The sequence below is a fragment of the Salinihabitans flavidus genome, assembly GCF_900110425.1.
Taxonomy (GTDB): domain Bacteria; phylum Pseudomonadota; class Alphaproteobacteria; order Rhodobacterales; family Rhodobacteraceae; genus Salinihabitans; species Salinihabitans flavidus.
In genome coordinates this window covers 1-56618 of the sequence record NZ_FODS01000021.1, presented here as the reverse complement: position 1 = coordinate 56618, position 56618 = coordinate 1, and the positions used below count along the sequence as shown (strand labels likewise).

At 60.4% G+C, this 56618-nt stretch carries 53 protein-coding genes, 2 tRNA genes and 1 pseudogene; 35 read left to right on the top strand and 21 right to left on the bottom strand.

Annotation, left to right across the window (positions count from 1 at the left end; genetic code table 11):
* A partial coding sequence (gene ahcY / locus BMW66_RS15305; protein ID WP_139196190.1) for an adenosylhomocysteinase occupies positions 1-1299 on the top strand: 1299 nt, incomplete at its 5' end.
* 58 nt (positions 1300-1357) lie between these two features.
* On the opposite strand, the gene BMW66_RS15300 is transcribed toward ahcY, so the two are convergent.
* Positions 1358-2047, bottom strand: coding sequence for a GNAT family N-acetyltransferase (locus BMW66_RS15300; protein WP_175483271.1), 690 nt, complete (start codon positions 2045-2047; stop codon positions 1358-1360).
* Between the two features lie 177 nt (positions 2048-2224).
* On the opposite strand from BMW66_RS15300, the gene BMW66_RS15295 reads away from it, so the two are divergent.
* Complete coding sequence (locus tag BMW66_RS15295; protein WP_093119761.1) at positions 2225-2566, top strand: DUF2853 family protein; 342 nt, start codon at positions 2225-2227, stop codon at positions 2564-2566.
* 241 nt (positions 2567-2807) lie between these two features.
* On the opposite strand, the gene BMW66_RS15290 is transcribed toward BMW66_RS15295, so the two are convergent.
* The 4 genes from BMW66_RS15290 to tsaD are packed head-to-tail and all read right to left on the bottom strand — an operon-like array spanning position 2808 to position 5556.
* Positions 2808-3227 carry an EVE domain-containing protein gene (locus BMW66_RS15290; protein ID WP_093119759.1) on the bottom strand — a complete coding sequence of 140 codons (420 nt, stop codon included), beginning with the start codon at positions 3225-3227 and terminating at the stop codon, positions 2808-2810.
* A complete protein-coding gene (locus BMW66_RS15285) occupies positions 3227-3499 on the bottom strand; it encodes a YciI family protein (protein ID WP_093119758.1) in 273 nt (90 codons plus the stop codon). Before BMW66_RS15285 ends, BMW66_RS15290 begins: the two co-directional genes overlap by 1 nt.
* Positions 3500-3502: 3 nt before the next feature.
* A complete protein-coding gene (locus tag BMW66_RS15280; protein WP_093119756.1) occupies positions 3503-4462 on the bottom strand; it encodes an NAD(P)H-dependent glycerol-3-phosphate dehydrogenase in 960 nt (319 codons plus the stop codon).
* A complete protein-coding gene (gene tsaD / locus BMW66_RS15275) occupies positions 4459-5556 on the bottom strand; it encodes a tRNA (adenosine(37)-N6)-threonylcarbamoyltransferase complex transferase subunit TsaD (protein ID WP_093119755.1) in 1098 nt (365 codons plus the stop codon). The genes BMW66_RS15280 and tsaD overlap by 4 nt, the downstream gene beginning before the upstream one ends.
* A 71-nt stretch (positions 5557-5627) precedes the next feature.
* Between tsaD and BMW66_RS15270 the strand changes: the two genes are divergently transcribed.
* The 5 genes from BMW66_RS15270 to BMW66_RS15250 all read left to right on the top strand — a co-directional run bounded on the left by BMW66_RS15270 (position 5628) and on the right by BMW66_RS15250 (position 10585).
* Positions 5628-6323 (top strand): uroporphyrinogen-III synthase, encoded by a 696-nt coding sequence (locus BMW66_RS15270; protein WP_175483270.1) that lies wholly within the window; start codon positions 5628-5630, stop codon positions 6321-6323.
* 83 nt (positions 6324-6406) lie between these two features.
* Positions 6407-7702: a COG4223 family protein gene (locus BMW66_RS15265; protein WP_093119752.1), complete on the top strand. Its 1296-nt coding sequence runs from the start codon at positions 6407-6409 to the stop codon at positions 7700-7702.
* A gap of 10 nt (positions 7703-7712) precedes the next feature.
* A complete protein-coding gene (locus BMW66_RS15260; protein ID WP_093119750.1) occupies positions 7713-9248 on the top strand; it encodes a heme biosynthesis protein HemY in 1536 nt (511 codons plus the stop codon).
* Between the two features lie 44 nt (positions 9249-9292).
* Positions 9293-9368: transfer RNA gene (locus BMW66_RS15255), tRNA-Thr, on the top strand.
* A 218-nt stretch (positions 9369-9586) separates the two neighbouring features.
* Positions 9587-10585: an NADPH:quinone oxidoreductase family protein gene (locus BMW66_RS15250; RefSeq protein WP_093119749.1), complete on the top strand. Its 999-nt coding sequence runs from the start codon at positions 9587-9589 to the stop codon at positions 10583-10585.
* A 65-nt stretch (positions 10586-10650) separates the two neighbouring features.
* Here BMW66_RS15250 and BMW66_RS15245 read toward each other — a convergent pair whose 3' ends face one another.
* The 4 genes from BMW66_RS15245 to BMW66_RS15230 form a co-directional block, all read right to left on the bottom strand.
* Positions 10651-12228, bottom strand: coding sequence for a class I adenylate-forming enzyme family protein (locus BMW66_RS15245; protein ID WP_093119748.1), 1578 nt, complete (start codon positions 12226-12228; stop codon positions 10651-10653).
* A 42-nt stretch (positions 12229-12270) separates the two neighbouring features.
* A complete protein-coding gene (locus BMW66_RS15240) occupies positions 12271-13008 on the bottom strand; it encodes a FadR/GntR family transcriptional regulator (protein ID WP_093119747.1) in 738 nt (245 codons plus the stop codon).
* An 82-nt stretch (positions 13009-13090) separates the two neighbouring features.
* The gene (locus tag BMW66_RS15235) at positions 13091-14404 is read right to left on the bottom strand and encodes an acyl-CoA dehydrogenase family protein (RefSeq protein WP_245729502.1); all 1314 of its coding nucleotides are present in this window, start codon (positions 14402-14404) and stop codon (positions 13091-13093) included.
* On the bottom strand, positions 14352-15401 hold the full coding sequence (locus BMW66_RS15230; RefSeq protein WP_093119744.1) for a phosphotransferase family protein: 1050 nt from the start codon (positions 15399-15401) through the stop codon (positions 14352-14354). Before BMW66_RS15230 ends, BMW66_RS15235 begins: the two co-directional genes overlap by 53 nt.
* A 125-nt stretch (positions 15402-15526) precedes the next feature.
* Here BMW66_RS15230 and BMW66_RS15225 point away from each other — a divergent pair, with 125 nt between their 5' ends.
* The 8 genes from BMW66_RS15225 (at position 15527) to BMW66_RS15190 (ending at position 23596) form a co-directional block, all read left to right on the top strand.
* Positions 15527-16375, top strand: coding sequence for an enoyl-CoA hydratase-related protein (locus tag BMW66_RS15225; protein ID WP_093119743.1), 849 nt, complete (start codon positions 15527-15529; stop codon positions 16373-16375).
* A complete protein-coding gene (locus tag BMW66_RS15220; RefSeq protein ID WP_217639320.1) occupies positions 16372-17226 on the top strand; it encodes an SDR family NAD(P)-dependent oxidoreductase in 855 nt (284 codons plus the stop codon). Before BMW66_RS15225 ends, BMW66_RS15220 begins: the two co-directional genes overlap by 4 nt.
* Before the next feature lie 361 nt (positions 17227-17587).
* Positions 17588-18667: a TRAP transporter substrate-binding protein gene (locus tag BMW66_RS15215; RefSeq protein ID WP_093119740.1), complete on the top strand. Its 1080-nt coding sequence runs from the start codon at positions 17588-17590 to the stop codon at positions 18665-18667.
* A 52-nt stretch (positions 18668-18719) separates the two neighbouring features.
* On the top strand, positions 18720-20021 hold the full coding sequence (locus tag BMW66_RS15210) for a TRAP transporter large permease subunit (RefSeq protein ID WP_093119739.1): 1302 nt from the start codon (positions 18720-18722) through the stop codon (positions 20019-20021).
* A gap of 8 nt (positions 20022-20029) precedes the next feature.
* Positions 20030-20521, top strand: a complete 492-nt coding sequence (locus BMW66_RS15205) for a TRAP transporter small permease (protein ID WP_093119737.1) — start codon at positions 20030-20032, stop codon at positions 20519-20521.
* A gap of 8 nt (positions 20522-20529) precedes the next feature.
* Positions 20530-21066, top strand: coding sequence for a VOC family protein (locus BMW66_RS20395; protein WP_093119736.1), 537 nt, complete (start codon positions 20530-20532; stop codon positions 21064-21066).
* Entirely contained in the window at positions 21053-22618 is a 1566-nt protein-coding gene (locus tag BMW66_RS15195; RefSeq protein WP_093119735.1) for an AMP-binding protein, read from the top strand. Before BMW66_RS20395 ends, BMW66_RS15195 begins: the two co-directional genes overlap by 14 nt.
* A 135-nt stretch (positions 22619-22753) precedes the next feature.
* Positions 22754-23596, top strand: a complete 843-nt coding sequence (locus BMW66_RS15190) for a fumarylacetoacetate hydrolase family protein (protein ID WP_093119733.1) — start codon at positions 22754-22756, stop codon at positions 23594-23596.
* Positions 23597-23689: 93 nt separating this feature from the next.
* On the opposite strand, the gene BMW66_RS15185 is transcribed toward BMW66_RS15190, so the two are convergent.
* Positions 23690-25198, bottom strand: a complete 1509-nt coding sequence (locus tag BMW66_RS15185) for a malonate--CoA ligase (RefSeq protein WP_093119732.1) — start codon at positions 25196-25198, stop codon at positions 23690-23692.
* Between the two features lie 99 nt (positions 25199-25297).
* Between BMW66_RS15185 and BMW66_RS15180 the strand changes: the two genes are divergently transcribed.
* Entirely contained in the window at positions 25298-26245 is a 948-nt protein-coding gene (locus tag BMW66_RS15180) for a DMT family transporter (RefSeq protein WP_093119731.1), read from the top strand.
* Between the two features lie 39 nt (positions 26246-26284).
* On the opposite strand, the gene BMW66_RS15175 is transcribed toward BMW66_RS15180, so the two are convergent.
* Complete coding sequence (locus BMW66_RS15175; protein ID WP_093119730.1) at positions 26285-27151, bottom strand: branched-chain amino acid aminotransferase; 867 nt, start codon at positions 27149-27151, stop codon at positions 26285-26287.
* Between the two features lie 168 nt (positions 27152-27319).
* Between BMW66_RS15175 and BMW66_RS15170 the strand changes: the two genes are divergently transcribed.
* Genes BMW66_RS15170 through dxs form a run of 6 tightly spaced genes read left to right on the top strand, consistent with a single transcriptional unit; the run spans position 27320 to position 32605 of the window.
* Positions 27320-27817: a MarR family winged helix-turn-helix transcriptional regulator gene (locus tag BMW66_RS15170; RefSeq protein WP_093119728.1), complete on the top strand. Its 498-nt coding sequence runs from the start codon at positions 27320-27322 to the stop codon at positions 27815-27817.
* Complete coding sequence (locus tag BMW66_RS15165; protein ID WP_093119727.1) at positions 27814-28515, top strand: response regulator; 702 nt, start codon at positions 27814-27816, stop codon at positions 28513-28515. Before BMW66_RS15170 ends, BMW66_RS15165 begins: the two co-directional genes overlap by 4 nt.
* Positions 28516-28567: 52 nt before the next feature.
* Positions 28568-29506: a histone deacetylase family protein gene (locus BMW66_RS15160; RefSeq protein WP_093119726.1), complete on the top strand. Its 939-nt coding sequence runs from the start codon at positions 28568-28570 to the stop codon at positions 29504-29506.
* A complete protein-coding gene (locus BMW66_RS15155; RefSeq protein WP_093119725.1) occupies positions 29503-29745 on the top strand; it encodes an exodeoxyribonuclease VII small subunit in 243 nt (80 codons plus the stop codon). Before BMW66_RS15160 ends, BMW66_RS15155 begins: the two co-directional genes overlap by 4 nt.
* 43 nt (positions 29746-29788) lie before the next feature.
* Positions 29789-30658 carry a polyprenyl synthetase family protein gene (locus tag BMW66_RS15150; RefSeq protein ID WP_342741878.1) on the top strand — a complete coding sequence of 290 codons (870 nt, stop codon included), beginning with the start codon at positions 29789-29791 and terminating at the stop codon, positions 30656-30658.
* A gap of 18 nt (positions 30659-30676) precedes the next feature.
* On the top strand, positions 30677-32605 hold the full coding sequence (gene dxs / locus BMW66_RS15145; RefSeq protein WP_093119724.1) for a 1-deoxy-D-xylulose-5-phosphate synthase: 1929 nt from the start codon (positions 30677-30679) through the stop codon (positions 32603-32605).
* A gap of 40 nt (positions 32606-32645) precedes the next feature.
* On the opposite strand, the gene BMW66_RS15140 is transcribed toward dxs, so the two are convergent.
* Genes BMW66_RS15140 through BMW66_RS15130 form a run of 3 tightly spaced genes read right to left on the bottom strand, consistent with a single transcriptional unit; the run spans position 32646 to position 36677 of the window.
* Positions 32646-33431: a carnitinyl-CoA dehydratase gene (locus tag BMW66_RS15140; protein ID WP_093119722.1), complete on the bottom strand. Its 786-nt coding sequence runs from the start codon at positions 33429-33431 to the stop codon at positions 32646-32648.
* Positions 33432-33434: 3 nt separating this feature from the next.
* Positions 33435-35465, bottom strand: a complete 2031-nt coding sequence (locus BMW66_RS15135) for an acetate--CoA ligase family protein (protein ID WP_093119721.1) — start codon at positions 35463-35465, stop codon at positions 33435-33437.
* Positions 35466-35516: 51 nt separating this feature from the next.
* Entirely contained in the window at positions 35517-36677 is a 1161-nt protein-coding gene (locus BMW66_RS15130; protein ID WP_093119720.1) for an acyl-CoA dehydrogenase family protein, read from the bottom strand.
* A 404-nt stretch (positions 36678-37081) separates the two neighbouring features.
* Here BMW66_RS15130 and BMW66_RS15125 point away from each other — a divergent pair, with 404 nt between their 5' ends.
* Positions 37082-37711 (top strand): GlxA family transcriptional regulator, encoded by a 630-nt coding sequence (locus tag BMW66_RS15125; RefSeq protein ID WP_342741877.1) that lies wholly within the window; start codon positions 37082-37084, stop codon positions 37709-37711.
* Between the two features lie 27 nt (positions 37712-37738).
* On the opposite strand, the gene BMW66_RS15120 is transcribed toward BMW66_RS15125, so the two are convergent.
* The 6 genes from BMW66_RS15120 to dapF all read right to left on the bottom strand — a co-directional run bounded on the left by BMW66_RS15120 (position 37739) and on the right by dapF (position 44939).
* Positions 37739-38656, bottom strand: a complete 918-nt coding sequence (locus BMW66_RS15120; RefSeq protein ID WP_093119717.1) for a DMT family transporter — start codon at positions 38654-38656, stop codon at positions 37739-37741.
* Between the two features lie 72 nt (positions 38657-38728).
* Positions 38729-39016: an HU family DNA-binding protein gene (locus BMW66_RS15115; RefSeq protein ID WP_093119715.1), complete on the bottom strand. Its 288-nt coding sequence runs from the start codon at positions 39014-39016 to the stop codon at positions 38729-38731.
* A 130-nt stretch (positions 39017-39146) separates the two neighbouring features.
* A complete protein-coding gene (locus BMW66_RS15110) occupies positions 39147-40589 on the bottom strand; it encodes an AMP nucleosidase (protein WP_245729500.1) in 1443 nt (480 codons plus the stop codon).
* A 38-nt stretch (positions 40590-40627) separates the two neighbouring features.
* Complete coding sequence (ade, locus tag BMW66_RS15105; protein ID WP_093119713.1) at positions 40628-42436, bottom strand: adenine deaminase; 1809 nt, start codon at positions 42434-42436, stop codon at positions 40628-40630.
* A gap of 407 nt (positions 42437-42843) precedes the next feature.
* Complete coding sequence (gene mtaB / locus BMW66_RS15100; RefSeq protein WP_093119712.1) at positions 42844-44100, bottom strand: tRNA (N(6)-L-threonylcarbamoyladenosine(37)-C(2))-methylthiotransferase MtaB; 1257 nt, start codon at positions 44098-44100, stop codon at positions 42844-42846.
* Entirely contained in the window at positions 44097-44939 is an 843-nt protein-coding gene (dapF, locus tag BMW66_RS15095; RefSeq protein WP_093119711.1) for a diaminopimelate epimerase, read from the bottom strand. Before dapF ends, mtaB begins: the two co-directional genes overlap by 4 nt.
* A gap of 96 nt (positions 44940-45035) precedes the next feature.
* On the opposite strand from dapF, the gene BMW66_RS15090 reads away from it, so the two are divergent.
* A tRNA-Lys gene (locus BMW66_RS15090) sits at positions 45036-45111 on the top strand.
* A 50-nt stretch (positions 45112-45161) separates the two neighbouring features.
* On the opposite strand, the gene BMW66_RS15085 is transcribed toward BMW66_RS15090, so the two are convergent.
* A complete protein-coding gene (locus tag BMW66_RS15085) occupies positions 45162-45653 on the bottom strand; it encodes a MarR family winged helix-turn-helix transcriptional regulator (RefSeq protein WP_093119709.1) in 492 nt (163 codons plus the stop codon).
* A 31-nt stretch (positions 45654-45684) separates the two neighbouring features.
* Here BMW66_RS15085 and BMW66_RS20390 point away from each other — a divergent pair, with 31 nt between their 5' ends.
* The 11 genes and pseudogenes from BMW66_RS20390 to BMW66_RS15035 all read left to right on the top strand — a co-directional run.
* On the top strand, positions 45685-45834 hold the full coding sequence (locus tag BMW66_RS20390) for a hypothetical protein (protein ID WP_175483269.1): 150 nt from the start codon (positions 45685-45687) through the stop codon (positions 45832-45834).
* A gap of 55 nt (positions 45835-45889) precedes the next feature.
* Entirely contained in the window at positions 45890-48172 is a 2283-nt protein-coding gene (locus tag BMW66_RS15080) for a xanthine dehydrogenase family protein molybdopterin-binding subunit (protein WP_093119708.1), read from the top strand.
* Positions 48165-49043: an FAD binding domain-containing protein gene (locus tag BMW66_RS15075; protein WP_093119706.1), complete on the top strand. Its 879-nt coding sequence runs from the start codon at positions 48165-48167 to the stop codon at positions 49041-49043. Before BMW66_RS15080 ends, BMW66_RS15075 begins: the two co-directional genes overlap by 8 nt.
* The gene (locus tag BMW66_RS15070) at positions 49040-49516 is read left to right on the top strand and encodes a (2Fe-2S)-binding protein (RefSeq protein WP_093119705.1); all 477 of its coding nucleotides are present in this window, start codon (positions 49040-49042) and stop codon (positions 49514-49516) included. Before BMW66_RS15075 ends, BMW66_RS15070 begins: the two co-directional genes overlap by 4 nt.
* Positions 49506-50243 (top strand): SRPBCC family protein, encoded by a 738-nt coding sequence (locus tag BMW66_RS15065; RefSeq protein ID WP_093119703.1) that lies wholly within the window; start codon positions 49506-49508, stop codon positions 50241-50243. The genes BMW66_RS15070 and BMW66_RS15065 overlap by 11 nt, the downstream gene beginning before the upstream one ends.
* A gap of 56 nt (positions 50244-50299) precedes the next feature.
* Entirely contained in the window at positions 50300-51469 is a 1170-nt protein-coding gene (locus tag BMW66_RS15060) for an ABC transporter substrate-binding protein (protein WP_175483268.1), read from the top strand.
* 56 nt (positions 51470-51525) lie between these two features.
* Entirely contained in the window at positions 51526-52581 is a 1056-nt protein-coding gene (locus BMW66_RS15055) for a branched-chain amino acid ABC transporter permease (RefSeq protein ID WP_093119702.1), read from the top strand.
* A gap of 2 nt (positions 52582-52583) precedes the next feature.
* A complete protein-coding gene (locus BMW66_RS15050; protein ID WP_093119700.1) occupies positions 52584-54371 on the top strand; it encodes a branched-chain amino acid ABC transporter ATP-binding protein/permease in 1788 nt (595 codons plus the stop codon).
* Positions 54368-55084, top strand: a complete 717-nt coding sequence (locus BMW66_RS15045) for an ABC transporter ATP-binding protein (protein ID WP_093119699.1) — start codon at positions 54368-54370, stop codon at positions 55082-55084. Before BMW66_RS15050 ends, BMW66_RS15045 begins: the two co-directional genes overlap by 4 nt.
* A 78-nt stretch (positions 55085-55162) precedes the next feature.
* A complete protein-coding gene (locus BMW66_RS15040) occupies positions 55163-56284 on the top strand; it encodes a THUMP domain-containing class I SAM-dependent RNA methyltransferase (RefSeq protein ID WP_093119697.1) in 1122 nt (373 codons plus the stop codon).
* A 63-nt stretch (positions 56285-56347) separates the two neighbouring features.
* Positions 56348-56618, top strand: a pseudogene (locus tag BMW66_RS15035) (IS481 family transposase); the annotation flags it as partial.

Below are 56618 nucleotides of genomic sequence, written 5' to 3'. Positions count from 1 at the left end.
CTGCGCGAGGAGTATGGTCAGCAGAAGCCCTTGAAGGGCGCGCGGATTGCCGGATCGCTGCACATGACCATCCAGACCGCCGTTCTGATCGAGACGCTTGTGGCGCTGGGTGCCGACGTGCGGTGGGCCTCGTGCAACATCTTCTCCACGCAGGATCACGCGGCGGCGGCGATTGCGACAACGGGCGTTCCGGTCTTCGCGATCAAGGGCGAGACGCTGGAGGAATACTGGGACTATTGCGACCGCATATTCCGGTTCGAGGAAGGCGGCGCGAACATGATCCTCGACGATGGCGGGGACGCGACGCTTTACATTCTGCTGGGCGCGCGGGTCGAAGAGGGCGAGGACGATCTTATCGCCACGCCGACCAGCGAAGAGGAAGAGGCGCTGTTCGCGCAGATCCGCAAGCGCATCGCGGAAACGCCCGGCTGGTTCATCAAGCAGCGGCACATGATCAAGGGCGTGACCGAAGAGACCACCACCGGCGTTCACCGTCTTTACCAGATGATGGAGAAGGGGCACCTGCCGTTCCCGGCGATCAACGTGAATGATTCAGTGACCAAGTCGAAGTTCGACAACAAGTATGGCTGCAAGGAAAGCCTTGTGGACGGTATCCGCCGGGCCACCGACACGATGATGGCCGGCAAGGTCGCGGTTGTCTGCGGCTATGGCGACGTGGGCAAGGGCTCTGCCGCGTCGCTGCGCGGCGCCGGGGCGCGCGTGAAGGTGACGGAGGTCGATCCGATCTGCGCGCTTCAGGCGGCGATGGACGGGTTCGAGGTCACGACGCTGGAAGACGAGGTGACAAGCGCCGATATCTTCATCACCACCACCGGCAACAAGGACGTGATCCGCATCGAGCATATGCGCGAGATGAAGAACATGGCGATTGTCGGCAACATCGGCCATTTCGACAATGAGATCCAGATTGCGGCGCTCAAGAACCACAAATGGACCAATATCAAGGACCAGGTGGACATGATCGAGCTGCCGTCGGGCAACAGGATCATCCTGTTGTCGGAGGGGCGCCTTCTGAACCTCGGGAATGCGACGGGCCATCCGTCGTTCGTGATGTCGGCCAGCTTTACCAACCAGACGCTGGCGCAGATCGAGCTTTGGACGCGCGGGGACGCCTATGACAACGAGGTCTATGTGCTGCCCAAGCATCTTGACGAGAAGGTGGCGCGGCTTCACCTCGAGCGGGTCGGGGCAAAGCTGACCCAGCTTCTGCCCGATCAGGCCGACTATATCGGGGTGTCGGTCGACGGCCCCTTCAAGCCCGGCCACTACCGTTATTGAGAGGCGAGACCCCGGCGCGCGGTGGGGGCCTGTTCCTGATCAACGGGAAATGTCCTGATCAACGGGAAATGCGATAAATATAGTGGTCCGGGTCCGAAGGGTCCAGACCTTCGCATGTGTAGCCGGCCTTTTCCAGAACCCGGCGCGAGGCGACGTTGCCCTGATGCACTCTTGCGATCAGGGCGGTGATACCGGGATGAGCGGCGAAACTCTGTGCAGTGTAGAGTTGCACAATGGCGGTGCCATAGCCCCTGCCCCAATGATCCTCTCCCAGCCAGTAACTGATTTCGGCGGTGTCGTCGGTGTCCGCGGCGAACACGAGCCGAACCTGTCCGACGATGGTGCCTTCATGGATGACGGCGCGCACCTCGTGGTGGTTCGATCTGTTCGACAGGTCGATCAGGGTGGCGGCGGCGTCATCGCTGATCGGGGTGTAGGGGTCAGGCAGGTGAGTCCAGATGTTCGGATTGTCGAGCAGGGCGCGGAAGGCGCGGGCATCCTCCTGACGCCACCGGCGGAGACCGAAGCCTGCGGCGGGGCCTGACACTTCACCGGTTTTCAGACGTTGGGCGCGGGCGCGCCATGAGGAGGACGATGGGCGCAAATCATCGAGCACCTCGGCGGGCACCCAACCCATTTGCAACGGATCATAGGCAATCGGAAGTCCATCGCGGCGGTGAGCCTGTCGATCGTCCCGGGATAGCGGCCCATCCGATCTTTTGCGCATCTGCGACTGCTTGCGTTTCATCTCACCTCCCTGACGGCCGGGGGGCAGGGCGGACGCACACCGACCAAATACCAACTTAGTCGTCATCAAGGCGGTTTCAAACCCGTCGGGTGAGATCTTCCGGCGGTTGAAATTAGTTCTTTGTGTCGTCCGCACCGGCGGCTAGGATTTCAGACCTATCAATGGTGGAGTGAGAGAATGGGAAAGCGGGACGATCTGATTACACAATATGCCGAAGATCTGCGCAACAAGTGCGGGATGGAGCCGGATATGAACCTTCTGACCAAGGTGACGATTGGCTGTGGACCGGCGATCTACGATGCTGACGCGTCCACTGTGGCGGCGACACAGGAGGGTGAGATCGAGACGGTGAAGAACAACTTCCTGATCAAGAAGCTGGGTCTGGCTGACAGCCCGAAGCTCATGGAGGCGATCAACGCCGTGATCGACACCTATGGCCGGTCGGAACGCAACAAGTACCGCGCCGTGGTTTACTACATGCTGGTCAAGCATTTCGGCAAGGAATCCGTTTACAGCTAGGGTGCCGGGAGCAAGCAGAGCGCATGGGAATTGCCCCCTTGGTTAAGCGGACGTTTCATTTTCCGACGTCATTTGAGGCACTTGAAATTTGCGCGCGGCACGGCAATCGGCTATGACTTGGGTATCGGTCAGGATGGCCAGGACCTAATTCAGAGACGCGTGTGGTGAGTAGGGAGCACGTGGGGGAGCGGGGGTTCTGGTCATGTGCGAGTCCGGACCCCCCGTTCGTTTATGTCAAGATTCAGGTGGACAGGCCGCCCAGAGAGCGGACGATCCTCCATTCCTCATCGGTTACGGGCTGCACTGACAAGCGTGAATTCTTCACAAGCATCATGCTGGCCAGTCGCGGATCGGATTTGATCGTGTCGAGCGTCACTGGATTGGGAAGGGGGTCGAGAGCCTTGATATCCACGCACTCCCAGCGGTCATCGTCCGTGGTGCTGTCGGGATGGGCCTCTGCGATCACCTCGACGATGCCGACGACGGCCTTCTCTTTCTGGGAGTGGTAGAAGAAACCCAGATCGCCGAGCGCCATCTCACGCATGAAATTGCGCGCCTGATAGTTGCGCACGCCATCCCATTCCTCTCCGGCGGCGCCCTTGTCGAGCTGGTCTTGCCAGCTCCAGGTGGAGGGTTCGGATTTGAAAAGCCAGTACCGCATCAGCCGATCACCTTCTTCCAAGCATTAATTGTGACGCTTTCGAAAAGCCCGGCCTTCGCATAGGGATCATTGTCGGCCCAGGCGCGCGCGGCGTCCTTGTCAGGAAGATCGAGGATCAGGAGAGAGCCGATCATGGCGCCATCATCGTCGAGCAGCGGGCCGGCCAACACGACGACGCCGGTTTCCTTTACATATGCGAGATGCGCGTCGCGGTTGGCCTTGCGTATGTCATGGGCACCGGGACGGTCACGTGCGATCAGGGCGAAGAGCATGGTTCATTCCTCTTTCAGAGGGCGTGACAGGAGCGTGTCGAGAGCTTCGGATACTCCTATTCTGCGGTCAAGAAGCGCCACGACAACGGCAGTTATGGGCATGTCGGTTTTCAACTCCGCGGCGCGCGCGGCCGTGGCGCGGGCGGTGGCGGCGCCTTCGACCGTGATCGAGGTGTCGAACTCTTCACCCCGCCCCAATGAGAGGCCGAGGCGGTAGTTGCGCGATTGCTCGGAGGTGCAGGTCAGCGTGAGATCGCCAAAGCCCGACAGGCCCGACAGCGTGTCGGGTTGTGCGCCAAGGGCCGCGGCCATGCGGTTCATCTCGGCATAGCCTCGGGTCATGAGCGCGGCGCGCGCGCTTTCGCCCAGACCTGCGCCAATAGTCGCGCCGCAGGCGATGGCCATGACATTCTTCAACGCGCCCCCCAACTCCGCGCCCGTGGTGTCGGTCGTGCGATAAAGGCGGATGTTGGGCGTGATCAGTGACTGTTGAAGAGATTTTCCGATGTCATGATCTCGACACGCCAGTGTCAATGCAGTGGGCAAGCCGCGCGCGATGTCGGCGGCAAAGCTCGGCCCTGTCAGGATCGCGGCGGTTGTATTCGGTGCGGCCTCGTGGATCACTGCCACGGGGCCCAGACCGGTGCCAAGCTCAATCCCCTTGCAGCAGGCGACGAGGGTCCGCCTGTCAAGTTCCGGATGATCATGCAACAACGAGCGGAGGGTTTGCATCGGCACGGAAAGAAGGATTGTATCGCCAAGCGTATCAGCGAATTGGGCGGTAACAGTGACTGTTTCTGGAAGATTCGCGCCCGGAAGGCGGGCGCTATTCTCGCGGCTCTCCTGCATCGCCTTTGCGGTCTCTGGGTTGCGGGCCCAGAGGGTGACGGGCGTGCCGCCGCGCCCCAGAGCGATGGCCAGTGCGGTGCCAAAGGCGCCGGCACCGAGGATGGAAACGCTCATGCTTTTGCCCCCTTCTTGCCACTGCCCAGGAGCGCGGCGGCCGCCTGATCAAGCGGCCACCGCGGGCGGGCCACCAGTGCCATGTCATCGCGGTGGCCAGCGTGGAAGAGTTCCAGTCCCGCATAGGCGATCATCGCGGCATTGTCGGTGCAAAGCTCCAGTGGCGGGGCGGTGAAGGCGACACCCAGATCGGTGCAAACCGTCTCTAACCTTGCGCGAATGGCGCTGTTTGCCGCGACGCCACCCGCGACGGCAAGAAGGGGGTGTGCCGGGGTCTGTTCGACATAGATCGTCACTGCGCGTGCGGTTTTCGCGGCCAGCACATCGACCACCGCCGCCTGAAACGAGGCACACAGATCGGCACGATCCTGCCGGGTCAGCCCGCCCTTCTCCGATAGGATCGTATCGCGGGCGCGCAGGAGGGCCGTCTTCAATCCCGAGAACGACATGTCGCAGCCGGGTCGGTCGAGTAGGGGCCGGGGAAACCTGAACCGCCGCGCATCGCCTTTTGTCGCCTCTGCCTGCACCGAGGGGCCGCCCGGTTGCGGCAGGCCCAGAAGGCGCGCGGTCTTGTCGAACGCCTCGCCCGGGGCATCGTCGATCGTGCCACCGAGGCGGGTAAAGCTGTCTGCGCCGCGTGCGATCAGAAACTGGCAATGCCCACCGGAGACAAGCAACATCAGGTAAGGATAGGCGGCCCCATCCGTCAGCCGCGGGGTGAGCGCATGGCCCGCAAGATGGTTCACCCCGATCAGCGGAAGACCCAGCCCTGCCGCGAGCCCCTTGGCGCACATCACGCCGGACAGAACCCCGCCGATCAGCCCCGGCCCGGCGGTCACGGCGATGGCGTCGATATCGCGCAGCGACAGTCCGGCGACGGCAAGCGCCTCTTCCACGCAAAGGTCGAGCTTTTCGGCATGGGCGCGGGCGGCGATTTCCGGCACCACGCCGCCGAACCGGGCGTGAAGCTCTGATTGTCCGTAGACGATGGAGGCCAGAATTTCCGGCGGGGACTCATCGGTCTGGCGCAGTATCGCGGCGGCGGTATCGTCGCAGCTGCTTTCCAGCCCGAGAATGGTCACTGTCTGGCTCATCTTGCCTGCCCGTTGCGCAAGGGGTGACAGGCAGGTATCACCAGAGCGCGCGGCAAACAATGGGGATGCGGATGATGGGGACGGGGACGACGATCCTGCTTACCCGCCCCCGCGAGGGGTCGGATGCCTTCGCTGCGGCGCTGCGCGCGGCTGGTGTCGAAGCGCCGATCGTGATTTCACCCCTGTTGCGGATCGAGAGGCTGGGCGTGGTGCCGGACCTGTCGGGATTCCGGGGTGTCATCTTCACCTCGAAGAACGGGGTGGAGACGGTGCCCGGTGCGGGGCTTCCGGTGTGGTGCGTGGGCCAAGCCACTGCCGAGGCCGCTGTCGCGCGCGGCTGGCAGCCCGCTGGGACGCAAGGCGATGCCGAAAGCCTTTTTGAGCGGATTTGTGCCGACAAGCCGGAGGGGCCACTTCTGCACATTCGCGGCGAGCATACGCGAGGCGATCTGGCCGCGCGGCTTTGTGCGGCCGGGATCGAGACGCGGGAAACCATTGTCTACAGGCAGGTTCTTCAAGACCTTGACGAAGATGCGATGCGCCTGCTTCAGGGGGAAAAACCGCTCGTTTGTCCGTTGTTTTCTCCTCGGACGGCGCAGCAACTGGCCGATCAGGGGCCGTTTGCGGCGCCGCTTCAACTGATCGCGATCAGTTCGGCGGTGGCGGAGGAACTGCGCGGATTGCCCCGGGAACGGCTGCTCGTCGCAAAGGCACCTGACGCGCAAGCCATGCTGAATGCGGTAAAATCCGTCTGCGATGCAGCATGACGCATTGAGGGTCAGGCGGGGCTTGCCTAGACTTGAGGAACTTTGTGGCCAAGTTGGCCGTAGATTCGAAAGGGTGGTATCAAGTGGCGAAATCGGACAAGCCAAATACCGGCAAGACCGAGGACACGACGGAAGATCAGGTTCAGCCGGAGGCCGCGGATACCGAAGACGCGGCTTCACAAGCGCGTCAAGACGACGAGCAGGAGACCGCGAAGACGGACGAGGATTCCGCCCCCCCCGCCGAAGACGAGAAGCTGGCGGAGCCGGAGGCCGCCGAATTGTCCGAGGCAGAGGCTGTAGATGCGGCCGGGGATAGCCACGATGACGCAGTTGGCGCAGCGGACGCGGAGCAGCAGAGCAGCGAAGCCCCCGAAGCGGCGCCCGCACCCCCGCCACCTCTTCAGGAGGCGCCGGCCCAGCGGCGGGGCGGGTTCGTGGCACTGGTTCTTGGCGGGGTTGTTGCCGCTGCGATCGGATTTGGTGCAGCGCAGATCGTCGGCCCGCTCGATCCATCAGGGGAAGAGACGCTTGCCGCGCTTGAGGCGCGGCTCGCAGAGCAAGACGACCGGATTGCGGCCCTGCAAGCGGAGCAGTCGGATACTTCGCGAACCGTTGACGAAGTGGCGGCGACAAGTGCCGGGATTGATGAACTTCAGGAACTTCCCGCCCGCATGGATGACCTCACGTCACGAGTTGAGGAGTTGTCCGCGACCGTCGGTGGTTTTGACGACCGGATAGCCGCGCTGGAGAAGCGCCCCATGACAGAGGGACTTTCGGAGGAAGCGATCGCCGCCTATCAGCGGGAAGTGGAAGAGTTGCGGGCGGCGGTTGCCGATCAGAACGCCGAAGCCGAAGAAATGCGCGAGAATGCCCGCACGAGTGCGCAACAGGCGCTGGCGCGTGCGGCGCTGACGCGGGTGATCTCGGCGCTTGACTCCGGTGGGCCGTATGAGGCGGCGGTCACCGACCTGAGAAGCAGCACCGGACAGGATACTCCGGACGCTCTTTCCGCCCATGCCGATACGGGGGTTGCGACGCTTGCCAGCTTGCAGGATACCTTTCCCGACCTGGCGCGGCGTGCGCTTGCGCAGGCGCGGCAAGCTGGGGACGGCGAGGATGCCAATCCGCTTGCCAGCTTCCTGCGTGATCAACTTGGAGCGCGTTCCGTGACGCCGCGCGAAGGGTCTGATCCGGATGCGGTTCTGTCACGCGCGGAGTCTGCGTTGCGCGACGGGCGGCTTGAACAGGCGCTCGAAGAGATTGCCACATTGCCGGAGCCTGCACGCGCCGTAATGGCAGACTGGATCGAGCGGGCGGAAACACGGCTGGCTGCGACGCAGGCTGCCGAAACACTTTTACAACGCCTAAACGGCAACTGAAGGTCATTTCATGCTTTGGTCTCTGCTCAAGATTATAATTTTTGTCGCGGCGATCGCCGGGCTGACCTATGGCGCGGGCTGGTTGCTGGAGACCGATGGCGGGGTCATGATCACCTTTGGCGGGGTGGAATACACTCTCCAGCCGTTGCAGGCCGCGATTGCTCTGGTGCTTTTGGTATTTGCCGTCTGGGTGATCCTGAAACTTGTTTCGCTTCTGGTGGCGGTGTTGCGCTTCATCAATGGGGATGACACGGCGATCAGCCGTTATTTCAGCCGCAACCGCGAACGGAAGGGGTATCGTGCGCTGACAGAGGGTCTCATGGCGTTGGCCTCTGGCGAAGGGCGGCTTGCGATGGAAAAGGCGCGCCGGGCGGAGAAGTTTCTCGGCAAGCCCGAGTTGACCGATCTCATCACGGCGCAGGCCGCCGAGATGTCCGGGGATCGAAAGAAAGCCGAGGAAGTCTACAAGCGCCTTCTGACCGAGGATACAACCCGTTTCGTTGGGCTGCGCGGCCTGATGAAGCAGAAGTTGTCGGATGGAAAGACCGACACGGCGCTGAAGCTGGCGCAGACCGCCTTTGCGCTCAAGCCGAAGCATGAGGAAACGCAGGACATCCTGCTGCGGCTTCAGACGGAGACCCATGACTGGAAGGGTGCCCGCGCGACGTTGAACGCCAAGCTCAAACATGGCAACCTTCCACGCGAGGTTCATCGGCGCCGTGATGCGGTGCTGGCGTTGTCGGAGGCGAAAGAGCTTCTGGATGACGACAGCACCATCGAGATGCGCGAAGAAGCAATAGAGGCGAACCGGCTGTCGCCCGACCTGATTCCGGCGGCGACCATGGCGGCGCGCAGTTATATCGCCAAGGGCAAGCTACGTCATGCAACGCGAATCCTGAAGAAGACGTGGGAGGTGCAACCGCACCCTGATCTGGCCGCCGCGTTTGCGGAAATCGCCCCGGACGAATCCCCGGCAGAGCGGATCAAACGCTTTGAGACGCTGGTAAAATCCACGCCCGATCACCCCGAGACAAGGATGCTAATGGCCGAGTTGCACATCGCGGAAGAGGACTTTCCCGGTGCGCGGCGTGCTTTGGGCGATCTCTATGTCACCGATCCGACGGCGCGCGCACTGACCATCATGGCCGCGATCGAACGCGGCGAGGGCGCCAGTGACACGGTTGTACGGGGCTGGTTGGCGCGGGCAATCACGGCGCCGCGCGGGCCGCAATGGATCTGCACGAACTGTCACAACATTCATGCAGAATGGGTGCCGGTCTGCGAAAACTGCCAAAGCTTCGACACGCTGAGCTGGGAGTCGCCCCCGGAACAGGAAGTCATGCCCGGTTCGGGTGTCGGGATGCTGCCGCTCATCGTTGGAACGCTGGAGGACGCAAGCACTACCAGCGAGGATCAAGCGGTTGAAGAGGTGGAGATGCCACCGGAGGAAACAGCCGTCGAGCCGCATGAAATCCGTGATGCGGAAGTCTATGACGAAACGGGCGATATCTATGACGGAACAAAGCCGCGAGAGCGTGAAAAATAGCCCTTTTCCATCGCGTTGGCGGGTGCTATTAGCCCCGCCCATGGGCCGCTGTAGCTCAGCTGGTAGAGCACGTCATTCGTAATGATGGGGTCGGGGGTTCGAGTCCCTTCAGCGGCACCACTTCTTCATATCTCGGGTTCGGTCATCCTGGCGCGCAGTGAGCGTGCCGGGTGACGTTTTGGTTATGGTTGCGTCATTCATTCGTTTGCTGGATTGTCGGACCAACTATCGGTTTCGCAGGTCACTCGCCCTTCTGAGTGGTGGGTGGCCTGCGCAGTGTTCGAAACCGCGTCGTTTGGGTGAAACCAGCACCTACAGAACAGGAGGAATGGGAAGAGATGAAGGCACTTCTGAGTGAAACGCCAGGTGGCCCTGAAACGCTTTTGTTGAAGGAGCTTCCAACCCCGGAGCCGGGTGAGGGGCAGGTTCGGGTGAAGGTGCGGGCCGTTGGTGTGAACTTCCCCGATCTGCTGATCATCAAGGACCAGTATCAGTTCAAACCGGAGCGCCCGTTTTCCCCCGGAGCAGAGCTTGCCGGAGTCGTCGATGCCGTGGGGCCGGAGGTTACGGGGCTTTCTGTCGGAGACCGTGTCATGGCATTGCCTCTTTGGGGGGGGATGAGAGGGGAGGTCTGCGTGCGTGCCGACCTGTGCCACAAACTGCCCGATGACGTGAGTTTCGAACAGGCCGCCGCGCTTCAGATGACCTATGGCACCTCCCTCTACGGGCTTGAGGCGCGGGGCGGGCTGACAGCCGGAGAGACACTATTGGTTCTTGGCGCGGCGGGCGGAGTCGGGCTTGCCGCAGTTGAGTTGGGCCATGCGCTTGGTGCGCGAGTGATCGCGGCCGTCAGCAGTGAAGAGAAGCGGCGCGTGGCGATGGAACATGGCGCCGAAGACGGAGTTGTGTATCCGGGCGGGCCGCTGGATCGTGATGATCAAAAGGCGCTCAGCTCCGCGTTTCGAGAAAAGCTCGGAAAATCAGGCGCTGATGTGATCTTTGACACGGTCGGGGGTGACTATACGGAGCCGGCGCTTCGTTCCGTTGCGTGGCTGGGCCGCTATCTGATCGTCGGGTTTCCTGCGGGCATTGCGAAAATCCCTGCGAATCTTCCGCTGCTGAAGTCCTGTGATATTCGTGGCGTCTTCTGGGGCGCGGCGGTTGAGCGGGACAATGCAGGATTTCACCGCGATATGGACAGGCTTCTGGGATTGCTGGGTGAGGGTAGGCTCAATCCGAGGATTCATGCCTCCTATCCGCTTGAGAAGGCCGGGGATGCGATCGCGGAACTCTCCACCCGCGGGATTATCGGCAAGGTGATCGTGACGCTTGGCTAGACTCTGCGTGGAGTCTGGCAGGGGACCACCGCGAAGTCGCGCACCACGCCGCCGTATCCCAGCAGTCAACCGCCGTTGCGACTGTCAACCAATGTCGGAAGAATGTCTTCGCGCAGCTTGTTCTTGTCGATCTTGCCGTTGGCGTTCCGGGGCAGCGGGCCGTCGAAAAAGGTGAAGCCTTCGGGCACCTTGTAGTCCGATAGGCGCGACAGGCAGAGCGAAGTCAGATCGCTCTCGGTCAGATCGGACGTGCGCACGATCGCGGCATGAACACGTTCACCGAGAACCGGGCAGGGCTTGGCAAAAATTGCGGCCTCGGCCACGGCGGGATGATCGTTGAGTACATTCTCCACCTCGGCAGAGTAAATCTTCAACCCTCCGCGATTGATCATGTCCTTGGCCCGGTCGAGCACGCGGAAAAAGCCGTCTTCATCCTTCACGCCGATGTCGCCGGATTTCCAGAAGCCGCCCTGGAACGAAGTCTTCGTGGCCTTCGGGTTCCGCCAGTATCCCTTTACCACGTTGGGCCCGCTGAGCCAAAGCTCTCCGGGTTCCCCAACAGGCATTTCGCGACCATCGGGGCCCATGACAAGGGCGGTGGTCCCGGGCAGGGGGCGCCCCACGTATTCGCGTTTTTCCAGTGTGAAATCCGGGGGGGTGATCAGTTGCGCGACCACCGTTTCGGTGGCGCCATAACAGTTTGTAAGACCCAGCCCGGGAATGGTTTCATTCAGGCGTCTGATCGTCGGTTCGGGCATCGGTGCGCCCCCGAATCCGCCAAGCCGCCAGCATGACAGGTCGCGATCGGCAAAGTCGGGTTGCAGCAGGCAGAGGTTGTACATCGCCGGAACCATGAGCGTGTAGGTCATGCGCTCGGCTTCGGCGAGATCGAGGAACGCCTTCGCCCGGAAGGACTCCATCAAGATCATGCAGGCCCCGGCGCGCACCGGCCCCGAGATCAGCGCCGCAATGCCGGTGACATGATTGAGCGGGACCGCCGCCAACGCCCTGTCACCCGGGTGGAGCTGCATGGTCACGGCATAGTCCATGCCTGCATGAACAATATTGAGATGCGTGAGCATCGCGCCCTTGGGTTTTCCGGTGGTGCCGGAGGTATAAAGGATCAGGGCGAGGTCTTCTTCATCAGGGAAGTCCTCGTCAAGCTCTGGGCCATCATTGAGATCATCATAGGCCACGAACTTGACCGCCTGGCCATCGGGCAGGCGTTCATTTTGTCGATTGTCATGAACCAGAAGCATCGCGCCACTGTCTTCGACAAAATGGGCGACTTCATGGACATTGGCACGGACACTGACCGGCACTGATACTGCGCCAAGCCGCGCAAGCGCGAAAAGCATGACGACGAAGGCCGGAGCGTTGTGAAAGATCATCACGACCCGGTCACCGCCCGTCACGCCCACTCCCTTCAGGGCGCGCGCTATCCTGTCACATTCGCGGTCAAGCTCGGCCCAGGTGAGGCGGGTTTTTCCCATGACCAGCGCCTCGTTTTCGGGATGACGCGAGACGCTCTCGGAGAGAAGTTGATGAAAGTGTGCCGGCCGATCCCGAAAGCACGGCACGACGCGATCTCCGAAATGAGACTCGTGTTGCAACGCGGGAAAGTCTGCGGGCGTCCAGCTCATCCTTGGGTGTGTCCTTGGTCTTTGGTCCGAAGCGCGGCTGCCTCAGAGGTTCACTCCGGGTTCGATACGGGCATCCATTTCAGAGCCGGAAAGCAACCAGCCCCGCATCAAGTCGCGAAGATGTTTGTGCATCCACTCGCGGGCAACCATCGCATCCCCTGTTTCCAGTGCGGCCACAATCCGCTGATGCGCCTCAAGGTTGCGCTGCGCGGCTTGTTCGATCCTCGGCCGGATCTTTTCAAACGCGGTATAAAGCAGAATGCCGACAGGTTCCCGCGAAAGCAGGAGCACCCGATTTCCGGTGAACTCGGCCAGCATGCTGTGAAACTCCATGTCAAGCTTGGCGGGGCTGTTGCCTGCTTCGATGGTGCTTGCCATTTCTCTCACATTGGTCTTCAGGATATCGAGCGAGTCCTTGTCGATGGCGGTGGCCGCGAGTTCTGCCGAAAGAGGCTCAAGTTGGTTTGCAACCTGCCAAAGCTCTCGGAATGAAACCTTTTGCAGGATCATCGCGCGGGTCAGGCGAGGGGCGAGATCGTCGTGATCGGGGATCGTGACGATGAGGCGCTTGCGTCCTTCGCGACTGACAAGCCCTTCGCTTTCGAGCTGACGGATACCTTCGCGCACGGTGGAGCGATTCACACCGAATCTTTCAGCCAGCTCAACCTCAGGCGGCAGCGTTTCACCCGGTTTGAGGGCACCATCGAGAATAAGCTTCTGCAACTCGCTTGAAATCACCTGATACGCGGGCGGAACTCTGAGCTTGTCGATGGGGAGCATTCCGAATTTGTCCTCTTTCACTGGATACACCCCGAGTCCTTAGCTGGTCTGTCGGACAGATTACAGCGCCCCGTCAGCATTGTCATTCGGCGGCGAGCGTTGTTCGACGGGTTGTGGCCCTTTTCAGTTCTGCCCGTGCGATCGTTCGCAGATGAACCTCATCCGGACCATCGACGAAACGAAGCGCACGACCCCACGTCCACAGATACGACAGGGGCGTGTCGGGTGTGAGGCCGGCCGCGCCGAAAACCTGCATCGCCCGATCCAGAACCCGGGTCTGCAAGCGGGCCGCTGCCACTTTGATCTCCGAGACAAGCACCCGTGCCGCCTTGTTGCCTTCCTTGTCCATCAGCCAACTCGCATAGAGGTTCAAAAGCCGCGCCTGATCAATTTCGATCCTGCTTTCAGCGATCCAGTCCTGAATGTTGGCGTTGTCCGCCAGTGGCTTGCCAAAGGTTTCGCGGGTCTGGGCTCGGTCGCACATCAGCTCGAGCGCATACTCGCATTGTCCGATGGTTCGCATGCAGTGATGGATGCGCCCGGGTCCGAGTCGTGCCTGCGCAATGGCAAATCCTGCCCCCTGTTCGCCGAGAAGGTTACTTGCGGGCACGCGTACGTCCTTGAACTCCACCTCGCAATGACCATCGGGCGCATGGTGGTGCATGATCGGTACATCGCGCACCACGCGAAAACCCGGCGTGTCGGTTGGTACGATAACAAAACTGTGCCGTTGGTGTCGCGAGGCGTCCTCGTCCGTATCGGAGATTCCCATGACGAGCGTGAAGGCGAACTTCGGATGCATGGCGCCGGTCGTGAACCATTTGCGTCCGTTGATCACATATTCGTCGCCATCCCGCTGGATCGTCGTTTCCAGATTTGTCGGATCGGATGAGGCGACATCGGGTTCCGTGATCGAGACGCCGGACCGGATCGTCCCGTTCAAAAGCGGATTCAGCCAACGCTCACGCTGTTCCGGGGTGGCGAACATGTGCAGAATTTCCATGTTGCCAGTGTCGGGCGCGTTACAGTTGAAGACCTCAGAGGCCCAGGGCAGACGCCCCATGATCTCGGCCAGTGGTGCGTACTCCTGATTTGACAGGCGTGTGCCCGGTTCATCATCACGCAGCGCAGGCAGAAAGAGGTTCCACAGACCCGCCTCTTTTGCCTTCTCCTTCAGGCCGTCAATCAAGCTTTCAGGATAGCGATCTTCATGCGCGATACGTTGATACTCTGCGTCGGCGGGCCAAACGTGGCGATCCATGAAGTCCTGCAACTGCGAGCAGAGCTTCTTAACGCGTGGGGTGTATTCAAAATCCATATCACATGATCCTTCGTTTGAGCGGTCAGGGCAGGTCGGTGCCGTCGCCGGAAATAAGCGCAGCTCCGCGTTCGGCAAGTTTTGGAGCGATGCGGCCCACTTCCTCGGCATTAGCTGAGGCCGCGTTTCCCTTGCGTGCGCGGTCTGCGATTCCTTCGAAGATTACCGCATTGCGAAAGAGCGCAAAAGCAAGGTGAAATCTGGTCAGTCGATCATCGTTGCCGCGTGCCCGGGCATAGTTTTCGATGAAGTCCTGCATGCTTGGCAATCCCAATGAATCGAGATCGGCATCGGCGAGACCCACGCCAAAGTCGGCGGTATCCATCAGCCATATGTATGCGCAGGTATGGGCCAAATCGGCCAGCGGATGGCCCAAGGTTGACAGTTCCCAGTCGAGGACCGCCGATATGCGTGGCTCGGTTGGGTGCAGGATCAGGTTCCCGGTCCGGAAGTCCCCGTGAACAAGCGTTGTTCTGTCATCCTCGGGACAATTCCGCGGCAACCAGTCGATCAACGCCTCGATGGCGGCGGAATCCCGGGGGGTCGATTGTCGCCATTGATTGGTCCAGCGGGCAATCTGACGCTGAAAAAAACCGCCAAATCGGCCAAAATCCGTGAGACCTACCGCAGCGATATCTACCTTGTGTATCTGTGCCAGAGTTTTTGCCATCTCGCGATAAACCGGACGACGGTGCTCTCGCGGCAGATCCGAAAGAGTATTGTCATGCAAGATCAATCCTTCAACCCGGTCCATCACATAAAAGGGGGTTCCCACGATGGAAGAGTCCGCTTCGTAGAGACGCATGCGCGGGACGCGCACGCCTGCACTCGAGACGGCCATTTGCACCTTGAACTCACGGTCAACCGCATGCGCCGAGGGCAGAATTCTGCCGGGCGGACGCTTTCGTAGAACCAAATCGCCACTGTCGTATTGCAGGAAATAGGTGGGGTTCGATTGTCCGCCGCTGATCCTTTCCACGCCGCGCAATGGGCCAAGACCCGGCAGGTGCACACGCAGATAGTCATCGAGCTGAGCGACGTCGAAATCCGGTGAGGTGGCGGGGGTGCGAAACAAACGGTCAACCTTTTAAGTTGGATTGTCGGACAAATAATATGTTCACGCTTCTCAGGTCAACCAGAATTGGTTGACCGATGCTCAATTCTCGATAGCTTGTCCAACAAGCCGACCGCGAGGAAGTCATGAGTGGAAACGACGTTCTATATGACAGAGAGGGCGCTGCTGCGGTATTGACGCTGTGCCGACCGGAAAAGCTGAATGCCGCCCGACCGGAAACCCATGAAGCGCTGATTGCGGGGCTCGATCGGGCCGAGGCCGATGAGGCCGTACGCTGTGTGATCATCACAGGTGCAGGTCGTGCCTTTTGTGCCGGAACCGATATTTCCGATGGGTTTGGTCTTCCTCATGGCGGGAATCCTGAGACCGGAGAGGGGGTGCCGCCCGATATTGGTGGTGTTACGGTCCTTCGACTGTTCCGCATGAACAAGCCCCTGATCGCAGCGGTCAACGGCATTGCGGCGGGATTTGGTGCAAGCCTTTCCATTGCCTGCGACTTCCGACTGGCATCAGATAGCGCGAAATGGGCGTTCATCTTTGCGCGCCGGGGTATCGCGGCGGAAAGCTGTTCAAGCTGGTTCCTGCCGCGTGTCGTCGGAGTGGAAACCGCGCTCGACTGGATGCTGACCGGCCGCACGGTTTCGGCGAAGGAGGCGCGCGATGAGGGGCTTGTCCGCAAACTTCTTTCCGAGGCGGAGTTGTTGCCCGCCGCCTTGGCCATCGCCGAGGAGATTGCCGCCAACACCGCGCCAGTGTCGGTTGCGATGAATAGGCGTCTGGTCTGGGAGATGATGGGGGCCGCACATCCCGCAGAGGCGCATGCACTCGAATCCAGGGCTATTGCTGCACGCTTGTCGCATCGCGACAGCGCCGAGGGCGTGGCGGCTTTCTCCGAGAAACGTCGTCCGAATTTTGACCAACGCCTGGATGCCGCATCTGTCATGCGTGGCTGGTGGCCAGAAGAGACAGGGTGAAAACGGACAAGCCTTCGCCGAAGCAGGAAAAAGAGATGGTTGAACATTGCAGCACAGAACCTGTCGCGTTGATTACGGGTGCAGGAACAGGTGTTGGAGCCGCCTGTGCGAAACGTATGGCCACCCGCGGGTTCAACGTTGTTGTCAATTTTCGCAGCAGCGCCAACGAGGCCGAAGCCGTTGTCAGGCAATGCCAGTCAGTGGGCGTTGGCGCGCTTGCCATTCAGGGTGATGTGGAACGAGATCACGACTGTCGGGCCATTGTTGAAGCGGCGCGACACCAATGGGGCCGTGTGGATACACTTATCAACAGTGCAGGGCTCACGCAGTTTACGGATTTTCCTGATCTTGAGGGTCAGAACGCTGAAGATTTTTATAGGATCTACGGGGTCAACGTCATCGGCGCCTATCAAATGGCTCGCGCTGCGGCGCCGTTGTTGAAACGTGGCGGTATCGGGGCGGTGGTGAATATTTCTTCGATCGCAGGAATGACGGGGAATGGATCGTCCATAGCGTATGTTACTTCAAAGGGTGCGCTCAACACGCTTACCAAGTCCCTCGCCCGCTTGTTGGCGCCAGAGGTTCGGGTCAATGCGATTCTTCCGGGACTCATTGATAGTGGCTGGTTCCTCAATGTCATGGGGGAGGAGGACTATACACGTATCAAGGATGCTTTTGCGGCGTCCTCTGCGCTTGGGGAAGTTTGTTCGCCGGACGATATAGCACAGGTCGCAGAGTTCTTGGCCGTGGATGCAACACGAATCACAGGACAGCTTATCCCGGTTGACGCTGGCGCGTTGCTGGGCGCTGGCTCGGTCAGTGTTTCACGCTCACTCAAAGGTCACGCCTGACATCCTTTTGTTGGGTGATGTCGTCTTGTTCTGCCCCATTCCCGACGGAAGAACGTAATTGTTTCGCGACTCTGTTGACTTGGGTTATCATGGTGGGCGGAGGACGATTTATTAGGGAAGAATATCCGGTGGGGAAGGGTTTCGAATTGTCGGACAAACAGACAGAAGTGATTGGTCCGAGCATAGGTATACCAAGGACTACGCCTGAATCGCGCACCAGCGGACCAAGCACGGCGCTGATACAAAATAGGCAATTGACAGAAAATTTGTTCTGTCGGACAAACGGACAGTCCTATTCTTGCCGGAACATGCTGCACTATCCGGTGTGATTGGAAGACAAGGCAAAGGAGGAGATTGCCTAATGAAGACCATTCTCAAAGGAGCGCTCGCTGCTGCCGCGATTTCAGTCGCAGTACCAGCCTCTGCTCAGAATCTGACACTTTCATCTTCGCTACCGCAGGTTCACTTCTGGGTTGGCGTTGCGCTAGACCGATTTGCTGACAAAGTGGAGGCCGAAACCGACGTTCGCTTTACCCGATTCTACGCGGGTGAACTTGTTGGCGTAGGCCGTGGTTTGGACGCGCTCCAGGGTGGAACTGTGGATGCCGTCACGCCGCTTTTGGCGCCCTATCACCCGGGTGTTTTCCCGCTGTCCGATATCAGCCAGGTGCCTGTCTACAATACTGACTCGCCCGCCGTAACGCGGGCCTTTCAGAAGATGCTCGACAGCGATGTGGAACTGGTGCCGGGCAAGACCTTCTATGACTACGAAATCGGCGACAAGGGGATCAAGGCCTGGGCGTTAGGCGCCACCGGGGCCTACGCAATTTCGACTTCCGGCAAGGAAGTCCGAGAGCCGTCCGATTTCGATGGACTGCAACTGCGTGCCGGTGCCGCACTGCAAACCATGACTCTGGAACAATTGGGCGTGAACCCGGTCACGATCACGGGTGCCGAGATATTCGAGGCGGTCTCGCGCAACACGATTGATGGGGCAATCATTTCCGTCGGCGACTGGAAGTCCTACTCCTTGGTTGGCCTTCTCGACTACACGATTGACGGCGTCGCGCTGGGGCACTGGGAGTCCTACAACGCAATGACACAAAGTGCCTGGGACAGCCTGACGCCCGAACAGCAAGAGGTCTTTGATCAAGCTGCGCGTGAGGTGGCCCTTGAAACAGCGGAGTTCATCGAGACTCAGGAAATCGAAGTCCGCGAAGAGGCTCGTGAACAAGGCGCAGTCTTTGAGGACGTTAGCGATCTGTCTCCCGAAATGCAGACACACATCGCCGATGCCGGCCGTCGTGCCTGGATCCAGTGGATCGAAGCGACCGAAGCCAATGGTCATCCCGCACGAGCCACCGCACAGCTCTGGGCGGAGCTCATTGCGGAAGAAGGCGGTGAACTGCCCGAAGGTGTGGCAGAATACCTCGCTGACTGACTTCTTAGATGGGGCGGCCAAACGCCGCCCCTGCTTGCCGGAGTGATCCGATATGACCAATCATGAGGCGCTGCTGTTTATCAGCATATGGTTCGGCCTCTTTCTCGTTCTCGGCCAGAGTGTGGCAATCGTTCTTATGGGAGCCGGCATCATCGGAATTGTCGCTCTGGTGGGCGTCAAGGTGCTTGGTGGACTGTTGGCGCCCGACATCATTGGGGCGGCGTCTTCCTTTTCGTTGTCGATTATTCCCCTCTATCTGGTCATGGCGCAGTTTCTTCTGCGTGGCCGTGTGGTCGAGGATCTGTTTCTGGTTGGCTACCGGCTGTCAGGACGCCGGCGCTTTCCCCTTGGGGCGGCGACGATCGTATCTGGTGGCCTTCTCGGCGCAGTGTCCGGGTCTGGCGCGGCGGCCTCGGCCGCACTTGCCTCAATGGCCAGCCCGCAATTGCAACGTGTGGGCTATACACGTAGTTTCTCAATCGCACTTGCCGCGATCAGCGGCTCGCTTGCTGCAATCATTCCGCCTTCGATCATCATGATTATCTATGGCTCTCTCACTTTGGTGCCTGTTGGTCATTTGTTCATTGGAGCGCTTTTACCGGGGGTGCTGTGTATTGCCGTCTATATCGGATGTTTGCATTTCTTCGCGGAGGTCAGCGAAGAAGGCACCGACACTGATGAAGGTATCGAAACCGATGTGAGTCGAAGCGCCGTTTCTGCCTTCGTTTTTGTCCTGATCCTGATGACCGTTATCTTTGGAGGCATTTACGGTGGAATCGTCACCGCCGCAGAGGCCGGAGCACTAGGGGCCGTAACGGCGCTGATCGGAATGCTCGGAATGCGACGAATCGGGTTGCGGGATGTGTTCGAGGCCCTAACCGATTCCGTCAAAGTGACCGCGATGCTCATGTTTATCGTTCTGGGAGCACAGGCGTTTGGTCGGTTCCTCTCGCTATCCCGTGCGCCAAGGGAATTGCTCGATTTTGCGGCCCCAATGCTCGAAAACCCGACGGTATTGATCGCTTTGCTTCTACTGGTATTCTTTGTCGCCGGCCTAATACTCGAATCCGCCGCCGTCATGGTGTTGATCATTCCGATCATCATGCCGCTTCTGAACGCTGCTGAGGTCGATCTCATATGGTTCGGCGTAATGGCGTGTTTCATGATTTCACTCGGCCTTTTGACGCCGCCAGTGGGGCTCGCGACATATGCTGCCTGTGCGGCTGCAGGGCATCCCGTCGCGCCGATATTCCGGCGCACAGGACTGTTTGCGCTGGTGACGGCGGTGATCGTGTCATTCATTCTCGTGCGGTTTCCAGAAGTCGTGACCTGGCTACCAAGCAGAATTCAATAGGGGCTGGAATGATACGCTTGATAGGGAAATTCGAATGGGGACTAGCCGCCATCGGCGGCGGTATGTGCCTGCTTGCGATCATGGGGATAACTGTCCTGACTGTATTTGGTCGCTATATTCTACAAGCTGACCTCATCCCGGGTGGTTACAACATGATCGGAGGAGCTTTCTTTCCCCTCCTGGTGTTCTGGGGCCTGCCGCTGGCGCATCGTTCCGGCAGTTTTCCAAAGCTGGAAGTCATTGATGTCTTTCTGTCGAAACATGTCGCCAGAGCCGTTGGCGCCTTTGTTCTACTATGTGAGCTAGCGGTCTACGCGGTGCTGACCTGGTATTGTGCGAAATACACGATCACCGCTTTTGAATTCGGTCGGCAGCTACAGATTGGAACCGGATACTGGCCGTCCTGGCCGGTGGTAATCATGGCGCCGCTATCCTTCGGTATCATGATGATCGAGGTGGTTCGCCTCTTACTGCGTGACGTCCGCGCAGTCTTCAATTGAGAGAGGTCATGAAGCAAAAGGACAAGTCCAACGCCGTCTGCCTGTTTCATTTCAATCTGAACTGCACCGATCTGGACTGCTCAACAACTTTCTATGAACTCATTGGCTTCCATCGGGTGATCGAGTTCGAAGAGACGGACGCCGAAAGAAGTTTTGCTGATATCGGGCTTGTTCCGATTCTGCGTGTGCCCGAGGGATGCAAGGCACGAGCCCGGTTTCTGATGCTGGGCGATGACCCGCGCGCCACACGGCTTGATCTCATCGAATGGACATTACCACCGACGCGGGGGCGCCTTTCCGGGGACCTGACCGCCGTGGGCGTGCCCCGTATCTGTTTGCGTGTGCGGAATGCGGACGAGATGCACGAGGGACTGTCGTTGGCCGGGCACCAACCCTACTCACCTCCGACCGAAATTGACATGGGCGGCACGCGGCAAAGGGTTTTCTGCTGTCCTGACCCCGACGGCTTTATCGTCGAATTCATGGAGTTCCTGAGACAGGAACGCACAGCAAATCGAGAGGAGCCGGGTGATGACCATCGATGACCGCAAGATCGTCATGCACTATATTGTCGAGGATCATGCAAAGCGCCAACCCGATAAAGCCTTCCTTGTCACGCGTGAACGTCGACTGACCTATGCCGAAACCGATGCGCTGGCAAATAGCGTTGGGAGAGGCTTCGCATCGCTCGGTGTGACCAAGGGTGATCGCGTGCTGGTCATGATGCCTTCAGGCATTGATTTCTTTCTTGTATGGCTCGGACTTTGCAAGATCGGCGCGCTTATGTGTCCGATGAACGAAGCCTATGTGAAACGAATGCTCGCACATCAGGCATCGGATTGCGGCGCCCGCCATGCGGTCATTGCGCAGGGGTATCTTGATCGTTGGATGGAGGTGGCCGAAGACCTTCCCGATCTGCAAGACGTCATCGTTTGTGACGACGGGGAGCCAGGGTGCAAAACGCCTTGGATGCAGCACGAATTCACGGTGCTTTTCGAACAGTCGGACGATCCGCTGCCGCCTGTTGTCCGTTACTTTGATCCGATGGCCGTATTTTATACCTCTGGTACCACCGGACCGTCAAAGGGGGTGCTTTATCCCTACGCGCAAGCACACGCGACCGCCGCGGGTCAGGCCGCGCTCTGTGATCCCGATGACGTGCATTACATGTGCGCTCCGATGTTCCATGTGGGGCTTGTACATCTCGCAGGCATTCCGCTGATCGCCGGGGCGACGCTGGCAATCAGGCCAAAGTTCAGCGCTACCGAATTTTGGGATGATATCCGCTATTTCGGGGCGACGATGACTCTCATAATCACAGCAATGCCTGCGTTTCTACTGGCACAGCCCGAGAGTGACGACGATCGAGAACATCCCTTGAAAAAAGTGATCATGGCGCCGTTGGTCGGGGATGTAGGCAAGTTCAAGCGTCGCTTTGGAATTGAAAAAGTGGCCACTCTTTTCAACATGACGGAGGTCAGCTGTCCGCTGCAAACCGGGTTCGAGCTGCCCAATGGGCGCACTTGTGGCCGCCCCCGTGCTGGCGTGATCGCCCGGATCGTCAACGAATACGACGAAGAAGTGCCGAACGGCGAGGTTGGTGAACTGGTCCTGAGGTCGGAAAACCCATGGGAGTTCAATCTCGGATACTGGAAGAAGCCGGAGAAAACCGCCGAGGCATGGCACAACCAATGGCTGCACACAGGTGATCTGCTTAGTCGTGACGACGATGGATATTTCTATTTCCATGACCGCTTGAAGGACGCGATCCGCCGCCGGGGCGAAAACATCTCGTCGTATGAGATCGAGCGCGAGGTGGACGCCCATCCCGCAGTGCGCGAAAGCGCGGCGGTGGCGGTCGAATCGCCATTCGGAGAGCAAGAGGTGAAGATTGTGGTCAGTCTCACTCCCGGTGCAGAGCTATCACCCGAAGCGCTCTCGGCGTTTCTGGCCGAGGTGCTGCCGCTCTACATGCGCCCTCGGTATATCGACATGCGTGTTGATGAACTGCCCAAGACACCGACAGGCAAGATTCAAAAGCAAACCCTTCGTGATCTAGGCACGAAACAGGCTTGGGATGCGGAGGCCAAGAAATGATTTTTGGCTAAGCAGCGTGAAATAGTCAAAGTACATAGCGTCGTCGCCCTTTGTTGTCCTATGGGCCCGCTTGCGGTTCCCGCTTCATGCGGTGAAAGTGCAGGCCGACACTTATGGCGTTGGAAAGGGCTGTTTATGAAATTCGTTCGCTATGGAGAGCCGGGGCAGGAGAAACCCGGCGTACTGGACGCTGATGGCGAAATTCGTGATCTGTCGGGGCTGATCCCGGATCTGACAGGATCGGTTCTGGTCAATCTCGGTGCACTGTTCGGCCTGGATCTGACAGTCCTTCCCAAGGTGGAAGGACAACCCCGCCTTGGCCCGCCGGTGGGCGGAACGGGAAAATACCTCGGGATCGGTCTCAACTATGCTGATCATGCCGCTGAAGCCGGGCTTGCAGTTCCCCCGGAGCCGGTGCTTTTCATGAAGGCCACGAGTGCAATCTGTGGCCCTGACGATCCGATTATCATTCCGCGCGGTGCAGAGAAGATCGACTGGGAGGTGGAGCTTGCCGTGATCATCGGAAAGCCCGCGAAATACGTTAGCGAACAAGAGGCGCTTTCCCATGTGGCAGGTTACGCAGTCAGCAATGATGTGACTGAGCGTGGTTTTCAGTTCGATCGGGCCGGTCAGTGGACGAAGGGCAAGAGTAGCGACAATTTCGGCCAACTCGGGCCTTGGTTGGTCACACCGGATGAAATCGCTGATCCACAGGCGCTTCGGCTTTGGCTGACCGTGAATGGCAAGACCATGCAGGATGGCACAACCGCAACAATGGTTTACGGAGTTGCCTATCTTATTCACTATCTCAGTCAGATCATGACCCTGCTCCCGGGGGATGTGATTTCAACCGGTACACCGCCGGGCGTTGCGATGGGCCGCACGCCGCCACCATATCTCAAGCCGGGAGATGTGCTTGAACTTGGGGTCGAGGGGCTGGGACTGCAGCGTCAGAGGGTGGTTGCCGACGGCTGGTGACTATTGTGCTGCTGACCTTCAGGTGCGCGGGGCCGCGGTAGATGTGGCCCCCAAAAGCAGGAGGCGCGAAAGCTCAGGTTTGTTTGCCGCAACTCAGGAGAAAAGATTCACGTAGGTCTCGCGCAAGGCCTTTTTCTGAACCTTGCCCATCGTATTGCGCGGAAGCTCCTCTACCAGAGCAACGTATTTGGGTTGCTTGAATCGCGCAATTTTATCCGACATCGCATCTAGTATCGCCTCTTGCGATGTGCCTTTGCCTTGGTGCACAACCACCGCGATGACTGCCTCTCCGAGGTCAGGATGCGGTACGCCGACCACCGCACTTTCAAGCACCCCGGACAGATCGTCGATGACGCCCTCAATTTCCTTGGGGTATACGTTGAATCCGCCGGAGATTATCAGATCTTTCGCCCGCCCCACGATGGTAACATAGCCATCTGTATCGACATATCCCAGATCGCCGGTAATGAACCAGCCGTCGGGCCGTAGCTCTTCGGCAGTTTTCTGTGGCATCTGCCAATAGCCCTTGAATACATTCGGTCCGCGCACTTCGAGCACGCCGATTTCACCGGGGGCGACCTCGCAGCCCTTGTCCATCACCCGCAACTCGACGCCCGGCAGCGGAAAACCAACCGTCCCCGCCCGCCGCTCTCCTTCATAGGGATTGGAGGTGCTCATATTGGTTTCCGTCATGCCATACCGTTCGAGGATGCGATGGCCCGTCCGCTGTTCCCAGCGTTCGTGTGTTTCCACCAATAGTGGTGCGGACCCGGATACAAACAGCCGCATGTTTGCCACGCGATCGCGATCAATCCGCGGGTCGTCCAGAAGACGCGTATAGAAGGTGGGAACCCCCATCATTACTGTCGCGCGTCGCATCGCGTCCAGGATATCATCGACATCGAAGCGCGGCAGGAAAATAACCGAGGCTCCGGACAGGAGTGCAACATTGGTGGCCACGAAAAGCCCATGCGTATGAAAGATCGGAAGCGCATGGATCAGCACATCTTCATCGGTGAATTGCCAATAATCGCGTAGCACTTCGGAATTTGATGAGAGATTGTCATGGCTAAGCATTGCGCCCTTCGACCGACCCGTTGTGCCGGAGGTATAGAGGATGGCAGCCAGATCCTCTCCCCGTCGTGCGACGGGTACGAACCCGGCCGCCTGACCTTTGGCGGCTTCGATCATGCTTCCGTATCCCTCTGCGTCGAGCGTCATGACGCGCGCGCCATCGGCGTCCCTGACAATCTCGGCTTCCCGTGCTGGGTCGCAGACCACTACACGCGGGGTGGCGTCGCGAAGAAAATAGGCGATTTCATTCGAAGTGTAAGCGGTATTGAGCGGAAGGAAGACAGCCCCCGCCATCACCGTCCCGAGATAGAGTTCGATTGCTTCAAGCGTTTTCTCAACCTGCACTGCCACACGGTCGCCCGGAACGACCCCAAGTGTGACCAGCGCCGCAGCCATACGTTCGGCCCCACCAAAGAGCGCATCGAACGTGATATCCGGCAGCCCACCGGGACGCATGGCGAAAACCGCGTCTTCCCGACCGAGAGACGCACGGCGCAGCCGTGAAATCAGATGATTGCTGTCATACATACCGATCCCTTTCTGAAAACCGCCCTGTCATCCCTTGGCAGAGAAAAAAGATCAAGGGCGGGCATGGATTCCCCCGTATGGCGCGCCTAATCTCTTGCCATGATAACCACTGGTATCCCAAAGCCGAATACAGCACGCGGCGTCTTTTTCAAGCTCAGCGCATTGCTTCTGTTTGCGATCATGGCCTCATTGATCAAGGCCAGCGCACCGCATGTGCCCCCGTGGCAGGCGGTCTTCTTTCGCTCATTTTTTGCCATGATCGTGATCGTCATCTGGCTTTTGCACAGAAGAGAACTTCACACAGGGTTGCGGGTGGTCAATCCTATGGGCCACTTCTGGCGCGGATTTATAGGTACCACGGCAATGGGGCTGGGATTTGCTGGACTCGGCCTTCTGCCATTTCCTGAGGTGACGGCCATCGGCTTTACCGCGCCCCTGCTGACGGTTGTTTTTGCATCCATGTTTCTTGGTGAACAGGTGCGGTTGTTCCGGCTTTCTGCAGTGGGCTTTGGTCTTCTGGGGGTTCTGGTGATCCTCTACCCACGCCTGTCGGTGTTCGATCAGGACGGTACAGAGACCGTTGCGATGCTGGGTGCGATGCTGGTGCTGGGCTCTGCGGTCTTCCGCGCTTTGGCGCAGGTTCATATCCGTCGCCTTGTGCAGACGGATCAGACCTCGGCCATCGTTTTCTTCTTCTCTCTCACAGCCACGCTTCTTTCGCTTCTGACGATTCCGCTTGGCTGGGTCATGCCCTCGGGTTTGGAACTCATCTATCTTGTCGGGGCGGGGCTTCTGGGCGGGCTGGCGCAGATCTTTCTCACTACGTCCTATCGCTATGCGGAGGCGTCGGTGCTTGCACCATTTGACTACTCCTCGATGATCTACGCGCTGTTGATCGGCTATTTCATATTCGGCGAAGTGCCGACACTGGTCATGCTCATTGGTGCATCGCTCATCATCGGGGCGGGGATCGTAATAATATGGCGTGAGCGTCAGCTTGGTCTGGAACGGTCGAAGGACCGAAAGACACTCACGCCACAAGGCTGAGCCGGTCGGCGTGCGACAGGTGCCGTTCGCGCGTGGATTTCACTCCCGTACCAACTTCTCATAGCTTTCCGCGATTTCCCGAGTCAGTCGACCCACCTCGAAACTGTAGTCTCCGATCTGGCCTACTGGCGTGACTTCGGCGGCAGTGCCGGTAAGCCAACACTGCTCAAACCCTTCCAATTCTTCAGGCATGATGTGACGTTCATGCACCTTTACCTGGCGCGCCTCCAACATACCGATCACGGTCTGGCGCGTGATCCCATTGAGGAAACAGTCCGGCTTGGGAGTATGCACCTCGCCGTCCTTGACGAAGAAGATATTGGCGCCGGTTGCTTCGGCCACATAGCCGCGGTAGTCGAACATCATGGCATCTGAGCACCCTTTGGCCTCGGCTGCATGCTTTGACAGCGTGCAGATCATGTACAGCCCTGCCGCCTTTGCATGGCACGGGATGGTTTCGGGGCTGGGCCGTTTCCACTTGGAAATATCCAGCTTCGCGCCCTTCATCTTGGCATCGCCATAATACGCGCCCCATTCCCAGGCAGCGATGGCAAGCCGAACCGGATTTCGTGACGAGGCAACTCCCATGTCTTCTCCAGCGGCGCGCCATGCGACGGCGCGCACATAGGCATCCGAATAGCTGTTGGCCCTGAGGACATCTGTCTTGGCCGCCTCGATTTCGTCCACGCTGAAGGGGATCTCGAAATCGAGTTGGCTGGCGGAATAGTGCAACCTTTCGGAATGTTCGCGGCTTCTGAATATCTTGCCGCCATAGGCGCGCTCGCCCTCGAACACGGAACTGGCGTAATGCAGGGCATGAGTCAGGATATGCACATTGGCCTCGCGCCAGTCGATCAGCGCCCCATCCATCCATATCTTGCCGTCGCGATCATCATAACCAGCCATTCCCTCGATCCTTCTCGCAGCGATATTTTCATTTATTGCGCTTAATGTGTCCGATTCGGACATAAAGTTACGCAAAATCTGCGATTCGCTACCAGTTTGCTCTTGGAGTGTCAATAAAGCTGACTTATTGTGGCGTCAGAAGAGGCATTTTGTGAACGCGAGGTGGCCATGGCCGAGAAGAGCGGCGGCGAAACCCTGTTGTTCCTGACAGATGAACAACTCCGGCAAGGAATCGAGGCGATGTATTTCGCCTATCGTGGGTTTACCGCAGACCCGGATCGCATCCTTGCCGACCTGGCGTATGGTCGGGCACATCACCGTGCGATCCACTTTATCAATCGCGCGCCGGGAACAACGGTGACAAATCTACTGGCGATACTCGGGGTAACAAAGCAATCGCTAAACCGTGTGCTGCGAACTCTGATAGAAGACGGCCTCGTTGAAAGCCGCGTTGGCTCAAACGACAAACGTGAGCGTAATCTCTATTTGACCGAGGCGGGCAGGGAACTTGAGAGTCGACTGTCGGATGCGCAGCGCACGCGAATGCGTGCGGCTTTTCGAGAGGCCGGACCGGAAGCGGTTGCCGGGTTCCGACGCGTGCTTGAGGCGATGATGGATACGGAGATGAGGCGTCAGTATCACACCTTGCGTGAGAGCGGACAATGAACACCATAGAACCGCATCTGCTGATCGTCGATGATGATGAACGGATCCGGGGGTTGCTGCGAAAGTTCCTTGTCCGGCACGGATTCCTTGTCACAGCCGCGCGCGATGCGGCTCATGCGCGCCGCATCCTGTCAGGGTTGGATTTCGATATGATCGTGCTCGACGTTATGATGCCCGGCGAGGACGGCGTGAGCCTCACCCGTCACATTCGAACGACCGCAACGACGCCGATCCTGCTACTGACGGCAAAGGGCGAGATCGAGGACCGAATAGCCGGGCTTGAGGCCGGGGCCGACGACTATCTACCCAAACCCTTTGAGCCGAAGGAGCTGCTGCTGCGTATCAATGCGATCCTACGGCGTGTTCCGGACGAGCCTGCGACCGAGACTTCGCCCAAGGTACTGAACCTTGGCCCGGTTCGCTATGATACCGAGCGTGGCGAGATGTGGCGCGGCTCGGACCTCGTGCGCCTGACCGCGACCGAAAGCCAATTGATGAAGATCTTTGCGGTCTCTGCCGGAACACCCGTCACTCGCTCCAAGCTCGTGGAGGATCTGGGCCGTGATCGCGGACAGGCACAAGAGCGCGCAGTTGATGTGCAGATCACTCGCCTGCGCCGGAAGATCGAAATTGATCCGAAGCAGCCACGCTATCTTCAGACTGTGCGGGGCGCGGGCTACATGCTGGCGCCGGATTGACGCTCACCTTGTATGGCTTGCTGCCCGGTCCGGTGCTGAATAGGATGAGGTCATGACAACCGCTCTTTATACTCATCCCGATTGTCTGGATCATATCATGCCACCGGGTCACCCAGAACAGGTGGCGCGTATGGCACATGTTTCCGAGGCGCTTTCAGCGCCGTCGTTTGCTGCACTCGACCGCCGCGATGCGCCGTTATGTAGCGATGCCGATGTGTTGCTTGGTCATCCGCAGCGCTATTTCGATCGCCTTCAGACAAAAGCTCCGGTGAGCGGCACACGACCGCTCGACGCGGACACACATATTTCACCCGGCTCGCTCACCGCCGCGCGCCGCGCGGTTGGTGGTGCAATCGCTGCCGTGGACGCTGTGCTGTCGGATGAGGTTTCCAATGCCTTTGTCGCTTGTCGCCCACCGGGACATCACGCAGAGCAGGAAAAACCTATGGGATTCTGCCTGCTCGGCACGGCCGCCATCGCTGCGAAACATGCGCTCGACCGGCATGGCCTGTCGCGGGTCGCTGTGGTGGATTTTGACGTGCATCACGGTAATGGAACGCAGGCGCTTTTGTGGAATGAACCGCGTGCGCTTTTCGTCTCGTCGCATCAAATGCCGCTTTGGCCTGGTTCAGGACATCCTCATGAAACCGGCGGGCATGACAATGTAATCAATCTGCCGCTCGCCCCGATGAGTAGTGGTGCAGAGATGCGGCGCACCTATGAAAGCGAAGTTTTCCCGGCATTGATCAGATTCGCCCCTGAACTACTCATTTTGTCGGCCGGGTTTGATGCTCACACCGCCGACCCCTTGGCGCAGCTTGACTGGACAACCGAGGATTTCACCTGGCTGACCGCGCAGCTTTGCGATGTGGCCCGGGAGGTTTGCGGTGGGCGCGTTGTCTCGACGCTTGAGGGAGGGTATGATCTGAAAGCACTGGCGAACAGTAGCGCCGCCCATGTCCACGAACTAATGAGGAATGGCACAGCATGAACGACAAGCCCGTTGAAGAAATGAGCTTCGAAGAAGCTATGGCCGAGCTTGAAAAGGTCGTCGGCGATCTTGAACGCGGCGATGTCTCGCTTGAGGAGTCGATCAATCTCTACAAACGCGGCGCTGATCTCAAGGCCCGTTGTGAAGCAAAACTCAAAGAGGCAGAGGAAAAGGTCGCAGCGATCACGCTCGATTCCGAAGGCAACCCCGATGGATTGAAGCCAGTCGAAGGTCTGTAGTCGCCCTACGCTGCACGCGAACCGCCCGAAGGACGAAACACAGGTGCTTCAGATACGACTCAAGCAGGCCGCCGCCGAGGTGCAGACCCATCTCGACACCGTCATGAACGATTTCACCGATGTGCCGGTGGTGGAAGCCATGCGCTATGCCAGTGCGGGCGGCAAACGACTGCGCGCCTTTCTGGTTTTGGAGGGCGCCCGGTTGCACGATGTGCCGCGTGAAAACGCAATATGGCCAGCGGCTGCGATCGAAGCGATCCATGCCTACTCCCTGATGCATGACGATCTGCCTTGTATGGATGATGATGAACTGCGCCGCGGTCTGCCGACCGTGCATGTCAAATGGGATGAAGCCACCGCAGTTCTGGCCGGTGATGCGCTGCAAACGCTGGGCTTTGAATGTGTCACATGCCCCGAATGTCATGCAGATCCACAGGTTCGCGCTGAGTTGGCACTGACGCTGGCCCGAGCGGCTGGTGCGCGCGGTATGGTTCTGGGACAAGCCCGTGACATTGCTGCGGAAAAGGCACAGAATGCGCTCACATTGGATCAGATAACCGCTCTTCAGGCTGGAAAGACGGGGGCACTTTTTGAGTGGTCGGCACAATGCGGGGCACGCATGGCGGGCGCCGATCCGGCGCCGGAACGTGCCTTTGCGACCGCGCTCGGTCTTGCCTTTCAGATTGCCGATGACATCTTGGATGTGGAGGGCGATGCCGAAAAGGCAGGCAAGAGACTGCAAAAAGACGCGGATGCAGGCAAAGCCACCTTTGTGTCGCTTCTGGGACTCGATGGCGCGAAAGCCCGTGCACAAGAGTTGTCAGAGGCGGCTTGCGATTCACTTGCCCCCTACGGCTCGCAAGCCGATACCTTGCGAGATGCGGCGCGTTTCGTTATTGCGCGCGACAACTGAACCAGAAAGGCGGCATCCATGTCAGCCCGGCCCGAAACACCCCTTCTCGACCGCGTGTCGCGCCCTTCCGATCTCAAGCATTTCGCGGATGCTGAACTTGCCCGCCTCGCGCAGGAGTTACGGGCCGAAACTATTTCCGCGGTCGCCGAAACAGGGGGACATCTCGGGGCGGGCCTGGGTGTGATCGAGCTTACCGTGGCACTGCACGCGATTTTCGACACCCCGCGTGACAAGATCGTCTGGGACGTGGGGCACCAAAGTTATCCGCACAAGATTCTAACAGGGCGTCGCGACCGTATTCGCACCATTCGGCAGAAGGACGGTCTGTCGGGTTTTACCAAGCGTTCGGAAAGCGTGTATGATCCCTTCGGAGCCGCCCACAGTTCCACGTCTATCTCTGCAGCGCTGGGTTTCTCCGTGGCGCGGGACCTTGGCGGGCAATGCGAAGGTGGGCTTGGCGATGCAGTCGCCGTGATTGGTGATGGCGCGATCTCGGCGGGCATGGCCTATGAGGCGATGAACAATGCCGGCCATCTCGGAAAGCGGCTTTTCGTCATCCTGAACGACAACGACATGTCTATCGCGCCGCCGGTTGGTGCCATGTCCGCCTATCTCTCGCGTCTTTACGCGGGTGAACCGTTTCAGGAGTTCAAGGCCGCAGCCAAGGGCGCGGTATCGCTTCTACCGGGACCGTTCCGCGAAGGGGCGAAACGGGCCAAGGACATGCTGAAAGGCGCGACCGTGGGCGGCACCCTGTTCGAGGCGCTGGGATTTTCCTATGTCGGTCCCATCGACGGTCACGATATGGAGCAACTTCTTCCGGTTCTACGGACACTGCATCAGCGGGCCACGGGGCCGGTGCTGCTTCATGTGTTGACAAAAAAGGGGAAGGGCTACGCCCCCGCAGAGCGTGCGCGTGACAGAGGCCACGCCACGGCGCGTTTCGATGTGGGGACTGGAGAACAGAAGAAAGCAACCAGCAACGCGCCGTCCTATACCTCTGTATTCGGCAAGGCGTTGGTGGAACAGGCGGCAAAGGATGACCGCATCGTGGCGGTTACTGCGGCCATGCCTGACGGTACCGGGTTGAATCTTTTCGCCGAGCGATTTCCCAGCCGCTGCTTCGATGTGGCGATCGCCGAACAACATGGTGTGACATTTTGCGCGGCGCTGGCTGCTGGCGGTATGAAGCCCTTTTGTGTGGTCTATTCCACCTTCCTGCAACGCGGTTACGATCAGGTGGTGCATGACGTAGCAATTCAGCGTCTTCCCGTGCGATTTGCCATTGACCGTGCAGGGCTGGTCGGCGCCGATGGCGCCACCCATGCGGGCAGTTACGATATCGCCTATCTGGCGAACCTGCCCGGCTTTACCGTCATGGCCGCCGCCGACGAGGCAGAACTGAAACACATGGTCGCCACTGCCGCTGCCCATGACGATGGGCCCATCGCCTTTCGCTATCCGCGCGGCGAAGGCGTTGGGGTCGAGATGCCCGAACAGGGGAAAGTTCTCGAAATCGGTAAGGGGCGCCTTATCCAGAAGGGCAAACGCGTTGCGCTTCTGTCCTTCGGCACCCGACTGGAAGAGGTGAAAAACGCCGCTGAGACACTGGCGCAGAAGGGAGTCACACCCACAATCGCCGACGCCCGCTTCGCCAAGCCCCTCGATCGGGATATGATTCTCGAACTCGCTCGAACCCACGAAGCGTTGATTACGCTTGAAGAGGGTGCCATTGGCGGCTTCGCCTCCCATGTGGCGCAACTTCTGGCGGAGGAAGGTGTTTTCGACAGTGGTTTGAAATTCCGCTCTATGGTGCTGCCCGACAAGTTCATCAATCAGGCCAGCCCACGTGACATGTACGACAGCGCCGCAATGAATGCCGAACATATCGAGGCCAAGGTACTTGATACTCTTGGAATCACACGTATCGGAAGCCTCCGCGCCTAGTGTGGGGTTTGGCCTATAATTCCTTGCCCATATCCTTCGTTCAGCGACCCTTCCAGACTGGATCGCGCTTCTCGGCGAACGCGCGGGCGCCTTCCAGTTGGTCCTCACTGCCATAAAGCACATCAACCGTACGTAATTGCCGTTTGGTGATCCTGTTCATCATGTCCTGAAAATTGGAATCCTCGGCTTCGCGCACGATTTCCTTGATTGCCGCGTAAACCAGCGGCGGGCCACTGGCCAACACTTGTGCGAGCTCCCACGCCCGCTCCATGAGCTTATCGGAGGCCAGTATCTCATTCACCAGACCCCAGCGTTGCGCTTCATTGGCATCAAACCAGCGACCAGTCAGCAAAAGCTCCATCGCAATATGGTAGGGAATCCGTTTTGGCAGTTTCACACTTGCGGCGTCCGCCACTGTACCAGACCGAATTTCAGGCAAGGCAAAGCTGGCATGTTCAGCAGAAAGGATCATGTCTGCTGACAGCGCCAGTTCCAGTCCCCCGCCGCAGGCAATTCCGTTAACTGCGGCGATGACTGGCTTGTTCATTTCCCGCATTTCCTGAAGGCCGCCAAATCCTCCCAGTCCGTAGTCTCCATCAACGGCATCACCATCGGCCGCCGCTTTGAGATCCCAGCCGGGGCAGAAGAATTTTTCACCGGCCCCGGTGAGAATTGCCACGCGCAATTCGGGATCATCGCGGAAATCGCGGAACACTTCGCCCATGATCCGGCTGGTTTCGAGGTCGATTGCATTCGCTTTGGGCCGGTCGAGGGTCACTTCCAACACCGCGCCCACTTGCCGTGTTCTTACTGGATCTTGAGGCATCTCTCACTCCTTTCGCCGTATCAGTGCGTCCACTGCAATCGCCCTATCGGGTGTGCAAATGAGCGGGTTGATTTCGATTTCCTCGAGCCCATCCGCGTGGGCCACTACGTAGTCTTCCACTGCGCGCACAGCCCGCAGGATTGCGGCGCGTTGCCCTGCCGGGGCACCGCGATAGCCGCGTAGCAGAGGCGCAATCCGAAGTTTGTCCAGCGCGTTATCGATCATCGCATCCGTGGCTGGCAAAAGAAAAGAGGCGCTGTCCTTCAGCACTTCGGTCAGAACCCCACCTGCGGCAAGCGTCATGACAAAGCCATGCGCGGGATCTTTTACAACACCGATCAGGAGTTCCGCCACTCCGCCTTCGATCATTTCCTCGATCAACCAGCTATCGCACGGCATGGACAGCGCCGCCGATATCGCCTCTCCGGTTCCTTTGCGGGCCATGAATACACCGCCGACTTCGGATTTGTGTGCCAACCCTTCGGCCTTCACGACCGCTGGCGTCCCGATTTCCCGCAGAGCGGCGGTCAACGCCACTTTCCCCTTCGCCCGACGTGCTTTCGGTACAGGGAGACCGTGCAGCGCGAGTTGACGCTTTGCCTCTGCCTCAGGCATCAGATCAGGGGCAACCGACGCGGTCGGCAAAAGGAGGGGAGGCGGAGGTTCTGCTGACGGTCTTGCCGCGATTCGAATAGCTGCCAGAGCTTCGTCAAGTCCGCACAGAGGGACGATGCCGGCGACAATCAACTGTTCTGCCACACTCTCCGGCATAAGTTCCGGCAGGGATGCCACCATTCCCACGCGCGCGCCGGTTTGCGCCTTTGCAGCGATACTGGAGGCAATCACGCAGTCCCAATCCCCCGGATCGCAGCGATCATCGCGCGGGAAATCAACGATCAACAGCGTGAGGGATTGGGTTCCTGCCATCATAGCTGCAAAGCACCGTGTCATGGCCTCGACATTCCGCCAGATATAGGTGTGATAGTCGAGCGGATTGGCCAGGGCCACCAGCGGTCCGAGAGCGTCGCGCAGACCCTCTGCCTGTAGGGCGTTCAGCGGAGGGAACGTGATTTCGTGGGCAATGGCCAAATCGGCGGCAAGACTGGCCTCACCTCCCGAGCAGCTTATTGTGGCAATCTCCGGATCGGGCAACCTGCCGACCACATGCAAAAGCTTGAGAGTTTCCAGAAAGACCGGAAGTGAGTCGACACGACCGATTTCGAGCCGGTTAAGCAGGGCCTCCGCGCCAGAATCCTCCCCCGCGAGAGACGCAGTATGTGACACTGTTGCCGCCCGTGCCTGATGAGAGCGTCCGACCTTCAGCGCCACGATGGGCTTTCCCAATTTGCGGGCGGTCTCGCTGAGCGCCTCGAACTGACGAAGATCGCCGACCCCCTCGATATGCAGGCCAAGGGCAGTGACACGTTCATCTTCGAGAAGTGCCATCCCGATTTCCGCGAGTCCCACCTGCGCCTGATTGCCGGCTGTGACGACATAGGCGAGAGGAAGGGCGCGTTTCTGCATGGTCAGATTTATCGCGATATTGGAGCTTTGAGTGACGACGGCTACGCCCCTATCGGTCGATTGGCCCCCATGCTGATCTGGCCAGAGGAGCGCACCATCCAGATAGTTTACAAAGCCGTAGCAATTCGGCCCCAGAATTGGCATGTCACCGGCAGCGTCAAGAAGACTGTCCTGTAAATCTGCGGCGTGGGAGTCCTCCGCCTGCGCCTCGCGAAAGCCGGATGCGAAACACACGGCACCGCCTGCGCCAGACGCGGAAAGCTTCGCAATCATAGTCACCGTAGACTCTCGATTGATTCCGACAAAAGCGGCGTCAGGAGCATTTGGCAGATCCTCGATTCGGGTAAACGCCGGTATGCCGCCAACCGTCGCTGCGCGCGGATGAACCGGCCAGAGATCACCCGAAAAGCCCATCTTTCTGCATTGTTCGATTACCGAAGCACACCACGCTCCGCCACCGATCACGGCGATCGAGCGAGGACGAAACAGGCGGGACAGATCGTAGGTCATATACTCACCTTGTCTGAACCGGGTGCGATTGAAGGGTGTTTCCGGATCACATCACGCTCCCAGGGGGCGCAACAGTTCGCGGCTGATGATGTGGCGCTGGATTTCCGAGGTTCCATCCCAGATCCGCTCCACCCGCGCATCGCGCCAGAAGCGCTCCAGGGGGTAGTCGTCCATCAGGCCCATCCCGCCATGCACCTGAATTGCAGCGTCAGTGACGCGTGCCAACATCTCGGAGGCATAGAGCTTGGCTGATGCAATCTCCCGGTTGGCAGGCAGCCCCTTGTCGAGCCTGTCCGCTGCGGCAAGTGTCAGGTAGTCTGCGGCATCGATCTCGGTGATCATATCAGCAAGCTGAAAGCTCACCCCCTGAAACTTGCCGATTTTCTGGCCAAACTGTTCGCGCTGTGCGGCATAGTCGAGCGCGTAGTCGAACGCCCTACGGGCCCGACCCACGCACATTGTGGCGACAGTGATCCGCGTCGCGTAAAGCCATTCGTTCATGACGGCGAAGCCACCATCGACCTCACCCAACACCTGTGCATCCGGCAGCCGACAATCGTCAAATTCCAGAACCATGTTCTTGTAGCCGCGATGGCTGACCGATCTATACCCCTCTCTCAGCGTGAATCCCGGTGTTCCGCGATCCACAAGGAAGGTTGTAATCCGTTTCTTTGGGCCTTTCGGTGTATCGTCTTCTCCGGTGGCCACGAAAACAATCACGAAATCCGCATGATCCGCACCCGAAATGAAGTGCTTTGTACCGTTGAGAATCCAATCCCCACCATCACGACGCGCCGAGCATTTCATGCCGCGCACGTCCGAACCGGCGCCGGGTTCGGTCATGGCAAGTGCATCCATCCGCTCGCCGCGCACAGCGGGAAAGAGATAACGGTCTTTCTGCTCCCCTTCACAGGCCATCAGGATGTTCTGCGGCCTGCCGAAGAAATGGGTGAGTGCCATCGATCCGCGCCCCAGCTCTCGCTCGACCAGCGCAAACTCTAGATGCGAAAGCCCGGCGCCGCCGACGTCCTCTGGAAAGTTGCAGGCGTAAAATCCAAGATCGAGCGTCTTCTTCTTGATCTGTTCGGCAAGCTCTGAAGGGACCTCGCCGGTGCGTTCAACTTCCGCCTCGTGTGGATAGATTTCCTGTTCGACGAAACGGCGCACGGTTGCCGCGATCATTTCCTGTTCTTCGCTCAGGCCAAGTTGCATGGGATTGTCCTCTTCGGTGTCTTGGGGGATCGTGGGGTGGGTTGTCCCCGAGGACCATGCAGGATTAGATCTATTTTATGCCCGATTGGATTAAATCACATGCCGCGTCGCAGCAATTCGCAATCCTTCTTTTTGAAGGCTTTTCCAACCATTGCCTTGCCAACACTGTGGAGCCGCTTCGAGCAGCCAATACCCTTTCACGCAAGGAACTTTATCACTGGCGCTTTCTGACATTGGACGGGGCGGCAGTGGGGTCTTCGTCTGGTCTGCGGGTGGCGCCGCATGACCGGCTGCGGGGTTCGTCAGGTGATTTGTTGATCGTGATGCCATCGTATGGGTTTGTCAGGCATGGTGGATGGCGCACTCAGGCTGCCTTGCGTGCCGCGTCTCACCGGTTTTGTGCCGTGGCCGGGCTGGACACTGGAAGCTGGCTGCTCGCCGAGGCTGGTTTGCTTGACGGATATCGGGCCACAATCCACTGGGAAGAACTCATGAGGTTTGCCGAAAGATTCCCGGAAGTCGCGACAGAGCGGGCGCGATTCGTCATCGACGGGTCCCGCATCACCTGTTCCGGTGCGATGGCCGCCTTCGACATGGTTATGCATATGATCCGGCGCAACCATGGTGCGGCCCTGGCGCTTGAAGTGGCGCAACTTTTCATGACGTCCGACTCTGCGCGCTCTGATGCGGGGACTGCGCGGGCAGGTGGGGCGCTTGTGAATCGCGCTTTGGCCCTTATGCAGGAAACGCTCGAGACTCCGTTGACTGTGGCAGAGATCGCACGCCGCTGCGGGGCCTCGCAAAAACGACTGGAAAACGCCATGTCCACCGATCTGGGTGCCTCGCCTCGAACGATCTATCGCAGGCTGCGGTTGAATTTGGCGCGAAAGCTCGCCAGTGAGACGGAACTGCCGGTCGCCGAGATAGCCATGCGTAGTGGCTATGACAATGCCAGCGCGATGACGCGCGCCTTCCGCACGGAATTCGGCACGACGCCACGAATGCTTCGTCAAAGTGGAATTGAAATGCTATAGCCTTTGGCTGCCGGGTAGGCCAGCGCGTCAAACCGGCGGTGGAGGCACTTGCTTCGAAAGCTGTACCGCGAGAATACCGATGGTGATGATTGCCACGCCGATCACGTCACTGAGGCCAAGTGTTTCGCCGAGCATGATTGCAGCGATGGCGACACCGAAGAACGGGTTGAGAAAGTGGAAGGTTGCTGCGCGCACTGCGCCGATCCGGCCTACCAGGGAAAACCAGATCCAGGTCGCCAGAAGTCCCGGGGCCAATGTTGTGTAGATGAACGCGATGCCGAGGCGCCAACTTGGGGTGACATGCACCGTTTCGGTTAGAGCAGAGACGACGGCGAGGACGATGGCACCGACGAACATCTGCAACCCGACGATCATCATCAAGTTGCCCCCCGCCGACGCGCCACGCACCATGAGCGTGGCAACCGTCAACGCGGCGGCGGCGATCAGGCACAACGCCACCCCGAGCACGTCCACTCCTGCGGACAAACGGGCCGACATTATCAGGATCACCCCGGCAAAACCGAGAACGAGACCCAATGCCGCAAGTGGTCGGAGCTTTTCGCGGAAAAGCACCCATCCGGCGAAGGCGATCATGAGCGGCATGGAGGAGGCAATGATTGAGGCAAGCGAGGCTTCGACCCACTGCATCGCCATGAAATTCAGTCCCAGATAGATCGCATTCTGACACAGTCCGAATACCAACGTTGCGCGCCATTGGCCGGGTGTCAGCCGCCAGTTCTGCCCGAGGGCGCGTGCGATGGCGACGCCTATCAACCCGGACAGAAAGAACCGCAGGCTGAGCGATGCCAGTGGCGAGGCGTCTGCCACAATAATCCGTGCCGAGGTGAAGGCCGATGACCAGATCAGCGCAAAAGCCAGCCCCATGCCGATGGCCGTCAGATCAAGGCCAAGAGGCAAGGACGTGCTGTCACTTTTGTCGCTCATAGAGGGTGCCTCGGAAATGGAAAAGGGCCGCCATTCGGGCGACCCTTTCCGAAACTCGTAAAAATTGCAAGTTCAGCCGTTCACGCTGTCCTTGAGTGCCTTGGCAATGGTCATCTTGACAACCTTGTCGGCGTCTTTCTTGATCTGCTCTCCGGTGGCCGGGTTGCGCACCATCCGCTCGGGGCGCTCACGGCAGTAGATCTTGCCCACGCCCGGCAGAGTCACGGCGCCACCGGCCGATACTTCGCGTGTGATCAGTGTCGTGATCGCATCCAGCGCAGTGCCGGCGGATTTCTTGTCAGTGCCCATCTCTTCCGCAAGTGCGGCCACAAGTTGGGTTTTGGTCATAGGTTTGGCCATTATATTCTCTCCTTCGTCCGCCCGTATCCTGGGCCTCATGCGGCGCATTTAACGGATAATCGCGCGAAAACACAACGCAAAGTGGATCGAAACGCCATAAAAATATGGAATTTTGGCGTTTGACACCGATTTAGAGAAACGCTGTTTCGTGAAATGAGCGCAATTTCCGCGAATGGAGGCGTTCCAGAGGCATATCCCGCAGGGACTCCATAGCGCGAATTCCAATGCGCAGATGTCGCGCGACCTGCGTCTTGTAGAAGTCCGACGCCATGCCCGGCAGTTTCAATTCGCCGTGCAGCGGCTTGTCAGAGACGCAGAGGAGTGTCCCATAAGGCACCCGAAAGCGATAGCCGTTAGCAGCGATCGTGGCGCTTTCCATATCCAGGGCAATCGCCCGTGATTGCGAAAGACGCTGCACCGGACCAGTGTGCTCGCGCAACTCCCAGTTGCGGTTGTCGATGCTGGCCACGGTTCCGGTGCGCATAACGCGCTTGAGGTCATAGCCGGAAAGCTGCGTTTCCTCCGCCACCGCTTCTTGAAGTGCGATCTGGATTTCCGCCAGCGCCGGGATCGGCACCCACACCGGCAGATCGGCATCGAGCACCTTGTCATCGCGCAGGTAGGCGTGGGCCAGAACGAAGTCGCCAAGGGCCTGCGTGTTGCGAAGCCCTGCACAATGTCCCACCATCAGCCAGGCATGAGGCCGCAGGACGGCAATGTGATCCGTCGCCGTTTTCGCGTTTGAAGGACCCACGCCGATATTGACCAGCGTGATCCCCATGCCGTCCTCTCTCTTCAGGTGATAGGTGGGCATTTGCGGCTGCTTGTCCACGGGTGGAATGGGCGTGGAGGCCTTTTCTATCTCGACATTTCCGGTTGAGACGAAGCTGCTATAACCGCTCGATGGATCGGCGAGCTGGGCGCGGGCGTATGCCTCGAACTCTGCCACGTAGAACTGATAGTTGGTGAACAGAACGTGGTTCTGGAAGTGCACTGGATCCGTCGCGGTGTAGTGGGCGAGGCGGGCCAGCGAATAGTCCACCCGCTGCGCGGTGAAGGGAGCAAGCGGCTCTTCACCGTTTGGGCCGGGTTTGGCGATGCCATTGACAATGTCGTCGTTGGTGGTCGAAAGATCCGGCACATCAAACACGTCCCGAAGTGTGAAATCTGCCGCTCCCATTTGCGGGACGGTGATCGCATCGTCGTTGCCGACCGCGAAATGCACAGGAATCGGTGTGCCCGAGACCCCGATCGTTACCGGAACCTGATGATTGTGTAGCAAAAGGCCGATCTGCTGCTTGAGATAGCTGCGGAAAAGGTCGGGCCGCGTGATCGTTGCGGCATGTGTGCCAGGCTCCGATACATGACCAAAGCTCAGCCGTGTGTCGATCTGGGCATAGCTCGTGGTCTTTATCCGAATCTCGGGATAAAACGCGCGAACCCGGACCTCGCCCGGTGACTTTTCCATCGCATGACGGAACGCTTCCCGCAGAAAGCGGGTGGCCAGGGTGTAGAGTTCTTCAAGCCGGTCAACTGCGGCGCCGGCATCTGTGAAAGCCTCGGGCGCGGGCATGTCAGGGGACGCTACCGGCTGATCGGATTGGCCATTGGTCATGTGCTTTCCCGGATCAGATCGGTCAACTCAAACCGCGTGACGTCCACAAGTCCCAGATCGGAGATCCGCAACTCCGGGATCACGACGAGCGCGAGAAGCGAATGCTGCATGAAGGCGTTATTGAGGGTGCAACCGCAGGCTTGCATTGCCTCGACCATCTTCTGGGCCTTGGCGGCCACGTCCGTGGCGGGAGCATCCGACATCAGTCCGGCGATAGGCAGTTCGACCATCGCGATCTCTTTCCCATCACGGAACACGGTGACGCCGCCGCCCACCTCGCCAAGCCGATTGGCGGCGCGCGCCATGTCCTCATGGCTGGTGCCAACGACAATCATGTGGTGGCTGTCATGGGCCACCGTGGAGGCTACGGCCATGTCCCCGGTATAGCCGAAGCCTGACACAAGCCCGTTGGTGCTGCCCCCTGTGCCGCGATGCCGCTCCACAAGCGCGATCTGGCAGATACCGTTGGCCATATCCATCTGCACGACCCCGTTCCTCACCGGCAGATCGGCCGTCAGCGCCTTGGTCGGCGCCTGATTTTCCACCACGCCGATCACCTTCGCTGTCACGCGGTCGGCGCCCCCCGGAGCCTTGATTTCAAAGTCCTGCGCGTGGCGGTCAGGTCCGAGTTTCACCGTGTCACGGGCACGGGCGGGCCAGTCGTAGTGTGGACAATCGACAAGGCATTCTCCATTGATTGCAATGGCTTGCCCACCAGAGATCACATGCTCGATCGGCAGCGCAACAAGATCCGAGGTCAGGATCACGTCAGCCCGTCGCCCCGGCGTGATGGAGCCTAACTCCCGCTCCAGCCCGAAATGGGTGGCGGTGTTGAGCGTGGCCATTTGCAGCGCCACAACCGGATCGCAACCGCAGGCAATGGCGTGTCTCACCACCCGGTTCATGTGCCCGTCATTGACAAGCGTTCCGGAGTGGCTGTCATCGGTGCAAAGAATGAAGTTGCGCGGGTCGAGCCCCTTTTCCGTCACCGCCGTGATCTGGCTTTCCACGTCATACCAGGCAGAGCCCAGTCGCATCATGGAACGCATTCCCTGCCGGACGCGGGCGATGGCGTCGGCCTCGCAGGTGCCTTCGTGATCGTCGGCCGGACCGCCCGCCACATAGGCGTGAAAGCCGGCGCCGAGATCGGGCGAGGCGTAGTGTCCGCCGACCGTTTTACCCGCCTCCTGCGTGGCGGCAATTTCGGCCAGCATCTTGGGGTCACCATTGATAACCCCCGGAAAATTCATCATTTCTCCGAGACCGATGATCCCCGGCCAGGCCATCGCCTCGGCCACGTCATCGGGCGTGATTTCATGGCCCGTCGTTTCCAGCCCGGGCGCGGATGGCGCGCAGGACGGCATCTGTGTGAAGATGTTGATGGGCTGCAAGAGCGCCTCGTCATGCATCATCCGGACACCCTCAAGGCCGAGCACGTTGGCGATCTCATGGGGGTCGGTGAACATCGTCGTGGTGCCATGCGGGATCACAGCGCGAGCAAACTCGGCGGGTGTGAGCATGCCGGATTCGATGTGCATATGGGCGTCGCACAGACCGGGGATCATGTAGCGGCCTTCGGCCTCGATCACCTGAGTTTTCGGGGAAATACAATGGCTTGCGTCTGGGCCGACATAGGCGATCCGCCCGTCCGCAATGGCAATGTCGTGATCGTCCAGAATCTCGCGGGTGTGCACATTGACCCAGCGACCCTTGCGGATGACGAGATCGGCAGGTTCACGGCCGGCGGCCACGGCGACAAGGCGGGGGGCGCTTGCGGCCCAGGATGTCAGGTTTCTGTCAGTCATGGCCCACGTTTACATGCGGCGTTCAGGTGATCAAGCGTCGGTCAACACGGGGTTTCGTGAAACTGTTTGCCGTGGTTCTTGAAACCGAAAGGGCGCGCGTTGCGTGGATTTCCCCAAAACAGCACGAATCGGCCCAAGCCTTTGTTAATGCTGAAAAACCCACGTCGGTATAACGTCGGTATTTTGTCGGTATCGCGTCGGTGCCGATGGCCCGGACCTGCCTCGTTAACAGAGCGCCCGGAAAGATTCCGTTCATCTTTAGCCCGTATCGCGAGCCGGCCTTCACCCTTCCTTCATCTATGTGAAAAATACTCCGGGGTCCGGGGCGGCGCCCCGGGGCCTGCGCGGCCTGAGCGCATGCTCAAGTGGGCGCGCAGACATGCGCGCGCCGCCCGGTAATGGCCCCTTCAGACGGTGAGCTGCTGGCCGTCGATGCCGGTGATGGTGGCGGCGGTGATTGCGCCCTCGGTTCGCGGGTCGGCAAAATGCACCTCGGTGAATTGCTCTGTCCGGCCCATATGCGGATTTTCCATCAGAACGCTGTGCGTCCGGCCAAGCTGCGCGGCGAGGTGACGGGCCACCTGCGCCTCGCCTTCGGCGCGCAGGCGGGCGGCGCGGGACTTGACCGCCTTGCCATCGACCTGCGGCATCCGCGCGGCGGGGGTGCCGGGACGGGGCGAATAGGGGAAGACATGCAGCCACGTGAGATCGCACTCCGCGATCAGCCGCAGGGAGTTCGCGAACATCTCTTCCGTCTCGGTGGGAAAGCCTGCGATGATGTCGGCGCCATAGGTCATGTCGGGGCGCAGGCGGCGCGCCTCTTCGCAGAAGCGGATCGCGTCGTCGCGCAGGTGCCGGCGCTTCATCCGCTTGAGGATCATGTCATCGCCGGCCTGAAGCGACAGATGCAGGTGCGGCATCAGGCGCGGCTCTGTCGCGATGGCCTGCATCAGGGCCTCGTCGGCCTCTATGCTGTCGATGCTGCTGATGCGCAGGCGCGGCAGGTCGGGGACCAGTTTCAGGATGCGCAGCACCAGATCGCCAAGCCGCGGCCGCATCGGCAGATCGGCGCCCCAGCTTGTCAGGTCCACCCCTGTGAGCACGACCTCGTTGAAGCCCTTGTCCACCAGCCGCTTGATCTGATCGACGACGACGCCCGCCGGGACCGACCGCGAATTGCCCCGCCCGAAGGGGATGATGCAGAAGGTGCAGCGGTGATCGCAGCCGTTCTGCACCTGCACGTAGGCGCGGCTTCGGGTGCCGAACCCGTCGATCAGGTGGCCGGCGGTTTCGGTCACGGACATGATGTCATCGACCATGACCTTTTCCGTCTCGCCGATGAAATCGGCGGCCATGCCGGCCCATGTGGCGGGCTGCATCTTTTCGGTATTGCCGATGACGGTATCGACCTCCGCCATCGCGGCAAAGGTCTCCGGCTCTGTCTGCGCGGCGCAGCCGGTGACGATGATGCGGGCCTCGGGGTTGTCGCGGCGTAGTTTGCGAATCTCCTGCCGGGCCTTGCGCACGGCCTCTGCGGTCACGGCGCAGGTGTTGACCACCACGGCGTCCGAAAGCCCGGCCCGCGCGGCCAGATCCTTCATCGCCTCGGTCTCATAGGCGTTGAGACGGCAGCCCAGCGTGGTGAATTTCGGCGGGTTGGTCATTGCGCGGCCTTCAGGAAATCGGGGGTCAGCGTGCCGGAAAAGACATGCGCGGTCGGGCCTGTCATCCACACGCCATCGTCGCGCCAGTCCACCGCGATGCGCCCGCCGTCAAGGTCGATCGTGACGCGCCGCCCGGTCAGACCGCGCCGGACTGCGGCCACGGCGGCGGCGCAAGAGGATGAGCCCGAGGCCAGCGTCACGCCGACGCCGCGTTCCCACACCCGCATGCGCAGATGATCGGGGGCGATGAGGCTGGCGATCTGCACGTTGGTGCGTTCGGGAAAGAGCGGGTGACGCTCATGCGCCGCGCCGATGGCGGCAAGGTCCGCCGCCTCGGCATCCTCGACGAAGAAGGTGCAATGCGGGTTGCCCATGCCGGTGGCGGTGGGCGCGCCGTCGATGGGTAGCTCCAGCGTGTCCATCGCGCGGGCGAGCGGGATCTCGTCCCAGTCAAGTTGCGGCTGCCCCATGTTAACGGATGTAAGGCCGCCGCCCGCATCGCATGCCTGAAGCGTACCGCGCGCGGTCGTGAGGGTGAGGGCGGTCTTACCTGTCTCGGTCATCAGGTGCCGGGCGATGCAGCGGGTGGCATTGCCGCAGGCGGCGGAGGCGGAGCCATCGGCATTGTAGAAGGTCAGATGCGCGTCATGCGCCCCGTCGGTGATTACCGCGAGCTGATCGAAGCCGACGCCGCGATGCCGGTCCGCGATGGCGGAGATCTGTGCGGTTGTGAGCGCGAAGGGACGCATACGGGCATCGACAACGACGAAATCGTTGCCGAGCCCGTGCATCTTCTCGAAGGGCAGGGGGGAGGTGTCTGGCGCGCTCATGGCGGGCATATAACGCCGGTGCGGCGCTTTATCCAGAGGCCGCGTTGTTTCCGTGATTTCGGGCTTGACCCCCGGCCTGAGTGTTCATAGAAGCTGCGCCACAGTGGGCCGTTAGCTCAGTTGGTAGAGCAACTGACTTTTAATCAGTGGGTCGCAGGTTCGAATCCTGCACGGCTCACCACTGAAATCAGACATTCGGATGAACGATTGGTTCGAAAGTGCCGGTCCGGTTCACTCTTCCAGAACGCGTTGCAGCTTGGTCACCGCCGTGAACAGGGTTTCGCGTTCCTCGCGGGTCAGCGAGCAGATGATTTCGGCCTGGCGCCGCCGGGCGATCACGATAACCTTGTCATAAAGCGCCTGCCCCTCGGGCGTGATCGAGCAGGCGATGCGCTTTCTGGTGCTTTCGCTTTCCGGTCCGATCTCGATCAGGTTGCGGTTCTGCAAGAGACGGATGGTGCGGCTGACCAGAGCCTTGTCCGACGTGGACTGCACCACGAGTTTGCTGAACGGTAGCGTGCCGGCATGCGCGACCAGCGACAGGATGCGCCATTCGGACACCGAAAGGTCGAATTCGCTGGCATAGGGCATGGTCAGTTGCCGGCGCAGGGCGCTCATCAAGGCGCTGAGCCGCGTTGTCAGGAAATCATGGACCACGAGCCCTTCGCCGCTTGGGTCGAGATCCGTCCAGGGACATGTCGATTGGTTGTCCTGTTTATCCACGCGCCCGGCTCTTTCGCTAATTTATAATCAAATGGCGACCAGCCCGAAGGAGCAGGAGTCGCGAATCAGCGTCAACCCTATGATCTTCCGCGCGGAAAAAAAAGATGTTGACCCATCAACTAATGTCGGGCAGCATCCTGTCAAGTTGATCAATCAACAAAATACAAGTGTCGGAGGATGACCCGGAAGGCCGGGCGCTCTGACCGGCGATCGTGCCGGGGTGCAAGGGGGGACGAATGACGTCAGCAATTGTGGGAGAGCCGTTGCCGCAGGTCTCGGCCCAGGAAAAGACGCTTGGGCGCGCGATCTATTCCGGGGACGTGAAGGTTGCCGGGATGCTGCACGCCAAGTTGCTGCGTAGCCCGTATTCCCACGCCGTGATCCGGTCGATCGATACCTCGGCGGCAGAGGCGCTGCCGGGTGTGAAGGCGGTCGTTACCGGGGCCGATGTGCCCGAGCGCGCATGGGGCGTCGCGCACAAGCAGCAACATGTTCTGGCGCGGGGGCTGGTGCGCTTTGCGGGTGAAGAGGTGGCCGCGGTCGTCGCGGTGAGCGAGGCGGTCGCGCAGGAGGCGCTTGACCTGATCGTGGTGGAGTATGAAGAGGCGGGCGCGCTTCTCGATCCGGAGGGGGCACTCGATGGCGGGGCGCCCAAGGTCCATGCCGAGGGCAATCTTGCCGATGAAATCAATATCTCTCGCGGTGATGTGGAGGCCGGGTTCGCCGGGGCCGACATCGTGCACGAGGCGACCTATCGCACCCATTCGCAGTATCCCGGTTACATGGAGCCGATGGCCACGGTGGCCGCGACCGATGGCACCGGCAAGCTGACGGTGTGGACCTCGACGCAGTCGGTCTTTCTGGCGCGGCAGCGTCTGGCCGAGGCGCTGGATCGTCCGGTGTCCACGATCCGGGTGATACAGGCGACTGTCGGCGGGGGCTTTGGTGCGAAGATCGTGGAAGAGCGCAGCAGCGTGATCGCGGCGTTTCTGGCGACGGTGGTGGATCGGCCGGTGCGTGTCGGACTGAGCCGGCTGGATGATATTCAATCGGGATGTTTCAGCGTGCCGACGCGCATTCACCTCAAGATGGGGATGATGCGCGACGGGCGGATCGTGGCCAAGGATGTTCAGGTGCTTGCAGATTGCGGCGCCTATGCCGGGCTTGCGCCAGAGGTGATGCTTGTGACCGCGATGCGCAGCGACAACATGCAGCGCATCGAGAACGTCCGCACCAAGGCGCAGCTTGTCTATACCCACACGATGCCGAGGGGCGCGTTTCGCGGTTTCGGCGGCACGCAGATGTCCTTTGCGCTCAACAGTCATATGGCGGTCATGGCCGATATGCTTGGCATGGACGCCATCGAGTTGCACCGCAAGAACGCGATCCGCACCGGGGACGTGAGCGTTCATGGCTGGAACATCGGCAGCTGCGGATTGCCCGAGTGTCTCGATCAGGTGCAGGCGGCCATCGGCTGGGACGAAAAACGCGCGCGGCCGAAGGGCACGGGCGTGTTGCGGCGCGGTGTCGGCATGGCGGCGGTCATGCATGTCAGCGGCAACCGCACCATGGGCAACTGGGACGGATCGACCGTCGTTTTGAAAGTCAACGAGGACGGACGGGCGGTGATCCTGACCGCGGAATCGGACATGGGGCAGGGGGCCAACACCATGTTGAGCCAGATCTGCGCGCAGGAGCTTGGGATTCCGCTCTCGCATGTCACGGTGCAGGCGCCTGATACCGACAGCGCGCCCTATTGCCTTGGGTCCATCGCATCGCGGGTGACGGTCAACGCCGGTCATGCCATGCTGAAGGCGGCGCGGCAGGCGCAGGGGCAGATCCTTGAGGCGGCGGCGGAAAAGCTTGGCTGCGACGCCGACGAACTGAGCATCGTTGATGGCGTCGTGCAATCGAACAAGAACGGCAACCTGTTCGCGCCGCTGCCTGAAATCTGCCGGTATCACATCTTTCGGCGTGGCGGCGAAGGCATCCTTGTCCGCGCGACGCACGACCCGCAAACCGTGATGATGGACAAGGATCACTACGGCAACATCGCGCCGGCCTATTCCTTTGCCGCGCAGGCGGTCGAGGTGGAGGTGGATACCGAAACCGGGCAGGTCCGCGTTGTCGACACCTATCTGTCGGACGATTGCGGCAAGGCGATCAACCCGCTGGCGGTGCACGGCCAGTCCAACGGCGCCGCGGTGCAGTCGATCGGGTGGACGCTTTATGAGCATCTGCAATTCGAGGACGGGCGGGTTATGAACGGCAACCTTGCCGATTATACCATGCCGACCGCCGAATCCGTGCCGACGATCCAGAGCGGTATCGTGGAATCGAACGACCCCAACGGGCCGCTTGGGGCGAAGGGTGCGAGTGAGACCGCGATCCTTCCCGGCGCGCCGGCGATTGCCAATGCGGTGTTCGATGCCATCGGCGTTCGGATCACCGATCTGCCTATCACGCCCGAAAAGATACTGGCGGGGCTGGCCGCCAAAGAGGAGTCGCAGCATGCGTGAGTTCGAGTTTCTAGAGCCGCAGACGCTGACGGAGGCGCTTGCGATGATGTCCGAATACGAGGACGACGCCTGCGTCTACGCCGGCGGAACGGCGCTTCTTCTGGCGATGCGGCAGCGGATGCTGTCGCCGGGGTTCGTCGTATCATTGGGAAAGCTGGACGAGCTGCGGGAGATCACCTTCAACCCGGCGGAGGGGCTGCGCATCGGGGCGCTGGCGCGTCATTCGGATGTCGCACGCGCGCCGGATGTGCAGGCGCATTATCCCATGCTCGCGGGCATGGCGGGGGGGCTGGCCAATCCGCAGGTGCGCAATCAGGGCACGATTGGCGGCAACCTGTGCTACGCCGATCCGGCGACCGATCCGCCATCCTGTCTTATCGCGATGGATGCCGAGGTCACGATTGCGGGGCCCGGCGGGGAGCGGCGCCTGCCCATGCGCGAGTTCGTTGTGGATTTCTTCACCACCGCGCTTGAGCCGGGGGAGATCCTGACGCATATCACGCTGCCGCCGCCACGGCCCGATAGGACGGGTCTCTATCGCCGGCATCTGCGCACGCCTGCCGAGCACAGGCCGGTGGCCAATGTCGCGCTTACATTTCGGGACGTGAACGGGGTGCCCGAGGATGTGCGGCTGGTGATCGGCGCGGCGGTCCCGGTGGCGCAGAGCATGACGCGGGCCGAGGATTTCCTGACGGCGCGCGCGATCACCCTCGATGTGGCCGCAGAGGCGGCGGCGATGGTGGCCGAGGATATAGACCCGATTTCGGATGGACGGGGCGAAGAGGCGTTTCGGCGGCAGGTGGTGCGCGCGATCACCCGGCGCATTCTGGCCGAGGCCGCGGGATTGAACTGGAAGGATGCAGCGGCATGAGCGGCAAGAGGATTTCACTTATCGTCAATGGCGAGTCGGTCAAGGCCGAGGTTCTCGTGAACCGGCTTCTGTCCGATTTCCTGCGCGACGATCTTGCGCTGACGGGCACGAAGCGCGGCTGCGAGACCGGGGTTTGCGGCGCCTGTTCGGTGCTTGTCGATGGCGATGTGGTCAAATCGTGTCTGAGTCTGGCGGCGCAGGTGGATGGAAAGACCCTGACCACGGTCGAGGGGCTTGGCCGCATCGGCGATCTGCATCCGCTTCAGGAGAGTTTCATGGCCCATGGGGGCCTGCAATGCGGGTATTGCACGCCCGGATTCCTTCTGGCGGCGGCAGACCTGCTGTCGCGCAACCCCGATCCTCAGGATGCGGAGATCCGAGAGGCGCTTTCGGGGAATCTGTGCCGCTGCACCGGGTATCAGGGAATCGTGGACGCGGTCCGCAATGTCGCGGAGAGCACTCATGGAAATTGAACTGTCGCGCACATTCGATGCGACGCCCGAGGATCTTTGGGCGATCCTTCTCGACCCTGAGGCGATGTCGGACCTCGTGCCGGGGATGCAGTCGGTCGAGGTGATCAGCGATACCGAATACCATGCGCGGATACAGGTGAAGATCGCCTTCATCAACGCGCGGTTCAATGTGCGCACCGTCATCACCGAAATGACGCGCCCCAGCTATCTTCGCAGTGAAACCACCGGCGAGGACAATTCGGTCGGCAGTTCGGTGAAAAGCGTCAACGAGATGTTCCTGACCCCGGTGGACGGGGAGGGAACGGAGCTTCGCGTGAAGGCCGGGGCAACCGTTCTGGGACGGCTTGGGACGCTGGGCCTGAACCCGATGCGCACGAAGGCGGCGCGCATGTGGGACCAGTTTGGCGATGCCCTTGATAAACGGCTTACCGCGCCGGAAGGCGGGGACACCGAAGAGAACGCCGGCGAACCGCATGAAAAACCGGACGCCGCGCCGGAGCAGAGAGCGACGGCGGAGCCGGCGGCGAACACCGGCAGCGCAGGCGCCGAGGCCGCAAAGCCAGACGGTGCCTTCACCAGATTGCGCCGTTGGATCGGCGGGGGCGAGCACATTCGCGCCGAGATTCAGCGCAATGGAACGACGGTCATCGTGCATTGGCCTGCCGGACAGGCGGACCAATGTCTTGCATGGCTCGACCGTCAGCTCGGCCCGCGCGACGAGACGTAAGACCAAGACCAAGACCAAGACCAAAAGCAAACTCAAACCAACAGGAAACGCAAACAATGTCACAACATCCTATCAAACAAGTTCTGACCACCGCGGCCCTTTCTGTCGGGGCCATTATGCTCATGGCGCCGCAGACCGTCGCTGGGGAGATCAAGGTCGGGTTGATCAGCCCGCTGTCGGGACCGATCGCATCGCAGGGGGTTCCGTTTGCGAAGGGGATCGCCGCGGGCGAGGAACATACCTCGGAGGTGAACGGGCATACCCTTACCTTCATTCAGCTTGACGATGCGTCGGACCCGTCCCAATCGGCCCGCAATGCGCGCAAGCTGATCGACGAGGACAATGTTGACGTTCTGATCGGCACGGGCGGTGTGCCTGGCTCCATGGCGCTGGCATCCATTTCGCGCGAGGCGCAGGTGCCGCTGGTGTCGTTCACGCCGCTCTTCCTGTCGGGTGAGAACGCCGCATGGGCGGTGACCACGGCGCAGCCGGCCTCTCTCATGCTCGATACGGTCGTGGCGAGCATGTCCGCCGATGGGGTTACATCGGTCGGTTACATCGGTTTCTCGGATTCATGGGGCGACCTGGCCTATGACACGCTGAACGCGGCGGCGGACGAAGCGGAGATCGACGTGATCACGAACGAACGCTACGCGCGGTCGGACACCTCGGTGACGGGGCAGGCGCTCAAGATCGTGTCGGCCAATCCCGATGCGGTGATCGGCGGCACAGCGGGTACGCCCGGGGCGCTTCCCTATCTCGCGCTGGCCGAGCGCGGGTATCAGGGCCGGATCTATGGCACGCACGGGATCATCAACCCCGATTTCGTCCGGGTTGCGGGTGCTTCCGCTGAGGGGCTTCTTGCGCCGACCGGGCCTGCCGTGGTTGCGGCGCAGTTGCCGGACGGTCATCCAAGCAAGAGCGTTGCCGATGAGTTCAGCGCGGCCCATGTGGCAGTTCATGACGAAGCGCCCAGGGATGCGTTTTCGGCCTATGCCTTCGATGCATGGATGGTGATCGCGGATGCCGCGTCGCGCGTGGACGCGAGCATCGAGCCGGGCACAGCGGAATATCGCACCGCGCTGCGCGATGCGATCTTCGAGACCACGGAGCTTGCGGTCACCCACGGTGTGCTCACCTACCGTCCCGGCAGCCCCTACGGCGCGGATGAGCGTTCGGCGGTGATGGTCAAGCTTGAAGACGGCGAGTGGGTTCTTCAGGACTGATCCGTTCGGGTCAGGGTATTGATCCGAACCGGCACTGACGCAAGGGAGTTCCCGCTTTGACTTGGGATATCGCACTTATTCTATCGGTTGACGGGCTGGCGGGCGCGGCGATCTATCTGCTTGCCGGGCTTGGGCTTGTGCTGGTGTTCTCCGTCACCCGGGTCATCTTTGTGCCTTTTGGGGACATCGCGGTCTTCAGTGCCCTGACCCTTGCCTATCTGGAAGCGCAACGCTTCCCGCCGACCATCGGTCTTGTGGCGGTTCTCGCTGGCCTGACCGTGGCCAAGGAGGTGGTCACGCTAATCCGGCGCGGGCAGTTTCGAGAGCTTCCTCGCGCGGTTCTGGGGTGGGGCATCTTGCCAATGGTGCCCTGCCTGCCGGCGTTTCTTCTGGCGGGCCGGGAGCTTCCGGCGCTGGTGGCGATCGGGCTGGCGCTCATTCTCGTGGTGCCGATCGTGCCGTTGCTGGCGCGGCTGGTGTTCCATCCGATCTCTCATGCCTCGACGCTGGTGTTGCTGATCGCCGCGCTGGTGCTGCACTTCCTTCTGTCGGGTCTGGGCCTGCTGTTTTTCGGGCCCGAAGGGTTCCGCACGCAACCTTTCCTGAACGGTATGGTCGAGCTTTTGCCCGGCTTCAGGGTCAGTCTTCAGGTGCTGCTCATGGTCGGCACCTCGCTGGCGCTGGCCGCGCTGTTCTTTCTGGCCTTCGAGCGGACGCTTGTGGGAAAGGCGCTGCGCGCCACGGCCGTTAACCGGGTGGGTGCACAGCTTGTCGGGATCAGGCCTGCAACGACCGCGACTCTGACCTATACGGTCGTTTCGCTGCTGGCCGGGTTCGTGGGGATCCTGATCGCGCCATCGACGACGATGTATTACGATTCCGGTCTCATCATCGGGTTGAAAGCCTTTGTCGCCGCGATCATCGGGGGATTGAGCAGCTATCCCCTGACGGCACTTGGCGCCATTGCGGTGGGGATGCTCGAAAGTTTCGCGTCGTTCTGGAATGGGGCGATGAAGGACGTCATCGTGTTTTCCCTTCTTATTCCGGCCCTTCTGGTCCGGTCCCACTTTTCGAACCATTCGGATGACGGCTCCGATGAGGAGGAAGTCTGATCATGAGCAGTCTAACGTCACAGCGTCTTGGGATTCTGGCTGTCGTGGCCGGGCTGGCGATCGTGCCCTGGGTCTTCGGCAGTTTCACCGTTTCGCTTTTCAACGATATCGGCATGGCGGCTCTTGTCGTGCTTGGTCTGGTGCTGCTGTCAGGTGTGGCGGGCGTCATTTCTTTCGGACATGCGGCGTTCGTGGGTATCGCCGCTTATGCGTCGGCGTGGCTTAGCACCGAGTATGCAATCTCGCCGTGGTTCGGCTTGCCGTTCGCGCTTGGCGTGACGGCGCTCAGCGCGCTTGTGATCGGAGCGTTGACCCTGCGCCTTGGCGGCCACTATCTGCCGCTCAGCACGATTGCATGGGGGCTTGTCGTGCCGCTCCTGTTCGGGAACATGGCGATGCTGGGGCGACATTCGGGGATTTCGGATATTGCGCCGCTTTCCCTGGGCGACTGGCAACTGATGACAGCGGAATCGGCCTTTTATATCATCTGGATACTGGTCGGGCTGGTCGCGACCTTCTGCTATCATCTTCTCAATTCCCGCATGGGTCGCGCCGTGCGCGCGGTGCGCGGGGGGAATGTGCTTCTGGCCAGTTTCGGGGCGAATATCTTTCATGTGCGCCTGATGCTGTTTGTGTTGTCCGCGGTGTTCGCCGCGCTTGCAGGTTGGCTTTATGCGCATACCAATCGTTTCGTGAGCCCGGCGCCATTCTCACTGCATGTCAGCATCGACTACATGTTCATGATGGTCGTCGGCGGGATGACGCAGCTTACAGGCGCGCTTGCCGGGGCGACGATCGTGATTGCGGTGAAGAATGTTCTGCAAGATCTGCTGCCGCTTGTGTCCCGCCATGCCGCGCAAATTCAGGCCGTGGCGTTTTCGACTTTGTTCATCCTGCTTCTGCATCATGCGCGGGGCGGTATCCTGTCACTGGCGTCGAAGATGGCACGCGTAAAGACGCCAGCACCCACGCAGATGCACGACGCGGAGCCGCCGGTCGAGCCGCTGCCTCGGCGAAGTCTGCCGGACAAAGGCCAGCCGCTGCTTTCGGTGGAGGCTGCCACCAAGCGGTTCAAGGGGCTTGTCGCGGTGAACGAGGTCAGCTTTCATGTGAAATCGGGCGAGATGGTCGGGCTGATCGGACCCAACGGTGCCGGAAAGTCCACGATGTTCAACCTGATGACCGGGACACTGCAACTCAGCTCCGGGCGCACGGAATTCATGGGTGAGAACATCACCCGCCGTTCGCAGCGCGATATCGCATTGATGGGAATGGCCCGCACGTTTCAGCATGTGAAGCTGCGTCCGCAGATGAGCGTTCTGGACAACGTGGCGCTGGGCGCACATGCGCGCGGGCAATGCGGGATGCTGCGCGCGGGCTTCAACCTCGACACGGAAGAGGAGCGCCGCATCCATGCCGAGGCGCGCAGGCAGATCGCGCGCATCGGACTGGAAGGGCAGGAGATGGAGGCGGCGGGGAATATGCCGCTGGGCACGCAGCGACTGATCGAAATCGCGCGCGCGCTGGCGGCGGATCCTGTCCTTTTGATTCTCGATGAGCCGGCGGCAGGTCTGCGCAAGGCGGAAAAACAGGCGCTGGCCGATCTGCTATCCCGGCTGCGGAAAGAGGGTGTAACGATCATGATCGTGGAACATGACATGGATTTCGTAATGAAACTGGTGGACCGTCTGATTGTGATGAATTTCGGAACCAAGCTGTTCGAGGGCGATCCGCAGGCGGCGCGGGCGGACCTGGGGGTGCGCGAAGCCTATCTGGGACACGCGGCATGACGACACTTTTCACGATAGATGATCTGCATGTTTCCTATGGAAAGGTGGAGGCCGTTCACGGTATCTCTCTGGAACTGGACGCGGGACGCATCGTTTCGGTCATCGGTCCCAATGGCGCGGGCAAGTCCACGCTTCTTTCGGCGGCGATCGGGCTTTTGCCGTCGCGCGGCCGGATCATGTTCGACGGGTCGGACATAAGCGGGCTGGGGGTCGAGGACCGGGTGGAGCGGGGTCTTTGCCTTGTGCCGGAGACCCGCGAGCTATTTGGTGAAATGAGCGTTCTGGACAATTTGCTTCTGGGGGCGTTCTCGAAGCGGCCCAACAAGGCGAAACGGCAGGCGCTTCTCGATCACGTTTATAAGCGGTTTCCGCGGCTGGCGGAGCGGCGGCATCAGCATGCCGACACGCTTTCGGGCGGTGAGCGGCAGATGCTGGCGCTGGGGCGCGCGCTGATGTCGGAGCCGCGTCTTCTCATGCTCGATGAGCCGAGCCTTGGGCTGGCGCCGCTGATCGTGCAGGAAATCCTGTCGATCGTGACGAGCCTGCGGGCCGACGGCGTGTCGATCCTGCTTGTCGAGCAGAACGCGCTCGCCGCTCTGGAAAGCTCTGATTATGGGTATGTGCTGGAGTCGGGCGAGGTGGCGCTGCACGGGGATTCGCAGGCCCTCAAGTCAGACGAGCGTGTTTTTGAAAGCTATCTCGGCGGGGTCTGAGTCCTCTCACGACCCTGTTTCGATACCGGGATTGGGTGGGGACTCGCGGCCTGTGCGGATTGCATATATGCAAGCGAAATGAGCAGCGACCAGACCTTCGACATCTTCCTTGTAGCCTCGCCGGGGCTTGAATCTGTGCTTTGTGATGAAGCGCACGAAAGGGGATTTGCGGCGCCACGCGCCGTTCCCGGCGGAGTGGAGACACGCGGCGACTGGCCCGAGGTCTGGCGCGCCAATCTGGAACTGCGCGGTGCGGGGCGCGTGCTGGTGCGAATCGGAACGTTCAGGGCATTCCACCTTGCGCAGCTTGACAAGCGGTCGCGGAAGTTTCCATGGGGCGATGTGTTGCGCAGCGATGTGCCGGTACGTGTCGAGGTGACGTGCCGACGCTCGAAGATCTATCACGCGGGGGCGGCTGCAGAGCGGATCGAGCGTGCGATCCGCGAAGAGTTGGGGACCATCATCAGCGCGCAGGCGGTCGTTTGTCTCAAGGTACGGATCGACGACGATCTTGTGACGCTGAGCGTGGACAGCTCGGGCGAGGGTCTGCACAAGCGGGGGCACAAGCTCGCCACGGGCAAGGCACCGATGCGCGAAACGCTCGCGGCGCTGTTCCTGCGGCAATGCGGCTTTGACGGGTCGGAGCCGGTGATTGATCCGATGTGCGGGTCGGGCACATTCGTGATCGAGGCGGCGGAGATTGCGGCGGGGCTGATGCCGGGGCGATCTCGGGAGTTCGCGTTCGAGCATCTTGCGGGGTTCGACGCAGCGGCGTGGCAGACGATGCGCGCCCAAGCGGGCGAGGCGAGAGAGTTCTCCGGCGGTCCGCAGTTTCATGGGTCTGACCGCGATGCCGGTGCTGTGGAGATGGCCCGGGCCAATGCGGGGCGGGCCGGTGTGGCGGCGAGCACGGTATTTCGAACTTGCGCCATTGGCGATGCAACGCCGCCCGATGGGACACCGGGGCTTGTGATCGTCAATCCGCCCTACGGCGCGCGGATCGGGAACAAGAAACTGCTCTATGCGCTTCATGGCGGTTTCGGAAAGGTGATGAAGGAGCGATTCAGGGGCTGGCGCATTGCGATGGTGACAAGCGAGGCCGGGCTGGCGCGGGCAACGGGCCTGCCATTCGGGCCGCCGGGACCGCCGGTTGCGCATGGCGGTTTGAAGGTGCGTCTTTTTCAGGCGGGGCCGATCTGACCCTAGGTGTTTGATCCCATGGTTTGATGGTGCGATCCTTTCTCGGGAATGGAAGGAAGCATTATGGGACAAGTTCGTCACGGGAGCGCCACGACCACGCACGCTGTCAGAGCTGCAATACAGCGATCGCAAGCTTCGCTCGCGCAGCTGAGCAAGGAGCTGGGCATCAACCCCAAGACCGTTGCGAAGTGGCGCAAGCGTGCGACGGTGGAGGATCAGAAGACCGGCCCGAGAGCCACGCGTTCAACCGTTCTCAGCGAGGAAGAGGAGGCAATGATCGTCGCGTTCCGGCGGCACACATTGCTGCCGCTGGACGACTGTCTTTACGCTCTAC

What these genes read in the sequence shown, in the direction of transcription:
- BMW66_RS15300 (WP_175483271.1), bottom strand. Translation starts at nt 2,047, where the DNA reads ATGAAACGCAAGCAGTCGCAGATGCGCAAAAGATCGGATGGGCCGCTA.
- BMW66_RS15295 (WP_093119761.1), top strand. Translation starts at nt 2,225, where the DNA reads ATGGGAAAGCGGGACGATCTGATTACACAATATGCCGAAGATCTGCGC.
- BMW66_RS15290 (WP_093119759.1), bottom strand. Translation starts at nt 3,227, where the DNA reads ATGCGGTACTGGCTTTTCAAATCCGAACCCTCCACCTGGAGCTGGCAA.
- BMW66_RS15285 (WP_093119758.1), bottom strand. Translation starts at nt 3,499, where the DNA reads ATGCTCTTCGCCCTGATCGCACGTGACCGTCCCGGTGCCCATGACATA.
- BMW66_RS15280 (WP_093119756.1), bottom strand. Translation starts at nt 4,462, where the DNA reads ATGAGCGTTTCCATCCTCGGTGCCGGCGCCTTTGGCACCGCACTGGCC.
- tsaD (WP_093119755.1), bottom strand. Translation starts at nt 5,556, where the DNA reads ATGAGCCAGACAGTGACCATTCTCGGGCTGGAAAGCAGCTGCGACGAT.
- BMW66_RS15270 (WP_175483270.1), top strand. Translation starts at nt 5,628, where the DNA reads ATGATGGGGACGGGGACGACGATCCTGCTTACCCGCCCCCGCGAGGGG.
- BMW66_RS15260 (WP_093119750.1), top strand. Translation starts at nt 7,713, where the DNA reads ATGCTTTGGTCTCTGCTCAAGATTATAATTTTTGTCGCGGCGATCGCC.
- BMW66_RS15250 (WP_093119749.1), top strand. Translation starts at nt 9,587, where the DNA reads ATGAAGGCACTTCTGAGTGAAACGCCAGGTGGCCCTGAAACGCTTTTG.
- BMW66_RS15245 (WP_093119748.1), bottom strand. Translation starts at nt 12,228, where the DNA reads ATGAGCTGGACGCCCGCAGACTTTCCCGCGTTGCAACACGAGTCTCAT.
- BMW66_RS15240 (WP_093119747.1), bottom strand. Translation starts at nt 13,008, where the DNA reads ATGCTCCCCATCGACAAGCTCAGAGTTCCGCCCGCGTATCAGGTGATT.
- BMW66_RS15225 (WP_093119743.1), top strand. Translation starts at nt 15,527, where the DNA reads ATGAGTGGAAACGACGTTCTATATGACAGAGAGGGCGCTGCTGCGGTA.
- BMW66_RS15215 (WP_093119740.1), top strand. Translation starts at nt 17,588, where the DNA reads ATGAAGACCATTCTCAAAGGAGCGCTCGCTGCTGCCGCGATTTCAGTC.
- BMW66_RS15210 (WP_093119739.1), top strand. Translation starts at nt 18,720, where the DNA reads ATGACCAATCATGAGGCGCTGCTGTTTATCAGCATATGGTTCGGCCTC.
- BMW66_RS15205 (WP_093119737.1), top strand. Translation starts at nt 20,030, where the DNA reads ATGATACGCTTGATAGGGAAATTCGAATGGGGACTAGCCGCCATCGGC.
- BMW66_RS20395 (WP_093119736.1), top strand. Translation starts at nt 20,530, where the DNA reads ATGAAGCAAAAGGACAAGTCCAACGCCGTCTGCCTGTTTCATTTCAAT.
- BMW66_RS15195 (WP_093119735.1), top strand. Translation starts at nt 21,053, where the DNA reads ATGACCATCGATGACCGCAAGATCGTCATGCACTATATTGTCGAGGAT.
- BMW66_RS15190 (WP_093119733.1), top strand. Translation starts at nt 22,754, where the DNA reads ATGAAATTCGTTCGCTATGGAGAGCCGGGGCAGGAGAAACCCGGCGTA.
- BMW66_RS15185 (WP_093119732.1), bottom strand. Translation starts at nt 25,198, where the DNA reads ATGTATGACAGCAATCATCTGATTTCACGGCTGCGCCGTGCGTCTCTC.
- BMW66_RS15180 (WP_093119731.1), top strand. Translation starts at nt 25,298, where the DNA reads ATGATAACCACTGGTATCCCAAAGCCGAATACAGCACGCGGCGTCTTT.
- BMW66_RS15175 (WP_093119730.1), bottom strand. Translation starts at nt 27,151, where the DNA reads ATGGCTGGTTATGATGATCGCGACGGCAAGATATGGATGGATGGGGCG.
- BMW66_RS15170 (WP_093119728.1), top strand. Translation starts at nt 27,320, where the DNA reads ATGGCCGAGAAGAGCGGCGGCGAAACCCTGTTGTTCCTGACAGATGAA.
- BMW66_RS15165 (WP_093119727.1), top strand. Translation starts at nt 27,814, where the DNA reads ATGAACACCATAGAACCGCATCTGCTGATCGTCGATGATGATGAACGG.
- BMW66_RS15160 (WP_093119726.1), top strand. Translation starts at nt 28,568, where the DNA reads ATGACAACCGCTCTTTATACTCATCCCGATTGTCTGGATCATATCATG.
- BMW66_RS15155 (WP_093119725.1), top strand. Translation starts at nt 29,503, where the DNA reads ATGAACGACAAGCCCGTTGAAGAAATGAGCTTCGAAGAAGCTATGGCC.
- dxs (WP_093119724.1), top strand. Translation starts at nt 30,677, where the DNA reads ATGTCAGCCCGGCCCGAAACACCCCTTCTCGACCGCGTGTCGCGCCCT.
- BMW66_RS15140 (WP_093119722.1), bottom strand. Translation starts at nt 33,431, where the DNA reads ATGCCTCAAGATCCAGTAAGAACACGGCAAGTGGGCGCGGTGTTGGAA.
- BMW66_RS15135 (WP_093119721.1), bottom strand. Translation starts at nt 35,465, where the DNA reads ATGACCTACGATCTGTCCCGCCTGTTTCGTCCTCGCTCGATCGCCGTG.
- BMW66_RS15130 (WP_093119720.1), bottom strand. Translation starts at nt 36,677, where the DNA reads ATGCAACTTGGCCTGAGCGAAGAACAGGAAATGATCGCGGCAACCGTG.
- BMW66_RS15120 (WP_093119717.1), bottom strand. Translation starts at nt 38,656, where the DNA reads ATGAGCGACAAAAGTGACAGCACGTCCTTGCCTCTTGGCCTTGATCTG.
- BMW66_RS15115 (WP_093119715.1), bottom strand. Translation starts at nt 39,016, where the DNA reads ATGGCCAAACCTATGACCAAAACCCAACTTGTGGCCGCACTTGCGGAA.
- BMW66_RS15110 (WP_245729500.1), bottom strand. Translation starts at nt 40,589, where the DNA reads ATGCCCGCGCCCGAGGCTTTCACAGATGCCGGCGCCGCAGTTGACCGG.
- ade (WP_093119713.1), bottom strand. Translation starts at nt 42,436, where the DNA reads ATGACTGACAGAAACCTGACATCCTGGGCCGCAAGCGCCCCCCGCCTT.
- mtaB (WP_093119712.1), bottom strand. Translation starts at nt 44,100, where the DNA reads ATGACCAACCCGCCGAAATTCACCACGCTGGGCTGCCGTCTCAACGCC.
- dapF (WP_093119711.1), bottom strand. Translation starts at nt 44,939, where the DNA reads ATGCCCGCCATGAGCGCGCCAGACACCTCCCCCCTGCCCTTCGAGAAG.
- BMW66_RS20390 (WP_175483269.1), top strand. Translation starts at nt 45,685, where the DNA reads ATGGCGACCAGCCCGAAGGAGCAGGAGTCGCGAATCAGCGTCAACCCT.
- BMW66_RS15080 (WP_093119708.1), top strand. Translation starts at nt 45,890, where the DNA reads ATGACGTCAGCAATTGTGGGAGAGCCGTTGCCGCAGGTCTCGGCCCAG.
- BMW66_RS15075 (WP_093119706.1), top strand. Translation starts at nt 48,165, where the DNA reads ATGCGTGAGTTCGAGTTTCTAGAGCCGCAGACGCTGACGGAGGCGCTT.
- BMW66_RS15070 (WP_093119705.1), top strand. Translation starts at nt 49,040, where the DNA reads ATGAGCGGCAAGAGGATTTCACTTATCGTCAATGGCGAGTCGGTCAAG.
- BMW66_RS15065 (WP_093119703.1), top strand. Translation starts at nt 49,506, where the DNA reads ATGGAAATTGAACTGTCGCGCACATTCGATGCGACGCCCGAGGATCTT.
- BMW66_RS15060 (WP_175483268.1), top strand. Translation starts at nt 50,300, where the DNA reads ATGTCACAACATCCTATCAAACAAGTTCTGACCACCGCGGCCCTTTCT.
- BMW66_RS15050 (WP_093119700.1), top strand. Translation starts at nt 52,584, where the DNA reads ATGAGCAGTCTAACGTCACAGCGTCTTGGGATTCTGGCTGTCGTGGCC.
- BMW66_RS15045 (WP_093119699.1), top strand. Translation starts at nt 54,368, where the DNA reads ATGACGACACTTTTCACGATAGATGATCTGCATGTTTCCTATGGAAAG.
- BMW66_RS15040 (WP_093119697.1), top strand. Translation starts at nt 55,163, where the DNA reads ATGAGCAGCGACCAGACCTTCGACATCTTCCTTGTAGCCTCGCCGGGG.